The organism is Vagococcus jeotgali (assembly GCF_035918315.1).
Lineage (GTDB): Bacteria > Bacillota > Bacilli > Lactobacillales > Vagococcaceae > Vagococcus > Vagococcus jeotgali.
Genome location: NZ_CP142146.1, coordinates 1,557,129 through 1,614,799, shown reverse-complemented (window position 1 = coordinate 1,614,799; position 57,671 = coordinate 1,557,129). Strand labels below are relative to the sequence as shown.

55 protein-coding genes and 1 pseudogene (1 of these 56 only partly in view) are annotated in these 57,671 nt (G+C 33.0%); 49 read left to right on the top strand and 7 right to left on the bottom strand.

Annotation, left to right across the window (positions count from 1 at the left end; all coding sequences use genetic code 11):
* From VSF34_RS08010 to tagD, 21 genes are all read left to right on the top strand, one after another.
* A protein-coding gene (locus VSF34_RS08010; RefSeq protein WP_326716809.1) for a WecB/TagA/CpsF family glycosyltransferase crosses the window boundary here: on the top strand, nt 1-381 show its 3' portion. Its footprint begins 360 nt before the window's first position; 381 of the gene's 741 nt are visible here — the last part of the coding sequence; its start codon lies beyond the left edge, outside the window; the stop codon is at nt 379-381.
* Between the two features lie 12 nt (nt 382-393).
* Nucleotides 394-1,212, top strand: a complete 819-nt coding sequence (locus tag VSF34_RS08005) for an ABC transporter permease (RefSeq protein ID WP_326716808.1) — start codon at nt 394-396, stop codon at nt 1,210-1,212.
* 11 nt (nt 1,213-1,223) lie between these two features.
* The gene (locus tag VSF34_RS08000; RefSeq protein WP_326716807.1) at nt 1,224-2,399 is read left to right on the top strand and encodes a CDP-glycerol glycerophosphotransferase family protein; all 1,176 of its coding nucleotides are present in this window, start codon (nt 1,224-1,226) and stop codon (nt 2,397-2,399) included.
* A gap of 8 nt (nt 2,400-2,407) precedes the next feature.
* On the top strand, nt 2,408-5,938 hold the full coding sequence (locus tag VSF34_RS07995; protein WP_326716806.1) for a CDP-glycerol glycerophosphotransferase family protein: 3,531 nt from the start codon (nt 2,408-2,410) through the stop codon (nt 5,936-5,938).
* Nucleotides 5,939-6,285: 347 nt separating this feature from the next.
* On the top strand, nt 6,286-7,209 hold the full coding sequence (locus VSF34_RS07990; protein ID WP_326716805.1) for a YveK family protein: 924 nt from the start codon (nt 6,286-6,288) through the stop codon (nt 7,207-7,209).
* Between the two features lie 18 nt (nt 7,210-7,227).
* The gene (locus VSF34_RS07985) at nt 7,228-7,923 is read left to right on the top strand and encodes a CpsD/CapB family tyrosine-protein kinase (protein WP_326716804.1); all 696 of its coding nucleotides are present in this window, start codon (nt 7,228-7,230) and stop codon (nt 7,921-7,923) included.
* A 23-nt stretch (nt 7,924-7,946) separates the two neighbouring features.
* Entirely contained in the window at nt 7,947-8,714 is a 768-nt protein-coding gene (locus VSF34_RS07980; RefSeq protein WP_326716803.1) for a tyrosine-protein phosphatase, read from the top strand.
* A 25-nt stretch (nt 8,715-8,739) separates the two neighbouring features.
* Complete coding sequence (locus VSF34_RS07975) at nt 8,740-10,554, top strand: polysaccharide biosynthesis protein (protein ID WP_326716802.1); 1,815 nt, start codon at nt 8,740-8,742, stop codon at nt 10,552-10,554.
* Nucleotides 10,555-10,557: 3 nt separating this feature from the next.
* The gene (locus VSF34_RS07970; RefSeq protein WP_326716801.1) at nt 10,558-11,178 is read left to right on the top strand and encodes a sugar transferase; all 621 of its coding nucleotides are present in this window, start codon (nt 10,558-10,560) and stop codon (nt 11,176-11,178) included.
* Nucleotides 11,175-12,056 (top strand): NAD-dependent epimerase/dehydratase family protein, encoded by an 882-nt coding sequence (locus tag VSF34_RS07965; RefSeq protein ID WP_326716800.1) that lies wholly within the window; start codon nt 11,175-11,177, stop codon nt 12,054-12,056. Before VSF34_RS07970 ends, VSF34_RS07965 begins: the two co-directional genes overlap by 4 nt.
* Nucleotides 12,056-13,177, top strand: a complete 1,122-nt coding sequence (locus tag VSF34_RS07960) for a glycosyltransferase family 4 protein (protein WP_326716799.1) — start codon at nt 12,056-12,058, stop codon at nt 13,175-13,177. Before VSF34_RS07965 ends, VSF34_RS07960 begins: the two co-directional genes overlap by 1 nt.
* Nucleotides 13,167-13,499 carry an ATP-grasp domain-containing protein gene (locus tag VSF34_RS07955; protein ID WP_326716798.1) on the top strand — a complete coding sequence of 111 codons (333 nt, stop codon included), beginning with the start codon at nt 13,167-13,169 and terminating at the stop codon, nt 13,497-13,499. The genes VSF34_RS07960 and VSF34_RS07955 overlap by 11 nt, the downstream gene beginning before the upstream one ends.
* Nucleotides 13,478-14,068 carry an ATP-grasp fold amidoligase family protein gene (locus VSF34_RS07950; RefSeq protein WP_326718053.1) on the top strand — a complete coding sequence of 197 codons (591 nt, stop codon included), beginning with the start codon at nt 13,478-13,480 and terminating at the stop codon, nt 14,066-14,068. The genes VSF34_RS07955 and VSF34_RS07950 overlap by 22 nt, the downstream gene beginning before the upstream one ends.
* A complete protein-coding gene (locus tag VSF34_RS07945) occupies nt 14,065-15,210 on the top strand; it encodes a glycosyltransferase (protein WP_326716797.1) in 1,146 nt (381 codons plus the stop codon). The genes VSF34_RS07950 and VSF34_RS07945 overlap by 4 nt, the downstream gene beginning before the upstream one ends.
* Nucleotides 15,211-15,224: 14 nt before the next feature.
* The gene (locus VSF34_RS07940; protein ID WP_326716796.1) at nt 15,225-16,334 is read left to right on the top strand and encodes a glycosyltransferase family protein; all 1,110 of its coding nucleotides are present in this window, start codon (nt 15,225-15,227) and stop codon (nt 16,332-16,334) included.
* Nucleotides 16,335-17,028: 694 nt separating this feature from the next.
* A complete protein-coding gene (locus tag VSF34_RS07935) occupies nt 17,029-17,598 on the top strand; it encodes a hypothetical protein (protein WP_326716795.1) in 570 nt (189 codons plus the stop codon).
* Nucleotides 17,599-17,600: 2 nt separating this feature from the next.
* Nucleotides 17,601-18,857 (top strand): oligosaccharide flippase family protein, encoded by a 1,257-nt coding sequence (locus VSF34_RS07930; RefSeq protein WP_326716794.1) that lies wholly within the window; start codon nt 17,601-17,603, stop codon nt 18,855-18,857.
* Nucleotides 18,858-18,882: 25 nt separating this feature from the next.
* Nucleotides 18,883-19,893, top strand: a complete 1,011-nt coding sequence (locus tag VSF34_RS07925; protein ID WP_326716793.1) for an NAD-dependent epimerase — start codon at nt 18,883-18,885, stop codon at nt 19,891-19,893.
* Nucleotides 19,894-19,904: 11 nt separating this feature from the next.
* Entirely contained in the window at nt 19,905-21,071 is a 1,167-nt protein-coding gene (locus tag VSF34_RS07920; protein ID WP_326716792.1) for a nucleotide sugar dehydrogenase, read from the top strand.
* A 29-nt stretch (nt 21,072-21,100) separates the two neighbouring features.
* Nucleotides 21,101-22,243, top strand: coding sequence for a non-hydrolyzing UDP-N-acetylglucosamine 2-epimerase (gene wecB / locus VSF34_RS07915; protein ID WP_326716791.1), 1,143 nt, complete (start codon nt 21,101-21,103; stop codon nt 22,241-22,243).
* A 63-nt stretch (nt 22,244-22,306) separates the two neighbouring features.
* Nucleotides 22,307-22,720 (top strand): glycerol-3-phosphate cytidylyltransferase, encoded by a 414-nt coding sequence (gene tagD, locus VSF34_RS07910; RefSeq protein WP_326716790.1) that lies wholly within the window; start codon nt 22,307-22,309, stop codon nt 22,718-22,720.
* A 25-nt stretch (nt 22,721-22,745) separates the two neighbouring features.
* On the opposite strand, the gene VSF34_RS07905 is transcribed toward tagD, so the two are convergent.
* The 4 genes from VSF34_RS07905 to VSF34_RS07890 all read right to left on the bottom strand — a co-directional run bounded on the left by VSF34_RS07905 (nt 22,746) and on the right by VSF34_RS07890 (nt 24,602).
* Nucleotides 22,746-23,546 carry a GH25 family lysozyme gene (locus VSF34_RS07905; protein ID WP_326716789.1) on the bottom strand — a complete coding sequence of 267 codons (801 nt, stop codon included), beginning with the start codon at nt 23,544-23,546 and terminating at the stop codon, nt 22,746-22,748.
* Between the two features lie 23 nt (nt 23,547-23,569).
* On the bottom strand, nt 23,570-23,782 hold the full coding sequence (locus VSF34_RS07900) for a DUF2922 domain-containing protein (RefSeq protein WP_326716788.1): 213 nt from the start codon (nt 23,780-23,782) through the stop codon (nt 23,570-23,572).
* 23 nt (nt 23,783-23,805) lie between these two features.
* Nucleotides 23,806-24,015, bottom strand: coding sequence for a hypothetical protein (locus tag VSF34_RS07895; RefSeq protein ID WP_326716787.1), 210 nt, complete (start codon nt 24,013-24,015; stop codon nt 23,806-23,808).
* Between the two features lie 74 nt (nt 24,016-24,089).
* Nucleotides 24,090-24,602 carry a sigma-70 family RNA polymerase sigma factor gene (locus tag VSF34_RS07890; RefSeq protein WP_326716786.1) on the bottom strand — a complete coding sequence of 171 codons (513 nt, stop codon included), beginning with the start codon at nt 24,600-24,602 and terminating at the stop codon, nt 24,090-24,092.
* Between the two features lie 186 nt (nt 24,603-24,788).
* Between VSF34_RS07890 and VSF34_RS07885 the strand changes: the two genes are divergently transcribed.
* The 4 genes from VSF34_RS07885 to ntdP all read left to right on the top strand — a co-directional run bounded on the left by VSF34_RS07885 (nt 24,789) and on the right by ntdP (nt 28,217).
* Nucleotides 24,789-25,559, top strand: coding sequence for a hypothetical protein (locus VSF34_RS07885; protein WP_326716785.1), 771 nt, complete (start codon nt 24,789-24,791; stop codon nt 25,557-25,559).
* A 52-nt stretch (nt 25,560-25,611) separates the two neighbouring features.
* On the top strand, nt 25,612-26,409 hold the full coding sequence (recX, locus tag VSF34_RS07880; protein ID WP_326716784.1) for a recombination regulator RecX: 798 nt from the start codon (nt 25,612-25,614) through the stop codon (nt 26,407-26,409).
* Nucleotides 26,409-27,578, top strand: coding sequence for an A/G-specific adenine glycosylase (mutY, locus tag VSF34_RS07875; protein WP_326716783.1), 1,170 nt, complete (start codon nt 26,409-26,411; stop codon nt 27,576-27,578). Before recX ends, mutY begins: the two co-directional genes overlap by 1 nt.
* A gap of 105 nt (nt 27,579-27,683) precedes the next feature.
* Entirely contained in the window at nt 27,684-28,217 is a 534-nt protein-coding gene (gene ntdP / locus VSF34_RS07870) for a nucleoside tri-diphosphate phosphatase (RefSeq protein ID WP_326716782.1), read from the top strand.
* Between the two features lie 81 nt (nt 28,218-28,298).
* Here ntdP and VSF34_RS07865 read toward each other — a convergent pair whose 3' ends face one another.
* Nucleotides 28,299-28,736 carry a GNAT family N-acetyltransferase gene (locus VSF34_RS07865; protein WP_326716781.1) on the bottom strand — a complete coding sequence of 146 codons (438 nt, stop codon included), beginning with the start codon at nt 28,734-28,736 and terminating at the stop codon, nt 28,299-28,301.
* Nucleotides 28,737-28,855: 119 nt separating this feature from the next.
* Here VSF34_RS07865 and VSF34_RS07860 point away from each other — a divergent pair, with 119 nt between their 5' ends.
* From VSF34_RS07860 to VSF34_RS07805, 12 genes are all read left to right on the top strand, one after another.
* Complete coding sequence (locus tag VSF34_RS07860) at nt 28,856-29,977, top strand: AI-2E family transporter (protein WP_326716780.1); 1,122 nt, start codon at nt 28,856-28,858, stop codon at nt 29,975-29,977.
* A gap of 90 nt (nt 29,978-30,067) precedes the next feature.
* A complete protein-coding gene (locus VSF34_RS07855) occupies nt 30,068-31,441 on the top strand; it encodes a hemolysin family protein (RefSeq protein ID WP_326716779.1) in 1,374 nt (457 codons plus the stop codon).
* A 293-nt stretch (nt 31,442-31,734) separates the two neighbouring features.
* The gene (locus VSF34_RS07850) at nt 31,735-32,349 is read left to right on the top strand and encodes a hypothetical protein (protein WP_326716778.1); all 615 of its coding nucleotides are present in this window, start codon (nt 31,735-31,737) and stop codon (nt 32,347-32,349) included.
* A complete protein-coding gene (locus VSF34_RS07845; protein WP_326716777.1) occupies nt 32,342-33,754 on the top strand; it encodes a glycosyltransferase family 2 protein in 1,413 nt (470 codons plus the stop codon). The genes VSF34_RS07850 and VSF34_RS07845 overlap by 8 nt, the downstream gene beginning before the upstream one ends.
* 35 nt (nt 33,755-33,789) lie before the next feature.
* Nucleotides 33,790-35,748, top strand: a complete 1,959-nt coding sequence (locus VSF34_RS07840) for a CDP-glycerol glycerophosphotransferase family protein (RefSeq protein WP_326716776.1) — start codon at nt 33,790-33,792, stop codon at nt 35,746-35,748.
* A 161-nt stretch (nt 35,749-35,909) separates the two neighbouring features.
* Nucleotides 35,910-37,385 carry a right-handed parallel beta-helix repeat-containing protein gene (locus VSF34_RS07835; RefSeq protein WP_326716775.1) on the top strand — a complete coding sequence of 492 codons (1,476 nt, stop codon included), beginning with the start codon at nt 35,910-35,912 and terminating at the stop codon, nt 37,383-37,385.
* Nucleotides 37,386-37,573: 188 nt separating this feature from the next.
* Complete coding sequence (locus tag VSF34_RS07830; protein WP_326716774.1) at nt 37,574-39,151, top strand: peptide chain release factor 3; 1,578 nt, start codon at nt 37,574-37,576, stop codon at nt 39,149-39,151.
* Nucleotides 39,152-39,175: 24 nt separating this feature from the next.
* On the top strand, nt 39,176-40,282 hold the full coding sequence (wecB, locus tag VSF34_RS07825; RefSeq protein ID WP_326716773.1) for a non-hydrolyzing UDP-N-acetylglucosamine 2-epimerase: 1,107 nt from the start codon (nt 39,176-39,178) through the stop codon (nt 40,280-40,282).
* Between the two features lie 142 nt (nt 40,283-40,424).
* Nucleotides 40,425-40,820: a hypothetical protein gene (locus VSF34_RS07820; RefSeq protein WP_326716772.1), complete on the top strand. Its 396-nt coding sequence runs from the start codon at nt 40,425-40,427 to the stop codon at nt 40,818-40,820.
* Nucleotides 40,821-40,847: 27 nt separating this feature from the next.
* Entirely contained in the window at nt 40,848-42,518 is a 1,671-nt protein-coding gene (locus VSF34_RS07815; protein WP_326716771.1) for a serine hydrolase, read from the top strand.
* A gap of 110 nt (nt 42,519-42,628) precedes the next feature.
* Nucleotides 42,629-42,955, top strand: coding sequence for an RNA polymerase sigma factor (locus VSF34_RS07810; protein WP_326716770.1), 327 nt, complete (start codon nt 42,629-42,631; stop codon nt 42,953-42,955).
* The gene (locus VSF34_RS07805; protein WP_326716769.1) at nt 42,949-43,209 is read left to right on the top strand and encodes a hypothetical protein; all 261 of its coding nucleotides are present in this window, start codon (nt 42,949-42,951) and stop codon (nt 43,207-43,209) included. Before VSF34_RS07810 ends, VSF34_RS07805 begins: the two co-directional genes overlap by 7 nt.
* A gap of 57 nt (nt 43,210-43,266) precedes the next feature.
* Here the strand turns inward: VSF34_RS07805 and VSF34_RS07800 are convergent, their stop codons facing one another.
* On the bottom strand, nt 43,267-43,599 hold the full coding sequence (locus VSF34_RS07800; protein ID WP_326716768.1) for a DUF1827 family protein: 333 nt from the start codon (nt 43,597-43,599) through the stop codon (nt 43,267-43,269).
* Nucleotides 43,600-43,813: 214 nt separating this feature from the next.
* Between VSF34_RS07800 and VSF34_RS07795 the strand changes: the two genes are divergently transcribed.
* From VSF34_RS07795 to VSF34_RS07785, 3 genes and pseudogenes are all read left to right on the top strand, one after another.
* Complete coding sequence (locus VSF34_RS07795) at nt 43,814-44,902, top strand: ISL3 family transposase (protein WP_326716767.1); 1,089 nt, start codon at nt 43,814-43,816, stop codon at nt 44,900-44,902.
* 101 nt (nt 44,903-45,003) lie between these two features.
* A complete protein-coding gene (locus VSF34_RS07790) occupies nt 45,004-46,062 on the top strand; it encodes an IS30 family transposase (RefSeq protein ID WP_326716671.1) in 1,059 nt (352 codons plus the stop codon).
* A gap of 76 nt (nt 46,063-46,138) precedes the next feature.
* A pseudogene (locus VSF34_RS07785) lies at nt 46,139-46,372 on the top strand (transposase); the annotation flags it as partial.
* Between the two features lie 125 nt (nt 46,373-46,497).
* Here the strand turns inward: VSF34_RS07785 and VSF34_RS07780 are convergent.
* Complete coding sequence (locus VSF34_RS07780; RefSeq protein ID WP_326718052.1) at nt 46,498-48,672, bottom strand: ATP-dependent Clp protease ATP-binding subunit; 2,175 nt, start codon at nt 48,670-48,672, stop codon at nt 46,498-46,500.
* A gap of 173 nt (nt 48,673-48,845) precedes the next feature.
* Between VSF34_RS07780 and ykzS the strand changes: the two genes are divergently transcribed.
* From ykzS to VSF34_RS07735, 9 genes are all read left to right on the top strand, one after another.
* A complete protein-coding gene (gene ykzS / locus VSF34_RS07775) occupies nt 48,846-49,031 on the top strand; it encodes a protein YkzS (RefSeq protein ID WP_326716766.1) in 186 nt (61 codons plus the stop codon).
* A gap of 164 nt (nt 49,032-49,195) precedes the next feature.
* Entirely contained in the window at nt 49,196-49,462 is a 267-nt protein-coding gene (locus VSF34_RS07770; protein WP_326716765.1) for a phosphocarrier protein HPr, read from the top strand.
* A complete protein-coding gene (ptsP, locus tag VSF34_RS07765; protein WP_326716764.1) occupies nt 49,462-51,183 on the top strand; it encodes a phosphoenolpyruvate--protein phosphotransferase in 1,722 nt (573 codons plus the stop codon). Before VSF34_RS07770 ends, ptsP begins: the two co-directional genes overlap by 1 nt.
* 142 nt (nt 51,184-51,325) lie before the next feature.
* Entirely contained in the window at nt 51,326-52,645 is a 1,320-nt protein-coding gene (locus VSF34_RS07760) for an ISL3 family transposase (RefSeq protein ID WP_326716763.1), read from the top strand.
* A gap of 382 nt (nt 52,646-53,027) precedes the next feature.
* The gene (locus tag VSF34_RS07755; RefSeq protein WP_326716762.1) at nt 53,028-54,053 is read left to right on the top strand and encodes a glycosyltransferase family 4 protein; all 1,026 of its coding nucleotides are present in this window, start codon (nt 53,028-53,030) and stop codon (nt 54,051-54,053) included.
* Between the two features lie 16 nt (nt 54,054-54,069).
* Nucleotides 54,070-55,275, top strand: coding sequence for a glycosyltransferase family 4 protein (locus VSF34_RS07750; protein WP_326716761.1), 1,206 nt, complete (start codon nt 54,070-54,072; stop codon nt 55,273-55,275).
* Between the two features lie 16 nt (nt 55,276-55,291).
* Nucleotides 55,292-56,359 carry a lysylphosphatidylglycerol synthase transmembrane domain-containing protein gene (locus VSF34_RS07745; RefSeq protein ID WP_326716760.1) on the top strand — a complete coding sequence of 356 codons (1,068 nt, stop codon included), beginning with the start codon at nt 55,292-55,294 and terminating at the stop codon, nt 56,357-56,359.
* 99 nt (nt 56,360-56,458) lie between these two features.
* Entirely contained in the window at nt 56,459-57,322 is an 864-nt protein-coding gene (locus VSF34_RS07740; RefSeq protein WP_326716759.1) for an NAD(P)-dependent oxidoreductase, read from the top strand.
* Nucleotides 57,323-57,402: 80 nt separating this feature from the next.
* A complete protein-coding gene (locus VSF34_RS07735) occupies nt 57,403-57,636 on the top strand; it encodes a YkuJ family protein (RefSeq protein WP_326716758.1) in 234 nt (77 codons plus the stop codon).
* Nucleotides 57,637-57,671: the final 35 nt, after the last annotated feature.

Sequence of the window (57,671 nt, the reverse complement as noted above, 5' to 3'; positions counted from 1 at the left end):
GATAATATTAAGTTATTATATCCAGGCTTAAGTATTGCAGGTGTGATTGACGGGTATACAACGTTAACTGATAAAGAAATTATCAACACCATTAATCAAAGTCAGGCAGATTGCCTATTTGTAGCTCTTGGGTCTCCAAGACAAGAAGAATGGCTTCAAACTTATATGCCTGAATTAACCCCCACGATTTTTCAAACAGTAGGTGGTAGCTTTGATGTGTTTAGTGGTGAAGTAAAACGAGCACCAGAATTTTTTATAAAAACAAACTTGGAATGGGTATATCGCTCTATGAGTAACCCAAAACGCTTTAATCGTCTATTTCAAGCCCCTTTGTTTATTGCAAAAGGCTTAATGTGGCATCAAAAGCAAAGCAAAGAGTAAGGAGATTTTAACGTGAATGACGTAAAAACCGTAATTACGGAACAATTTAAAAATTTTGGTATTATTAGTCGAATTTCTAAATATGAAGAAAAAGCGACGTACCAAAGTCATTATCTAGGACTTGTTTGGCAGTTTTTAAACCCAGCAATTCAAATCGGAATCTATTATTTAGTATTTGGACTAGGAGTTAGAAATGGTCAAAAGGTTCACGGCGTGCCGTTTATTATTTGGATGTTAGTCGGTATTATTGCTTGGTTCTTCATTAACAACTCGATTTTAGGTGGCTCAAATAGCATTTACAAACAAGCCGGTATGGTATCTAAAATGAAGTTTCCTGTGAGTATTTTACCCACAGTCAACATGGCGAGTAATTTTGTTAGCTATAGATGGATGATGTTATTATTATTTGTGACAATGTTTGGTTTTGGTATTTATCCGAATATTTACTGGTTACAGTTTTTTTATTATTTCTTCTGTATGATTGTATTTTTATTTGCCTTTGGTATTTTAAATTCAACAATCACAGTTTTAGTGCGTGACTATCATATTATGTTGCAATCTGTTTTAAGGTTATTATTTTATTTATCTGGTCCAATTTGGGACTTTAAAGACATGTTTAAAGGAACAAGTCATGCTTGGTTTATAAAATTATTAGAATTAAATCCAATCTACTATATCATTAACGGATTTAGAGATTCATTGTTGTATCATGTTTGGTTCTGGGAAAAAGGCACTCAAACAATCTTTTTCTGGTTAGTAGTTGGTGTGTTATTGATTGTGGGAAGTCACATTCATATGAAATTTAGAGCGAGATTTGTAGATTTTATGTAAAAGGAGAAACCATGAAACGATTAGTAGAAAAAATCATTGCCACCTTATTTAAATGGATAGGCAAGTCAAAGACTCAAGATGTGATTTATTTTGAAAGTTTCCATGGCAAGCAGTTCAGTGATAATCCAAAAGCTATTTACGATTGTCTAAAAAATGAATACCCGAATTTAGAACTAGTGTGGGGAGTAACGAAGGGATATGAGGCACCTTTTCTAAAAGAAGAGGTTCCTTTTGTTCGTCGTTTTTCCTTACGCTGGTTTTTCACTATGCCTAAAGCATGTGTTTGGGTAACTAATACAAGAACGCCGCTATGGTTGACTAAAAGTAAAAAGACCACCTATATTCAAACTTGGCACGGCACGCCGTTAAAAAGGTTGGGTGCTGATATTGGGGATGTAAATATTCCAGGGTACACAAAAGAAAGTTACACAACAGAATTTGCAAATGAAAGTCAGAGATGGGATTATTTATTATCATCAAGCCCTTATACAACTAAGCACTTTAGAGAAGCATTTATGTATACTGGAGAAGTATTAGATAGTGGTTACCCTCGTAATGATTTACTTATTGATGTGAAGTATGACAAGCTGCTAAAAAATAGACTAAAAGAGCAACTAGAGATTCCTGTAGACAAACGAGTTGTATTATATGCTCCAACGTGGCGAGAGAGTGATTCAAAAGGGGCTAATCAATATGGTTTCAGTATCGATTTTCCATTTAGTGACTTTACTAGTATTTACGGAGAAGACTCGATTCTCTTAGTTAGAATGCATTACTTAGTCGCTGAGAATTTAGATTTTAGCAAGTGGCCAAAATCAGTTGTGCTAGACGTTTCAACTGGTTATGACATGAGTCAGTTATTAGCTGTCAGTGATATTTTAATCACTGATTACTCTTCATGTTTATTTGATTTTAGTCTGACAAATAAGCCAATGATTTTCTATATCCCTGACAAGGACTATTATGAAACTCAGTTACGTGGTTTTTATTTTCCAATTGAGTCTACATTACCTGGGCCGATTGTTGAAACCAAACACGCCTTACTAAGTGCTTTATCATATATAGACGAGCAGGAAAATCGTTATCAGGATAAGTATCTAGAATTTAGAGAAGAGTTCAATACTTATGAAACAGGACAAGCATCAAGACAAGTTGCAGAGATTATTAATCAGAAAGTGGTGAGTTGATGGGAGTTATGGCTAAGGTTAATCGTCTAGTTAATCCGTTTTTAACAACCAAGGTATCTATTGGAAAACGTGTAGCAACATACACACAGTATTATAAGACAGAAGACATTCAATCAAAAACAATTCTTTATGAAAGCCGGGATGGTAAGTCCTTAACAGACTCACCTTTTGCTATTTTTGAGTATTTATTAGAAAAAGATCAAGACAAAGAGTATACACATATTTGGAGTGTTCAACCAACAGATGAATTAAGATATTTTATGAATCGCTACCAAGGTGTCACCAATGTTCACTTTGTTACAAGAAACTCAGATGAGTATTTAAAGTGGCTTACAAAAGCAGAATATTTAATTAACAATGCTACCTTTCAACCTTTTGTTACCATCAAAAAAGAACAAACTTATATTAATACATGGCACGGTACGCCGCTGAAAACGATAGGGTTTGATATACCAGGTCATCCAAACGTTGCTAAAAATGTTGTTCGTAACTTTTTTATGGCAGATGTGTTGATTAGTCCTAACCAACACACAACAAATATGTTTCTAGATAGTTTTAAGTTGCGCCACAATTATCAAGGGGAGATTCTAGAAGGGGGATACCCTAGGATAGATCAGACATTTTCAAAAAATCACGATGATACTATCCGGACACTACATGATAGAGGTGTTCAGCTTGATTTAAGTAAAGATGTGATGCTTTATTGTCCGACTTGGAAAGGTGGTAGCGAGGCTTATATTAATAATGAACTACAACAGATTATCCATGAGTCAGCCATTCTTAGAAAAAAGTACGGTGATTCTTATAACGTACTAGTGAAAGTTCACCCTTTTTTATATGACAAAGCTAGCCAGGAAAAAAAATTAATCCCTTATCTAGTACCTGATGGAATGGATACTAATAAAGTATTAGGTTTAGTAGATTTATTAATCACAGATTACTCCAGTATCTTTTTTGATTTTTTAGTAACTGGAAAGCCGATTGTTTTTTACTGCTGGGATGATGATTTATATAGTAATGAGCGCGGAAAATATTTTGAATACGATGAACTACCAGGGCCGGTAGCTTTCAATCTTAGTGAGCTATGTGACATATTAGATAATCTAGATCAAAAATTAGAAGAAACCCAGTGGAATTATGATAGATTTACTAGACTTTACGTGCCTTATGACGATGGCCATGTCACAAAGCGTTACGTGGACTATTTGTTTTTTTCTCAACCTCTATCAGATAAAGTGACACAAATTATCCAGCCAAAAGATAAAATCAGATTGCTGATTTATCCTGGAGGGTTAAGAAAAAATGGTATAACTTCTAGCTTTTTAAACCTAGTCTCTATGATTGATTATGATAAATATGCGGTCACGTGTTTACTTGATGTGGGAACTATTGGAGAAAGGTCAGAAAATATAAGAGCCTTGCCAAAAGAAGTTTCTTTTCTATTTAGGTTTGGTTTGCCACTTTATACATTAAAAGAATCCTACCAAGATCTTTACTATCACATGAATGGTGTTAAAAAAGGGAAAGAAGAAAACTTCCCAATGGCTGTTTACGAGCGTGAAGTAACTAGACTTTTAGGTAATCAAACTTATGATACAAGTATTGATTTTAGTGGTTATAGTCTTTATTGGACTAAGTTAATATTAGCTACTCAGGCTAACAAAAAAGTTTGTTATTTGCACAGTGACATGCTAAAGGATATGAACCGTGTAGTGAATGGTAGAAAGATTCATAAGATGAATGTTAAAGGTATTATGAGTGTATATGATCGCTATGATGAATTAGTATCTGTTTCTAAAGTTATTCGAGATATCAATCAGGATAACCTGACACAATTTGCTGATGCTAGTAAGTTTACCTATGCTGAAAATGTGATAAATGTGGAAAGTTTGATGAACAAGCCAGAGGTTATAGTAAAAGAAAATAACGAAACCAATACATTATTTAGACAAGCTAAAATCAAAGACCTAGAAGCCTCTCACGACTTGTATAACACACGACCTGACAGCTCATATGCTTATTTGAGTCAAGTTGATTTTAAGACACCTGATGTCTTTGTTTTAGGAACATATATGTTTGATGGTGTGACTTATGCTAAAATTACTCAAAACTACCAATATTTGGGTTGGATTAAACTAACAGATATCGATATCTTAGATGATATGATTATTAAAGAAGAAGTCATTGATAAGTTTGGAAAGTTTGATTTAACTAGACCAGGCCACATTTATACTCAACCAGTTGGCCTTAGCGAGTCACAAGAAAAATCAGGTAACAAAACATTTAACAAGGTGTATATGACAGCAAGTAAAAGAGCTATAACACTTACAGATACCTCACTTCAAATCAATGTGGGAAATACATTAATTGGTTGGATTCCTGAGCGTGAATTTAAAGCAACTCATGTATTAAATGCTAAAGGTAGCTTACCTAAAAAAATGATGACTAACACATTGCGTTTTATTTTAAAAAATAGCTTTAGGAAACAACAAGCTGATATTAAAAAAGTGAGTGATGTGACAGCTAGTCTAGAAGAATATGTTAAAGTCACACAAGACATGATAGCTAGAAGTCAGATGTCTGAGGATTCAAGCTCTATGCCTTTACCAAAAGGTGAGCTGATTTATTTAGAAAAAGTCTACACTAAAGGCAATGAAAACTGGGTATTTCTAAGCTTAAGTGATGGTAGCCAGTGGTATATCTTAAAAGAAAATCTCCACGTGACAAAGGAGTTTAAAAGAGAGGTCATTAAAAGAGTGGAGACGAGTTATGACATTATCATACCAAGTCATGAGATTACGGCTTATGCTAACATCCAGCAAGTGATTGACCAAAAGGGGATTTTAGTGAGTGCTATGCCAGAAGCTAGAGTATTAGAAATAGCTGAGTTAACTGATGGAGACAGTTATGTACATCTAGATGTTGAGGATACAAAAATTTGGGTTAGTCAGTCAGATGTTCGTCTTAATACAGATACCGCCGTTTTAAATACAGAGGGTATCTCAGTTTCCTACCCAAACCCCAATGTCCCTAATTTTGTGACAGTTGGTCGCCTCTCAAAAGAAAAAAATCAAGCTTTACTTATTGAGTCTTTCAAACAATTAAGCTTAGATTATCCTAATGCTCACCTTTATATTATCGGTGAAGGACCAGAGCGTGAGAATTTAGAATTGTTAATTAAAAACTTAGATTTAGCTAATCAAGTTACTTTAACAGGTCAAATTAATCACCCTTATGATTTCGTAGCTCAATGTGACACGTTTGTTTTAACATCAGACTATGAAGGCCAATCTTTAGTCTTGTTAGAAGCAATGACACTAGGAAATAAAGTGATTTCAACAGATATTCCGGCTTGTAGACAAGTTTTAGATGATGGTAGACTTGGTATGTTGACTAAAACAAATGATGTAGACGGCGTATACCAAGCGATGCTTTTAAGCCTAGATGACAAGGTTTCTTTTGAAACGTTTGATGTGACCATATACACAAATCAAGCGATAGAAAGTTTTGATGCTGTGACAGGTCTTGTTGTAAAGTAGACAGTTTATATTAAAAGGGTATAACATATAGGATTATTTTTAAAATCCAATATGTTATGCCTTTCTTGTTTTATTATTGGTTAATTTTATATAATTTATTAGCTAATGGATTACATTTTAAGCCGTTTTGTGATATTATTAATGGCGGATATTGTCAATTAAATAGAATTAACTTATAATTTATTTTAAAAAAACTTGGTTATTATAAAAAAAGGTATAGAGTAAAAAATGTAATTTAGAAAAGTCAATAGAGGACTTAAGAGAAGCATCATTTTTGTAGAAGTAATAATTAGCTATATGCTATAATAAAGCATTGTAAATAAGTAGATGAATAGTTGGAGGATGTTATGGAAGAGACAATTAGTTTAGAAGAGATTTTTAATCTATTAAAGAAGAGATGGTTACTTATTATAGGTTGTATGATTGTTGGGTTAGGAGCAGCATTTGGCGTAACAACTTTTTTTATGACGCCTAAATATAGTGCTAGTACGCAATTAATCACCCAAACTCCAGTAGTAGATAATCGTGTGAGTCAAGAAGCGATTAATACTAACTTGCTGATGATTAATACCTATAAAGATTTAATTAAAAGCCAAGTGATTGTTGATAAAGTAAGAGAAGATATGGCTCAAGACTATGGTTTTCAAGGGTCAGCTAGTGATATTTCTCAAATGATTTCAGTGAATCAAACACAAAACTCCCAAATGTTCTCTATTACTGTGACATCAACAAGTCCAGAAGAAGCAGCAGCAGTTGCAAATACTGTAGCAAAAGTTTTCCAAAAAGAGGGAACAAAATTAACTGACACTAAAAAGGTAACGATTGCCTCTAAAGCAGAAATTAATCGTAATCCAGTATCGCCTAATAAAAAAATCAACACCGCCATTGGTGCTGTTCTTGGTTTAGTTGTAGGTGTGCTATTAGCTCTTTTACTTGAATTCTTTGACCGTACAGTTAAAAATGAAGATTTTATTATAGAAACACTAGAGCTCCCAGTACTTGGAACGGTATCTATTGTGAATACTGATGATGTGAATAAGTCATTAAAAAATCAAGGACTTGTATTAGATGAGGATATGATATTTAGCTTAGAAAATAGTGGAACAAATATGACAGAAGACACGGGTGATGGCTTAGATCTGGATGCTAAAATGCTTAGAGAAGCAGAAGACATGAGTAGATTTTATAATGTGTCTTTTGAAGAAGACGAGTCTAGTAGCTCATCTCACTCTGATGATAACCATACACATCAAGACGATATAGATAATTAAAATAAGGAGCCAAGACATATGAAGAAAAAAAATCTTTCCAATCCATCAGCTGTGCCATTATTTATGATCACACAACCTAATGCATCTATTTCTGAAGAATTTAGAACGCTTAGAACAAATATCCAGTTTTCAAAAAAAGGGCAAGACATGAAAAGTATTGTTGTGACCTCATCTATTCCAGGAGAAGGAAAATCAACAGTAGCAGCAAATTTAGCGGTAGCTTTTGCTCAGTCTGGAAATAATGTATTATTAGTAGATGCAGATATGAGAAGACCGACTGCTCATTTAACTTTTGAATTACCTAATAATATGGGATTAACTAACTTATTAAGTGTGAAACAATTATCTATCGGAGATGTAGTACAGCATACTAATGCCCCGAACCTATCTATTTTAACCAGTGGTCCTAAATCACCTCATCCATCAGAGCTACTAGCTGGCTCTAGAATGACTAAGGTGATGAACATTTTAGAACAATTATATGACATTATCATCTATGATATGCCACCTGTAGCTAAAATTACGGATGCGCAGTTAGTTGCAAGTCATGCTGATGGGGTTATTTTAGTCATACGTGAAGGAGTAGCAGATAAGCGTGTATTACTACATTCTAAAAGTTTGTTAAATAATGTGAAAGCTGATATTATTGGGGCCGTCTTTGTTGGGAAAACACAAGGTGTTAATAGTTATTATTCCTATTACGGAGTTGACTAACATCAAATAAGGGAGGATAAGACATGTTAGTTGATATACATTGTCATATACTACCAGGCATAGATGACGGGGCACAAACAATTGATGATTCACTTGATATGGCACGTGTTGCTGTTTCAGAAGGGATTTCTCATATACTCTGTACCCCTCACTATAACAATGGTGAGTATATGAATAAAAAAGATAACATTATTATAAGTGTAGCAGACTTACAAAAAGAACTAGATAATGAAGGAATTCCTTTGACTCTTTTTGAGGGACAAGAAATTAGAATATCAGGAGATTTGATTTCAAGATTAGCCTTAGATGAGTTGTTATTTGCTGATATGAGCAATCGTTATATTTTAATCGAGTTTCCTTTTTCTACGATTCCTTTGTATAGTAAACAAGTGTTATTTGATTTAGTATCAAGAGGGTGTACACCTGTGATTGTCCATCCAGAGCGTAATGCGAAGTTTATGGAAGATCCAAACCGCTTACTGCCTTTTTTGGAGATGGGATGTTTGACACAGGTAACGTGTGGAAGTTATCTAGGTAAATTTGGTAAGCACGTCAAAAAAGCAGCAGAGATTATGATTAGTCACAATATGGCTCACTGTTTAGCTAGTGACGCTCATAATACAGAACGACGTGGTTTTTATGTAAAAGAAGCATATGCCCTACTTGAAAAACAGTACGGGAGAGAAAAAAGAGAAGAATTTGAGCAAACAGCTAAAGATATTGTTAACGGGGATCCGGTTGAAACGTTACCAGTTGAGCCATACAAAAAGAAATTTAAGCTGTTTTCTTAGTTTAAAGTTTTGGGGGAGACGCATTATGAGTCGAAAAGTTAAGATAGCAATGATCCTAGTCATAGACACAGGTTTAATTGTAGTAGCCAATTTATTAAGTTATTTTTTTATGAATTCTTTTTCTATGACATCAAGTAGGACTGTTGTGATATCTTGTCTATCCCAAATTGTCCTATATCTATTGTTTGGAAGTTATTTTAAGGTATTTAACCGTATCACACGCTATACTAGTTTAAATTCAGTCATTGCGATATCTTTAGCTGTGACGTATTCAAGTGCCGTAGAGATTGTTTCTCTAGGGCTTTTTCACGTGGAAAAAACTGCCATAGGGCACGCCTTATTGTCATATTTTATGACATTATTGTTAATCGTGACGTCACGATTATTTTGGAGAGTGCTTATTAGTTATCAAAATAAGAGTCATGTAGATCGTAGCAATTGTCCTAATGCACTCATCATTGGAGCTGGTGAAGGTGGTCAATTATTTTATGATAGTATCCAAAGAAAACTAAGTAGTGTGAAATTAACGTTTAAGGGATTTGTTGATGATGATCCAAACAAAGCAAATACTATTATCTCAGGTCTAAAAGTAGTAGGAACAATTGATGAATTACCAAAGTTGATTGAGGCTTATGATATCGATGTTTTAACAGTTGCTATTCCCTCTATGACGCCTCACGAGTATGAGCATTTGTTAGATGTGATTAAAGATAGTGAGGTTGTGGTTTACTCTATCCCGTCTCTTGAGGAGTTGGCAGTGGGAAGTGTGGCTGTGACGAAACTTCGCGAGGTGGATGTGATTGATCTTCTAGGACGTGATGAGGTCAAATTAGATATGAGTGCTATTAGTGAACAAATCGAAAACAAAACGATTTTAGTCACAGGAGCAGGTGGATCGATTGGCTCAGAACTTTGTCGCCAACTGATAGAATTTTCTCCTAAGCGCTTGATTTTATTAGGACATGGTGAAAATTCTATTTATCTGATTTTAAAAGAGTTAAATCAACATTTTTCAAGTAATCAGACAGAGTTTATTCCTGTTATTGCTGATATTAGAGATGCTAAACGTATGGATGAGGTGATGTGTGAATATGAACCAAGTATTGTCTACCACGCAGCAGCTCATAAACATGTTCCTTTAATGGAATATAATCCAAGAGAAGCACTAAAAAACAATATTTACGGAACAAAAAACGTAGCAGAAGCAGCTCTTGCTAATAATGTAGAAAGCTTTGTCGTGGTCTCAACGGATAAGGCAGTGAACCCGCCTAATGTTATGGGGGCTAGCAAGCGAGTAGCAGAGATGATTGTTACTGGACTTAACGGTAAAGGCCGTACTAAGTTTTCAGCAGTTAGGTTTGGTAATGTACTAGGAAGTCGTGGTAGTGTAGTACCACTTTTTAAAGAACAAATAGCAGCAGGTGGACCTGTTACTGTGACAGACTTTGAAATGACGAGATACTTTATGACTATCCCTGAAGCAAGCAGATTGGTCATCCAATCAGGTGCGTTAGCTCAAGGCGGGGAAATTTTTATCTTAGATATGGGTGAACCTGTCAAAATAGTCGATCTTGCTAAAAAAGTCATTTTGCTAAGTGGTTATACAGAAGAAGAAATCGGTATCGTCGAAAGCGGGATTAGACCAGGTGAAAAACTGTATGAAGAGCTACTAGTAGATAAAGAAAAATCAGAAGACAGAGTGTATGATAAAATTTTTGTCGGAAATGTCAACGGGTTCACATTTGATGAAGTCATGACACGAGTGGAGAGTCTATCAAAAAATGATGAGGAATTAGCGAAGGAATTAATTGAGTTTGCTAATTTATCAAGTGAGGGGTAAGTAATGTACAAACATGGCATTAAAAGAATACTAGATTTTATATTGTCTTTAGTGGGTATTATAGTCTTATCCCCATTACTGATTATTATAGTGATTGCTATTAAATTAGATTCAAAAGGACCTGTTCTTTTCACTCAAAGAAGAGTAGGTAAAGACAAAGTATTGTTTACGATTTATAAATTTAGAACAATGAAAACTGATACGCCAAAAGAGATGCCTACTCATTTGTTAGATAACCCTGACTTTTTTATTACTAAAGTAGGTAAATTTTTAAGAAAGACTAGTTTAGATGAATTGCCCCAATTATTTAATATTTTAATTGGTAATATGGCGATTATCGGACCAAGACCAGCTTTATGGAATCAAGAAGATTTAATTGAAGAGCGTGATAAGTATGGTGCTAATAATATTCGACCAGGTTTAACTGGGTGGGCACAAATCAATGGACGTGACGAACTTGATATTGATGTAAAAGCTGAACTTGACGGCTATTATGTAGAGCATGAGAGTTTTTCAATGGATGTGAAGTGCTTTGTCGGAACTATTATTTCTGTGACCAAGTCAGATGGTGTTGTTGAAGGTGGGACTGGTCAAATTGATCCAACTAAGGAGGAGAAGTTATGACACGTATTTTAATAACTGGGAAATCGAGTTATATTGGAACCTCTTTTGAAAGATATATGAAAGACTATCCAGAGTACGAGATTGATATGATTTCTGTTAGAGGTGACGAATGGAAGGATGAGGATTTTTCTGATTATGATGTGGTATTTCATGTCGCAGGACTTGCTCATGCTGATGTTGGAACAATAAGTAAAGAAGAACAACAAAAGTATTATGATATAAATTGTGATTTATCTGTAGAAGTGGCAGAAAAATATAAGCAAGACCGTGGGGGAAAAGAATCACAGTTTATCTATATGAGCTCTATTATTATTTACGGTGATCAGGTGAGTATGACTAAAAAAAGAGTCATTACACCTCTTACAAAACCCAAACCCTCTAATTTTTACGGAGATAGTAAACTTCAAGCAGAATTAAAATTGGCCCCTCTAGAAAGTAATATATTTCAATTAGCTATTATCAGACCCCCGATGATCTATGGACCAAACAGTAAGGGGAATTACCCTCAACTAAGAAAACTAGCTTTAAAGTTACCTGTTTTCCCTGACATACCTAATGAGAGATCGATGTTATTTGTTGATAATTTATCAATGTTTATTAAACAAATTATAGATAAACATGAGTCAGGAATCTTTTTTCCACAAAATATGGAATATGTCAGAACCAGTCATATGGTAAAAGAAATAGCAAGATTCCATGGTAAAGATATCAAATTATTTTCTTGGATGAACTGGAGTGTTTATCTTTTAGGAAAGATTCCAGGTAAAATTGGTGATTTGAGTAATAAAGCTTTTGGGAATCTGGTTTATGAGAAAAGTGATAAATTTGTTGGAGTAATAGAAATGAAGCCTTCTATTGAAAGAACGGAGAAGTGTTAGTGGAAAATAAACGTGTGTTGTTTTTAGTGAATCATGATTTGGTTATTTATAATTTTAGAAAAGAAATAGTACAAGAATTATTAGACCAGGGGTATGAAGTGTATGTGTCTTCTCCGTACGGTGAAAAAATTGAAATATTAATTAGCTGGGGATGTAAGTATATTCCAACTGATGTAAATCGTCATGGTAAAAATCCCATAGATGAACTAAAATTATTAAAAAAATATAAACAAATTATAAAGGATATCAATCCTTTGTGTGTATTAACATATACGATTAAACCTAATATTTTTGGTGCGATAGCTTGTCGAAAATATAATGTACCATGTTTAGCAAATATAACTGGCCTAGGAACGGCAGTGGAGAAAAAATCAATATTACAATTTATAACTATTTCTCTTTATAAATATGCTTTTAAAGAAATAAATACAATTTTCTTTCAAAACGAAGAAAATCTAGAGTTTTTCTTAGAAAAAAAGATATCTTCTAAAAACAAATATGTTTTATTACCTGGATCGGGAGTTAATTTGGAAGAGTTCGTATATGTAGATTACCCAAATCAGGATGATAAAATTAAATTTATTTTTATTTCAAGAATAATGAAAGAGAAAGGGATAGATCTATATTTAGAAATGGCAACAATAATGATGAAAAAATATGATAATTTAGAATTTCATATTTGTGGTTTTTGTGAAGAAGATTATGAAGATACTCTTAAAGAATATGAGGAAAAAAACATTATCATATATCATGGAATGATCAAGGATATAAAACCATTGTTGGGACAAATGAGCTGTACTGTACATCCAACCTACTATCCAGAAGGCTTATCAAATGTTTTATTAGAAAGTTCAGCTATTGGCAGACCTATTATTACAACCAATAGAAGTGGTTGTCGTGAAGTAGTTGATAGAGAAGAAAATGGATATCTTATAGAAGAAAATAATCAAGGTGATTTGGTAGAAGCAGTAGATAAATTTATCAATACCTCAAGGTTAACAAAAGAAATTATGGGGAAAAAAGGTAGAGAGTATGTAGTTTCTAATTTTGATAGGAAATATGTAGTGGAAAGTTATTTAAAAAAAATAGCTATTATTGCGGGAGAAGAAAATGGATTATAAAAAAATTTTAAAATCTCAGGATGTAAGATTCAAAATATTAAACTCATTAAGTAGTGTACCAGATTCTATGATGATAAAGATACAATATTTTATGAAACTAAATAAATTTTTAAATTTAAAAAAACCAAAAAACTTCACTGAGAAAATTCAATGGATGAAACTAAATTATAGAAATCCAGAGATGAAAATATGTGTAGATAAGTACGAAGTTAGGAACTTTATAAAGAAAAAAAATCTTGAAGAAATTTTGGTTGATTTATATCAAGTTTGTGATCAAACCGATAAGATTGATATAGGTAAATTACCTCAAAAATTTATTTAAAGACAACAAATAGTAGTGGAACGAATCTTATCGTTAGAGATAAATCAACATTTGATATAAAGCAACATTCAGAAACTATCGATAATTGGTTGAAACAAGACTTATATGTTTATAGTAGAGAGTGGGCGTATAAAGATATACCATCTAAGATTATTATAGAAGAGTTACTGGAAGATGATACAGGAAAACAAGATATTGTAGATTATAAATTTTTATGTTATCAAGGTCAACCACGTTATATAGTTTATGATCAAGATAGGTTTTCTGGACACAAACGAAACATTTACGATATAGATTGGAATTTGATTCCGTGTACGACGGATGTTCCAAAAATAGAAGAAAGTATTGAAAAACCTTTGTTGTTAGATGAAATGCTAAGAATTGCTACTAAGTTATCAGAGGACTTTCCTTTTGTTAGAGTGGACTTATATTGTGTAAATAAGAAAATTTATTTTGGTGAATTAACATTTTATCCGTGGAGTGGTTATGTAAAGTTTGATCCTGAGGAATGTGATGTTTTATTGGGTGAGAAAATAAATATAAATGAAATAAGGAGAGATAATAAATGAAAATATTATTTTGTCATGATGGTCCATTACGTGAAGAAGCAGGTGCTTATTATGGAGTATCCCATACCGATGAAGTTTTTGAGAGGTATATTAACACTCCATCGGATACTTTAGAAGTATTAATTAGAACAACCCCATTTCGAGATACAGATAAAATTTCTAATTTCTCAAAATTATCTTTAAATAATTTAAAAGTTACTCCTACTCCTGATGTTTTTAAAGATATAAATAAAAGTAATGAGCGTTCTAAAATAATAGAAAATTCTGTTAGAAGTTCAGATTTAATAATTGTTAGGTTACCTAGCTTTATTGGTCTTTCAGCAATCAAAATGGCAAAAAAATATAATAAGAAGTATATGGTAGAATTTGTAGCAGATCCTTGGCACTCATTTTGGAACCATTCATATAAAGGAAAAGTTATGGCTCCATTGGTCACATTACTCAATAAAAAGGCTGTAAAAGAAGCACCTTATGTGCTTTATGTGACAAATGAGTATCTTCAAAAAAATTATCCAACAACTGGTTTTTCAATCGGTTGTTCAGATGTTTTATTGAATGATACAGAGCCAAATTTTGATAGATATAAAAAAAGAAATAAGAAAAAAAAAATAATAGGAACATTAGCCGCTATCAATGTAAAATTTAAAGGGCAAGACTGTGTTATAAAAGCTTTAGGTTATTTAAAAAAACAAGGTAATACAGAGTTTATATATCAGTTGGTAGGTGGTGGTTCCAATGAATACTTGAAACAAATAGCTAAAGAAAATAATGTTGAAGATCAAGTTGTCTTCTTAGGAGCATTGCCTCATAATAAAGTATTTGAATGGTTAAGTACGCTAGATATATATATCCAGCCTAGTAAACAAGAAGGATTACCACGAGCAGTTGTAGAAGCTATGAGTACTGGTGCTTTTTGTTTAGGTAGTAAAACAGGGGGAATACCTGAACTACTAGAGGAAAAATATATTTTTAGTAATAAAAAATCGAACTATAAAGAAATAGCAACATTATTGGGAAGTTTCAATACTGATGAGGCATTTAAATCAGGTAAGATTAATTATGAGAAATCTCTTTTATTTCAAAAAAACAAACTCGAATCAAAAAGGCAAAATTTTTATATTGATTTTATAGAAAATTTATAGATAGGGAGAGGTTTATGAAGATAATTTATTTTATAAGGAATAGCTTACATATGTATCCACCTTGTTTATCACAAATATTATATTTAGATGATTTAGGGCAAGACCTACTTGTTTGTTTTGGTAGTTGTGATCCTACTGTAAAAAAAATATTAGATGAACGAAATATTGAATACATTGATTTTAATATACAAAGGAATAAAAATAAATATTTGGGTAAAATTCAAAGTTATTCTTTATATAGAAAAAAAGTTAAAGAAGTTTTAGACTCTAAATATAATGAAAAAGATGTGCTATGGTTTGGAACAGCAGATAGTATTTTTTTTCTAAAAAAAATTGTAGAATCAAAGCGATATGTTATGAGTATTTTGGAGCTATATGATGATAATGATTTTTATCGTAAAGAAATAGGGAAATATATTAATAGAGCAGAACTCGTAATTGCTTGTGAATATATGAGATCTAGAATTATGAAAAGCTGGTGGAATTTAGATGAAGTACCAACAACTATTCCTAACAAACCCTATACACACCCTAGAGAAAAACATATCATAGGGAGTACCTCTCTAACTAAAGATTTAATTGACCAAATTCGAGGAAAAAAAATTATCTTGTACCAAGGAATTATTTCTGCAGATAGGGATTTGTACATACTAGCTAAGACTTTAAAACAGATGGACAGTGATTATTATCTTGTTCTAATGGGACAAGAATTTTTTGATAGTGTTAAAATTATCAGAGAACTATATCCCAAGACAATTTACTTAGGGTTCGTTCCAGCTCCATTACATTTAGAAATTACAAGTTATGCAAATATTGGGATTGCAAATTATGATGATTCATCATTGAATAACTTATTTTGTGCTCCTAATAAAATATATGAATATAGTGGATTTGATATTCCTATGTTATGCAGTAATGTTATCGGATTGGAAAATACAGTTGGTGATGCGAAAGCTGGTATTTGTTGTGATTTCGAAGATACGAAGTCAATCTCAGCAGGATTACATAAAATTATAGAAAACCAAAAGGATTATTCCGCAAATGCTAAAGTTTTTTTTGAGCAAACAAATAATTTAATGGTTATGGAAGATGTTGTGACTAAACTTAAAAAAATGAGAGAGTGAAAAAATGATTATAGAACTGATACTTATAGTTGTTTCTTCAATATGGTTTTTAAACTCAGTTAGAAATATTTTAAATAATAAATCTAACTCATTAGGAGACTATATTATTATAATTATATATATATTTAATTGTCTCCCACTACTATTAAATGTTGTATACTCCAAACCAAATTATTTGATTTATCCATGGTATGGTTATTTTGAAATAGCCACTAATAATTCTTTAGTAAACAATGTTTATAACTTATACATATTGTTTGTTTTGAGTTTAATAAAACTATATGTATTTTATAGAAAACAAACAACACATAAGCAATTGATATATAGAACTTTTGATAGTAGGTTTTTAAATAGTAATATTTTACTTTATATTTCTTTAATTCCAATATTGCTAGTTATTTCATTTGGCAATTATGGAGAATACCTAACATTTCAATCATATTCAATGAGAGGAATTGATGGGGGAAAAGCGGTTTTACTAGTATTTTTTGAATTACTAGGACTGATATCTTTTTATTGTTGGTTTTTTAGAGATACTAAAAAACAACATTCTTATTTACTATTACTTCTGTACTCCTTATTGATTATTTGGATAGATGGTAAGAGATATTTAATAGTGACAATAATACTTCTTTTTATATATTTTTATCAAAATAGTGTTTACTCAATTAAGAAAAAAATTCCTTTGAGAACCATGTTAATAATTGCATCAATAGTATTTATTTTTACATATAGTTTTATTACTGTTAAATATAAAGTTAGTGACTACACGACTATATCCGAAAGTGGCTTAATGTATTTGAACTATAGGATAGACTTTGGAAGAGATGATGTGACTAAGTTTGTATTATATAAAGAACTAATTGAACATAATATGATTATCGATTATAGACTACAAACATTTTTATCAACATTCTTTTTTTGGGTACCAAGATTTATTTGGCATAATAAGCCTTATCCTCATTATCGATATCTCACTGCTGAGTTATTTGGTTCAACACCTGAAACTCTACATTCAGGAATGACTCCTTCCCTATTTGAAATGAGTATTGCTAATCTTGGTGTAACTTTAGGAATCTTGTTTACCGGTGGACTTTTAATATTTTTGATTTATCGTGGAGATAAATCAGGTTCGGTTCCACTAAAAATTTTATATTTATTATTATTAATTGCATTGTTAACACAGAGTCTAGATGCTATTATACCAGTTTTACTTTTAATACCTGCAATTCACTTTTTAAAAATATTTAGAATAAGGATATAGTTATGAATAAATTGTTTAAAAAAATATATACATCAAAGGTTGTAACAAATGGATTTTGGTTGGTTGTTTTACAAAGTTTTAATACAATTGTTCCTTTAGTTACCTTACCTTATATTACAAGAGTATTGAGTATTAATTCATATGGTGAGTTTTCTTTGGCATTAAACTGGATAGGATATTTTCAAGTTATTGTAGAATTTGGTTTTGGATTAACAGGAGCTAGAAAAGTAGCAAGAAGAGATAGTGATGAGGAGTTAAGCTTTATACATAGTAATATCCTTTATTCGAGATTATTGTTGATGTTATTAAGTTTTGTACTCCTAATATTTATAAGTTTTTTATTTTCAGTACCCCGTGAACAATTTTTAAGTATGCTAATTCTATTTTTAATGGTTTTAGCAACAGTTTTTCAACAAAACTGGTTATTTCAAGGAATGTCGGATATGAAACCAATAGCAATTATAAACATGGTTAGTAGGATTATTTCAGTTATTCTAATTTTTTCATTAGTTAATGATACTAAGGATTTATATTTATATTGTTTCTTATACATATCAAATTTTTTAATAGCTAGTATTATAGGTTATATAATTGTTTATAAAAAATATAATGTACGATTGATCTTTGTGAGATGGAACCATATTATTACTGAAATTAAAGAGGGGTGGTACTTATTTATTTCTTCAGCGATGTCAAAAATTTTTAGTGGAATTGGTATAACGATATTAGGTATAACGGCAACTAAAAGTGAAGTGGGAGTTTATTCAGCGATTAATAAAATACCCTTAATTCTAACTCTTTTTTTTGCAGCTGTGAGTCAAGCCATTTATCCATACATGTGCGAGCAGTTTTCAATTTCAAAAGTTAATGGTTTTAACATGTTAAAAAAAATTTCTATCCCTGTTATTATCTTATTTTTGATTCCAAGTACCTTCCTGATTATATTCAATAAGCAATTAATTTTGATTTTATTCGGAGAACAGTATGTGGCTTATTCAATGCTATTAGTTCCTTTTGTTATATGGGTAATGGGAGGAATAGTGAATAATTTTTTAGGAATTCAATCTTTGGTTGCTGCAGGGTATCAGAAAGAATATAGTAAAGAATTTCAAAAAAGTATCATTTTTATGTTAGTATCTATGCTTCTATTAGGCTATTTTTATGGGGCTTTTGGTATAGCATACTCCTCTATGTTTTCAGAATTACTATTAACAATTCTACTTTATAGAAAAATACAAAAGATAAAAAAATTCCTTTAATTTAAAGATGGGGAGATGATTTATTATGGAAAGTAAAAAAGTTATTATTACAGGTACAGCAGGATTTATAGGATATCACTTAACTAACAGATTATGTCAAGAAGGTTTTGAAGTAGTTGGTATAGATAATTTAAATGATTATTATGATGTAGAATTAAAACATGATAGATTATCACAGTTAGAAAAACATAGCAACTTTAATTTTTTTAAAAAGGATTTATCTGATAAAGAAGCTATATTTAAAATTTTTAAAGAGGAGTCTCCTAAAGTTGTTATTAATTTAGCTGCACAAGCAGGAGTAAGGTACTCGATTGAAAATCCAGATGCTTACGTGGAATCAAATTTAATTGGTTTCATGAATATATTAGAAGCTTGTCGTCATTTTCCGGTGGAACACTTACTATATGCATCATCTAGTTCAGTCTATGGTGGTAATGATAAGGTACCATTTTCAACTAATGATAATGTTGATCATCCAGTTAGCTTGTATGCAGCAACAAAAAAATCGAATGAATTATTAGCTCATTCATACAGTCATCTTTATAAAATTCCAACAACTGGATTGCGTTTCTTTACAGTTTATGGACCATATGGTAGACCTGATATGGCATATTATTCATTTACAAAGAATATTATAGAAGGCAATGAAATTGAAATTTATAACAATGGTCAAATGAGAAGAGATTTTACCTATATTGATGATATTGTTGAGTCAATTGTGAGATTAATAGATATTGTTCCTGAGAAGAATGATGAATGGAATCAAGCAGAAATTAGTAGTAGTTTTGCTCCATATAAAATTTATAATATTGGGAATAATCAACCAGAAACTTTGATAGATTTTATTGGATTTATTGAAAAGCACACAGGAATTGAAGGAAATAAAAAATTTGTAGGAATGCAGAATGGCGATGTTGTTCAAACATATGCTGATATTTCTGACCTTGTGGATAAAATAAAATATACGCCAAGTACTTCATTAGATGATGGATTGTTTAAATTTGTAGAATGGTATAAAGAATATTATAAAAAATAGGAGTCTTTCATATGAACATTTCAGTTTTCGGTTTAGGTTACGTTGGTCTTGCTAATGCGGTATTATTAGCTCAGCATGAGAATGTTGTAGCTTATGATATTGTGGAGGAAAAGATAGATTTATTAAATAAGAAAGAATCGCCTATTGTGGATAAAGATATTTCAGAGTTTTTAGAGCATAAAGACCTAAAAATTGATTTCACCACAGATTTTGAAAAAGCAGTTAAACATGGTGAGTTTTGTATTATTGCGACACCAACAGATTACGATACGACTAACAATTACTTTGATACGTCTACGGTAGAAAATGTGATTGAAAAGGGATTAGCTATTAATCCAGAAGCCGTTTTTATTATCAAATCAACTGTTCCAGTAGGCTATACAAAGAGTATCAAAGAAAAATACGGGACAGATAATATTATCTTTTCACCCGAGTTTTTACGTGAAGGAAAAGCTTTATATGATAATTTACATCCGTCACGTATTATTGTAGGGGAGCAATCGGAGCGAGCAGCATTATTTGCTGGAGCTTTGTTGTGTAATTCTGAAGAAGTAGAAGTACCTACTCTTTTCACTCATTCAACAGAGGCAGAAGCAATTAAGTTATTTGCAAATACTTATTTAGCACTCCGTGTATCTTATTTTAATGAGCTTGATACTTATGCTGAAATTAGGGGATTAGATACTAAGCAGATTATCGAAGGTGTCGGACTTGATCCTCGTATTGGTAGTCATTACAATAATCCTTCATTTGGTTATGGTGGATATTGTTTGCCAAAAGACACAAAACAGTTACTTGCAAATTATGATCAAGTACCAAATAATATTATTGGGGCGATAGTTGACTCAAATAGAACACGAAAAGATTTTATAGCAGATCAAATTTTAGCTAAGGATCCCAAAGTCGTTGGTATTTATCGTCTGACTATGAAGGCAAATTCTGATAATTTTAGGTATTCATCTATTCAAGGTGTGATGAAGCGTCTTAAAGCCAAAGGGGTTGAAGTAGTTGTTTATGAGCCAACCCTTGATGAGGATGATTTTTATAATTCTAAGGTAGTAAAAAACTTAGATGAATTTAAAAATTTATCAGATGTGATTGTGACAAATCGTCTAGAATCAGAATTATCAGATGTGATTGAAAAAATTTATACAAGAGATATTTTTAATAAAGACTAAAGAATACTGGTAATAGGAGGTCTGTGGTAATGAAAAAAATTAAAGTAATGTCTGTATTCGGTACTAGACCGGAAGCTATTAAAATGGCTCCAGTTGTTTTAGAATTAAATCGTCAATCAGAGTTATTCGAATCTATTGTTGTGGTAACTGCGCAACATAGAGAAATGCTTGATCAAGTATTAGAAATTTTTGATATAGTACCTGATTTTGATTTAAATATAATGAAAAAAAATCAAACATTAGCAGATATTACAAGTATTGCTTTACAAAAATTAGACACTGTTATAAAAGAAGTTCAACCAGATATTGTCTTAGTACATGGTGATACAACAACAGCTTATGTTGCAGCCTTGGCTGCATTTTATAATCAGGTTAAGATTGGTCATGTAGAAGCAGGACTTAGAACTTGGAATATGTATTCACCATTTCCAGAAGAAGCAAACAGACAGATGATTGATGTTATTACTGATTTGTATTTCTCACCAACACAAACCAGTGCTGAAAATTTATTACGTGAAGGTAAGGACTCTACAAATATTTACATCACAGGTAATACAGTAATTGATGCACTTTCAGAAACTGTTAAGTCCGATTATACTCATGAGATATTAAATAGTATTCCAAATCAAGATAGATTTATCTTAATGACTATGCATAGAAGAGAGAATTTAGGTCAGCCAATGGAAGATGTCTTTAGTGCGGCTAAAGAAGTGATCGATAAAGATGAGAGTCTCCATTTAGTTTATCCTGTCCACTTAAATCCCAAAGTTCAAGAGTCAGCCAATAAAATTTTTGGCTCTCATGAGAGAGTGCATTTAGTTGAGCCATTAGATGTTTTCGATTTCCATAATATTGCTTCAAGAAGTTTGTTTATTATGAGTGATTCTGGTGGTGTTCAAGAAGAAGCACCCTCACTGAATGTTCCTGTACTGGTTCTTAGAGACACAACAGAACGACCAGAAGGCGTTGAAGCAGGTACTTTGAAATTAGTAGGAACAAAATATGAAGAGGTTAAAACAAATATGGAAGATTTATTAATAAATCAAGAAGTATACGACATGATGTCAACAGCTAAAAATCCTTATGGTGATGGTTTAGCTAGTAAGCGAATCATTAAAGAAATTGCTAATTATTTTGGCGAAACGGGTGAGGATGTTACACCGTTTAATTAACCCCCATTGCTCCTACCCACCACTTATGGTATGGTAATTTTAAACAAATCTAGAGGTGAAAAGATGAGAAAAGTCATTACATACGGAACATTTGATTTATTGCATTATGGTCATATTAATCTACTAAGAAGAGCAAAAGAACAAGGTGATTACCTGATTGTTGCCTTATCTACAGATGAATTTAACTGGGATGAAAAGCAAAAGAAATGCTATTTCTCATATGAAAAGCGTAAGATGTTACTTGAAGCCATTCGTTACGTAGATTTAGTTATCCCAGAAAATAAGTGGGATCAAAAAATGACTGACATTGATGAGTTTAAAGTCGATGTGTTTGTTATGGGGGACGATTGGAAAGGTAAATTTGACTTTGTCGAGGAAACTGGAGCTGAGGTCGTTTACCTAGAGCGTACACCTGAAATTTCAACATCTCAAATTAAACGAGATTTAGATTCTAACAAAAAGGAAGAAAAAGCCTAATCGCTTTTTCTTCCTTTTTTGCTTCTTAATTTACTTGTGCAACAGAATCTTTATGAAGTGTAACAAATACCGGAGTATGATTATACAGTATACGAGCATGCGTTGTTGTTTTGGTGTGACATATTTGCTCAATATCAAATATAGTGTTTTTGGAAAATGTCATGCCGGTGTTGACTTTCCATGTCTCATCAAGTTTTAGGATCAAATCTTTCAATGCTTTAAATCGTTTTCCTTTTGTGTGATAGTTTTCTTTATGTTTGTTATCTTCTTTTATAGATCTTGCATAAGCATACCAGGCAGTAGAGTCACCGTAAAAATAACTATGATCAAGTGGTGTGTCTGTGTACTGCCACATGGCGATATCTAGCCACTGAGGGGTATGTGGTTCTTGTTTAGAGTACTTAGCAACCCATAAGTCATAATCACCTCTAACAACCTCTGACCAGTCGTCACCATTGGCGTCACTTTCATTCATATAAATGAGAGGTCTAACACCTGTTTCTTCGTAGATGATATCTAAAAATTCTTTAGCTTTTTTAGCACCTTGTTTGCCGTATCCCTCATAATCTAGAACAAGTAAGGCCTCACCGATATAGCCTTTAATATGATCTAGGAAAAAGTGAGCTTGTTCTTTGACGTCACTTTGATCTAAAAAGTGATAAACACCGTACGGCTTATTTAGTTCTTTGGCTTCTTGTACAAAGACATCACAAGCACTATCAATAAAGTATGTTCCTTCTGTTGCTTTAAAGATAAAAGCGTCACATATGAGTGATTCTAGTCTAATACCTTTTTGGTGATTGGATAAATCAATAACTGATAACATAAGTCAGTCCTCCTTTTTAGTATTTAGACTAATGGTGTGATAATTGTTTCTGTATAAAAGGCTGTATGAGGTTCCACGTAAAGTTTTTCGCCATTTTTTTCGAAAATATCTAACGTACAGATCATCTCCATGGCTTCCTTAACAACTGGTCCTTCTAAGTCTTGGTTAACAACTTTTGGAATCATATTGACACGTTTGTCCTGTTCATTTAAAAATGTTAATGTTAGTTTTTTCATAGTAAATTCCTCCTAGTTTTTATTTAGATTGAGTAGTGGTGAGTGTTGATAATCGCTAGTTTTTCCATCGGTTCCTCACTTGGTGCTAGTGTTTGAAAAATATCTGATAGGGCTAGAATATCTTTGTCTTCTGTATCTGGTCGTAAGTTTGTCAGGCTTTGTTTTCTTGGATTAGCTGTCCCGATTGCTTGATAAGTGAATTCTGTTTTTTTGCTGTCTGAAATTTTTTCCATAATAGTCACGTCCTTTTTTATTTTTGAAAGATGCGCATCTTACACTCCTATAAACGAAAGAAATCGTCAAAGTGTCACAGGTTTTTTTCGATTTTTCGATATTTTTTTTGAATTCTCTCCATGACTCTATAAATCGTTTGGCGTGAGAGGTCATATTTTTTTGATAGTTGTGTCACAGAAAGTTGTTTAAATAGTCTATCTTCTAGCACTTTGGTTTCAAAAGGTGTCAGCTCTTGGCATAGGAGTGTGTAGGTATCACTCGTTTCTACAAATTTATGTAGGCAGGTGTCTTCTTTAGTATCTTCATAGACGTCTAATATCAAATCATCAAGTGGATGGTTATCAAGTCGTTTTGTTTCTTTTCTGATTAAATCTAAAGTTCTCCAATAGATTTTTTGGTAAGCATAGGGAGCAAAAGGTGGTTGGTTAAGGTGTTTTTTGGCATCATATTCTCGGTGTAGTAACAAAAGTTCAATCCGTGCTGCTTGAATATAGTCATCAAAGTCTGGATGGTGGTGATAAATGTGACATTTTTTTAGAGCACCTAAGATAAGTGGGTGATAGGTTGTGAAAATGTCTTCTTCCATAGTAAATTGTCCTCTCCGTAGTTGGTTTGACTAGTCATAAAGAGTATAAAAGAAAATTTCTTTATCGTAAAAGTCGAAAAAATAAAGATTAATACCAAAATCATTCGTTTTGTGCAGAAAACGTTTACAATTTTGTTTGAAAATTGTTAAAATAAACGTATGATAAAAAAGAATGGAGTGTTATAAATGGATTTAGAAAAAGAAAAAATGGATTGGTACAGAGAGTTAGTTCATGGTGGGACGATTAAATTGGAAGAATTATATGAAAAATGTCTTTTTTGCTCTATTGAAAAATCCAATCCGTATATTACAACTAGCACAATCTTGATTCATGATGTATCAGATATGTCTAAAAAGCACAATACCTTAATTATTTCAGCCAATCATTTACCTGTGGTGACGACTATGACAACAAAAGAATTAATCAATGATTATGAGAGAAACCATGATTTTATTTTTGAAAAAGTCAGAATAACGATGATTAATTATGATGGTACCCAAACCTATAAAACACCCTATGTAGCAAAGGATTGTGTCCTAATTTCCCCTACTGGTAGTATCAAACAAGAAGCCAATTTTTTTAATGTCACTCACCTAGATGCCTTGAAAAAAATGCCTGGTAAAAAGACTATTCTATCGTTTTCAAATCACTTAGATGTGGAGGATTCCTTTGATAAAAAGATTTATGATAGACAAGTTGAGATGAGTATTCGCTACTACTTTTCTTACTTTTATCCTAGTCTTATAGCTAATATCCCTTATGTTAGTCAAACTTTGAAAAGTCAGTGGGCTGGTGAGTATATCAGTCAGCATTTAAAATTGATCTATGGTGTTTACAAAAATGTGGATATTGAATTACTTAACAAATGCCAATATAAGGCTATCAATTTTATTTATGCCAAGGTGAAAGATCCTAGTCTTACTATTTCAGAGTATTTTAATGAACAGGAGTATTGATAACATCTTATGTATTTTATGGTATAGTAGCTTTTGACTAGGAGGTGTTATCTTGGAAATTATAAAGAGTACTAAGAAATTAAAGCGTGGTGGGTATCAGATAAAGACTGAAAGTGGTATGGTGATTCGAGTGTCTGAGGATTCTCTAGTGAAGCATCGTTTACTAAAAGGTCAAGAGTTAAGTAAGTCTTTACTTGAGCAGATTGAAAGAGAGGCTGACTTTGATATTGGTTACCAAAAGGCTTTAGCTTACTTAAGTTATCAACTTCGTAGTGAAAAAGAGATTAAAGACCATCTAAAAAAGCATGAGGTTAGTGAGGAACAGATATATCTTGTGATTGATAAATTAAGAGAATTACAATTACTAAATGATGCTGAATTTGCTAAAAGCTATGTCAGAACAGCAATGCGTACTACTGATAAAGGACCTAGTGGGGTAAAGGAGTTTTTATTTAAAAAAGGAATCAAACAAGAGGAGATACAAGAAGCTCTTTCTTTATTTGATGAAGACTCCCAGTACCCACTAGCATTAAATCTAGCTGAAAAAAACATGCGAAAGAATCGTCAAAAATCACAACAAGAAACAAAAAACAAACTAAATCAGTTCTTATACGGCAAAGGATTTTCATCAGAGGTTATTTCTCGTGTTATTGATGAGGTGATTACCGAGGTAGATGAGGATGAAGAATATGAGAAGCTAAAGGCTCAAGGAGATAAGTTATGGCGTCGTCATGAACGTTTAGAGCCTTATAAGCGCAAGCAAAAAATCAAACAAAGTCTATATCAAAAAGGCTTTTCAATGGATGATATTAACCGCTATATTGATGAAAAAGAGATGGAGTTAGACTAGTGAAACAAGAAACATGGAGCAATCAGAAAACTGAAAAATTTAGGGAGGATCTACTGGCTTGGTATCATAGCGAAAAGCGTGATTTACCTTGGCGAAAAAATACCGATCCATATCGTGTGTGGGTGTCTGAAATTATGCTACAACAAACTCAAGTTGTAACAGTTATTCCTTATTTCAATCATTTTTTAAGTGAATTTCCAACAATCAAAGGTTTAGCAAATGCCCCAGAAGATAAACTATTAAAAGCGTGGGAAGGTCTTGGTTATTATTCTCGTGTGAAAAATATGCAAGCAGCCGCCCAAGACATCATGGAGCGGTTTGACGGTCACATGCCTAATAACCCGCAAGATATTTTATCTTTAAAAGGGATTGGTCCTTATACAGGAGGTGCCATTTCAAGTATTGCATTTAATTTAGCTGAGCCTGCGGTGGATGGTAATGTGATGCGTGTTTATAGTCGGTTGTTTGGTATTGATGATGATATTATGCTACCAAAAACAAGACGGGTATTTGAAGAGAAAGTCAGAAAAACGATTTCCCGTGATGAACCAGGAGATTTTAATCAAGCTTTAATGGACTTAGGTGCTAGAATCTGCACACCTAAAAAACCTAGTTGTAAGACTTGTCCAGTTAAAGAATATTGTTTAGCATTAAAAACTAATCAAGTGGATCAACTCCCAGTGAAAAAGAAAAAAGAAAAACCAGTTCCTCTTTATTATGTGGCTATCGTGTTGCAAAATGAGTTAGGTGCTTACTTACTTACAAAACGCCCGTCAGATGGCTTATTAGCTAATATGTGGACGTTTCCTCTAGTAGAGGTAGATGAGCTGACTTATAAGCAACTAAAGCACCAAGAGAAGTTTGCTGATCATCAGGAGCTTAGTTTATTTGACCAAGTGGCAGATGAGTCAGAGGTTTATTTGTTTTCAGCTATGCTAACAGATTACCCTAATATTAAGATGAAGGAGTATCATCACGGGGAAGTGACACATGTCTTTAGTCATAGAAAGTGGCATATTTTGGCTTTAGAAGGTAGAGTAGATGGATTGTCATCGTATCAATTAAAGCCAAGAGAAGAATGGGTCTATCCAGAAAAATTTAAAGATTATCCATTTCCAAAACCTCAACAGAAATTGCTTAGCTTATTAAAGAAAGTTGAGAATAATTAGTGATATCCTCATGAAGTTTATGCTATAATAAATTTGATATCGGTGTAATGAACACCCTAGTGTAAAATTTGGCAGTACTGTCAAGGAAAGTAGGGTTATATAAGAATGCATGTACCTAAAGAGGGCGAATTTATCACAATAAAAAGTTACAAGCATGACGGTAGTTTACATCGAACTTGGCGTGACACGATGGTACTAAAAACCAGTGAATGTTCTATTATTGGTCTAAATGATCACACTTTAGTAACAGAATCTGACGGTAGACGATGGGTGACACGTGAGCCAGCAATTGTATATTTTCATACAAAATTTTGGTTCAATATAGTAACAATGATACGTGAGAAAGGTGTATCCTATTATTGCAATCTTGCTTCTCCCTACGTATTAGATGATGAGGCGCTGAAATATATTGATTATGATTTGGATATCAAAGTCTTTCCTGATGGTGAAAAAAGGCTACTAGATGTAGATGAGTACGAAAAACACCGTCAAGAGATGAATTATCCAAATGAAATTGATATTGTGCTAAAAGAAAACGTCAAAATATTGGTAGACTGGATTAATGAAGGAAAAGGGCCTTTTTCAGATGAATATGTTGACATCTGGTATAAGCGTTATCAACAACTATCAAGAAAATAAAACTATCAGTTTGTACTTTCAAGATAAGATGAGCTGGAGTAAAAAAGGAAGTTGACAGTTTAGTCAGCTTCCTTTTTTACTTCAAACTAGTTTTTTATCCATATCTTTGTGTTCAATACCTGCATCTAGGTACATATCAGAGCAAATACTAAAGCCTAAAGACTCATAAAATGGAATTGCTTGAACTTGTGCACCTAATAATAAAGTTGTAGCCCCCATTGCTCTAGCCACCTCTTCAGCATAACGCATCAGCTGTTTACCAACACCTTGGCCGCGATACTCTTTTAGTACAGCCATTCGTTGGATTTTCATAACTAAATCTTCTAGTGGTTTTAGTCTTACGGTTCCCATCGCTTTAGCATCGTCATTGTAGATGACAATATGGATACATTCATCTTCATACTCTAGCTCCATCTCTTTTGGTACTTCTTGTTCCTTAACAAAGACATCCATGCGAATAGCTAAGGCATCTTCATAAGTAGTGCTTGTTAAGTCAGTGCTTTTTAAAAATTTAGTCATATTGAACCGCTCCTTCTACGTTGTTTTTACAAAATGATTAAACAAAAATGAGTTTTTTTCTTAGAAATATATTATAATATATTTACTTTGTTTATACGAAGAAAAGGAGGAGAAAAATAATGTTAGACAAAATGAAACAATCTAAACTTATGTTTTGGTCGGTGGAATTGTTGGTGATTGCGACATTAATTTTTGTAGGGACAAAAATTAATTTCTTATTTAAACCAATTGGGACCCTATTTACCACCCTATTTGCCCCGATATTAATATCTGGTTTTTTATTCTATTGTATTAATCCTATTGTCAAATTTTTAGTGAAAAAGGGTATGAAGCGAAACTTAGCAGTAGCTCTTATTACGTTACTTTTTATTGTCCTAGTTGTGATCTTTATTATTTCAGTTATTCCAAACTTGATTAATCAGGTGACAAACTTAACGAAAAAGGCTCCTGGATTTTATGCTATGGTGGAACAAAAGGTAAATGAATTAGCCCATCATCCAATGCTAGATAATATTGATATTCAATCTTATTTGGATAAATGGAACGTCTCAATGTCAAATATTGCTAAAAACACATTGTCAGGCGTGGATAGTGGCTTAGGAACTTTGATTTCTTCTGTAGCAGGAATTGTCATGCTAATTGTAACTGTACCATTTATGCTATTTTATATGCTTAAAGATGGTGAAAAATTTTTACCAACCATTTCACGTTTCTTCCCAGAATCACATAAAGATGAAATTAGTGAATTGTTAGTTAAAATGAGCCAAACGATTTCTAAATACATCAGTGGTCAAATGATTGAGTGTTTATTCGTTGGTGTAGCAACAAGCATTGGTTATATGTTGATTGGTGTTGAGTATGCTTTCCTTTTTGGCTTTATTGCAGGAATGACTAACTTGATTCCCTACATTGGACCCTACATTGGTTTAGCACCAGCTTTATTTGTCACCCTATTTACTGATCCATTTAAAGCTATTTTAGCTTGTGTGGTTGTGCTTATCGTACAACAAATTGATGGTAATATCATCTACCCTAATGTGATTGGTAAGAGTCTTGACATTCACCCACTAACAATTATTGTTATTTTACTTGTAGCAGGTAATTTAGCTGGTCTACTAGGTATGATTTTAGCAGTACCACTATATGCGGTGTGTAAAACGATTGTGGTTTATGTTTATGATATTTTTCAAGTCAATAAAAAAGCCAAAGCTCAAAAGAGAGCAAAAGAAAATGCCTCTTAGTGCTAAACATTGATATTGACTAGGTTTTATGATACGATTTTGCAAGGAATTAAATTTTCAAAATGAAATTATGTTAGGAGAGAACAGCTTATGAACGCTGACCCTGAGAGTCAGTCATTATTTGTTAATATTGTTATTTTAATTGTTTTGACCTTGTTAAATGCCTTTTTCGCAGCAGCGGAGGTTTCAGTGATTTCAGTGAATCGAAATCGTTTGGAGACAAAGTCTGAGGAGGGGGATAAAAAAGCGACTAAATTATTACGTTTAGTCAATGATTCAAGTAACTTTTTATCTACTATCCAAGTAGGAATCACTCTAGTGACCATTATATCTGGTGCCTCACTTGCCAACTCTTTTGCAAGAAAATTAGCACCTGTTTTTGGAGATGTTATATGGGCAAAACAAACGTCACAAGTAATTGTTTTAATTTTATTAACGTATGTATCAATCGTTTTTGGAGAGCTTTATCCAAAACGTATTGCACTAAATAAACCTGAGGAAGTTGCTAGGTTTGTTATGGGGCCAATTAATGTATTAGAGACAGTTATGAGACCCTTTGTGTGGTTATTATCAAGTTCAACTGATTTACTAAGTCGTATCACACCAATGACACTTGATGATGAGACGGAAAAAATGACTCGTGAAGAGATGACTTATTTACTTAGCAACGAAGGGATATTAGATAATGAAGAACTAGAGATGGTTCAGGGGATTTTTGATTTAGACTCGACCATGGCACGAGAAGTGATGGTTCCCCGTACAGAAGCCTTCATGGTAGATATTCATGACCCTGCTGTTGAAAATATTGATAAGGTTTTACAAAATAGTTTTTCAAGGATACCTGTCTATGATGATGACAAGGATAAAATCATTGGTATTCTTCATCTGAAAAACTTGTTGAAAGAAGCGAGACAAGTTGGATTTGATGACATTGATTTATTAGATGTGATTCATGAACCATTGTTTGTTCCAGAGACTATTTTTATAGATGATTTATTACTTGAACTTAAAAAGTCACAAAGTCATATGGCTATTTTATTAGATGAGTATGGTGGTGTGTCTGGAATCGTAACATTTGAAGATTTACTAGAAGAGATTGTCGGTGAGATTGATGATGAGTCAGATGAGCTGACGATTGAAGAGTTATATGAGCAAATTAGTGATAATGAGTATATCATTCAGGCTCGTATGCCAATTGATGATTTTAATGATAAGTTTGGAACATCTATTGCCATGACAGATGTGGATACGATGGCAGGCTGTGTGATTACAGAGCTTGGTGTGATACCCGATGGTGATGAAACTCTAAGTATTGAGCAAGATCACATTACACTAACCACTCATAAAGTTGAAGGCACACGTTTACTTGAAATCCTAGTGATTGTTAATGAAATCGACGAGGATGATGACGAGGAGTATTACAAGTCAAAAGATAGTGTGAAAGATAAAAATGATGAAAGCTAGCCTAACAGGTTAGCTTTTTTTGATAAGAGTTTGGAAATAAAAATTCTTTTTATCAGATTTTAATAAATATTTATAAATATATTAAGCCGTGTTATAGTGAATAATATTTTGTTTTTTTTGACTTTATTATTTTACTATTTTTATGATGTTTTATAAAAAGCTACTATATTTTCATGAAAAACCACTTTTTGTTTTAAAAAAACATGATATACTTAAGAGTACATGGTTATTTTTGCTATATGATGGTGTGAGTAACTAATCAAGTCAGTATGAGATAAATAAAAGGAGAGTTTATGTTTTTTCTATTAGAAGTTGTTGGGGTTATTAGTGGTATTTTAATCATATTTATCATACTAAGTCCTATAGGTAAAGGTATTACAGCAAGTAGACAAGATAGGTTGATGAGAAAAATTGATAAGTATATCGATCATTTTGTTACGAAAGGTCAGTATAAATATTTTAGACGAAAAGTAAGAAGGAAGCTCAAGCGAAGTTCTAATAAAAATTTGGAATTGATTGTCTCTAGATTAAAGCGTTCAGAACATGACATTCACTTAGCATTAACTGGTGATGAGATATCTGATACTCAATATTTATCTGATATAGGTATTGAAGCAAAAGTAGAAGATAAGTTAAATAAAAAGCAAGATTATGAAGTGTATGAAGCATTAACTATTATTAATCTACTTCAAGTACAATCTTGCCAACATATTATCTTGAATAATTTTCAACATTACACAGGTCAAGCACAGTTTTTTATTTTATATTCAATGGTTCAAAATAATGATATGGATAATTATATGTATTTAGTCGGTAATCGCCCAGTGAAGTTTGATAAAGCATTATTTAAAAAGCTAAATGCTTATATTGATATCCATTTAATGAGAATTGGGGATATCTATGAATAATATTTCACTCTATCTAGGGATTACAGCATTAATTATCAACTATATATTCTTTATTATTTATATCACTCAGCTAAGGTTATCTAGCCGGGATGTGACAGAGGTTAATAAAAACAAAAAATTACTGGAAGATAATATTCTCGATTTTAATCAATTAATTAGTTCACGCAATAATTTAGAATTGACAGTAGTCATTCCAGCTTATAATGAGCAAGAGACGATTTGTAAATCAGTGAGTAGTTTTCTAAGTCAGCGTTATGATAATTTAAAAATCTATGTGGTTAATGATGGCTCAAAAGATAATACCAAAAGGGAATGTCTGGATTATTTTCACATGGAAAAAATTCCTTTATTTAAACAGCAAAGTGACATTTTCACTCAACCTGTAAAAGAGATTTATCAAAGTCAGGATTATCCTAATATTTATTTAATTGATAAGGAAAATGGTGGGAAAAGTGATGCGTTAAATGTTGGGGTGAACTATGCCACATCTGATTACGTGGCTTTTGTGGATGCTGATTCTTTTGTAGAAGAAGATGCCTTAGTGACACTTATGTCGCCCTTTTATTTTTCAGATGATATTGTCTCTATCGGTGGGCAAATTAGACCGATGACAAGAATTGAAAACTTTTCTAAGCGCTCAGTGAAAATTAGAACGACAAAAATTTTACCTTCATTTCAATATTTAGAGTATTTAAGAAGTGTTTTAGTCTTTCGTTCAAGTTTGAGTAAAATTGAGAGTACTGTGATTATTTCTGGTGCTTTTGGTGTATATGACATTACTATTTTAAGAGAAATTGATGGCCTTGATACAGACTCAATTGGTGAGGATTTTGACTTAACACTATCCATTCGTAAGCATTTAAATGATAGAAAAATCGATAAACGTCAAATATTTTTATATGACTCTGTTTGCTGGACGCAACCACCTTCACGTATTCGTGATGTAGTAAAACAGCGCTCTCGTTGGCAAATTGGTTTTTTACAAACTGTTTGGAAACATAAAGGGATGGTGTTTAACCGTCGCTATAAAAATGTGGGGATGGTTGGATTACCACTATTTATTTTTACCGAATTTGTTAGTTTTTTAATGGAGACAGTAGGTCTTGTTCTTGGTGGTTACTTTTTAGCAACAGGTATTATTAGCTGGCGAGAAGCTATCTATATTTTTCTATTATCTTACTTTGTTAATCTATTTTTTACGATGGCAGTTATTTTACAAAATGCTAGAATTCAAAATATTTCTTATAAAGATAAATTATTTTTAATGTGTCTAGGATTAGTGGAAGCTTTTAGTTATCATTGGGTTTCGCTATATTCTAAATTTAAAGGAACAGTGAAGTTTTTATTTACAGGGAAAAAAGCAAAACATGATTGGGGAGATATTAAACGTGATGAAGTTGTTTAATTTATTTTCTTATTGTGAGTCTCAGGAGGGTTATCATGAAAATTAATAAAGATTCCGTTGCCTTTTTAATTGAGGAATCTAACTTACATTCTATTTATTTAAAATTTAGACAATCAAAAAAAGAATACAAAGCAGTAGATGGTATCATTTCAATCCCTTTTGATGATATCTACATGTTAACTGACGGGCGTGCCAGTATTTTAATGCTACAAAATGAAGCTGGCGAGGAAGTATTATTTTCTGATGAGCTGACGTCATTTAGTTCAGAGAAGATGTTGACAGAGCAGTACCAAGATACGCTTATTTCTATCTACCCTTCAAAAGAGAAGACGCTACGTTTACTTGTTGGTGAGCTACCAATTAGTCACCGGTTTATTGAGAAGGTAGAATTTATTTTTGCTAGACAACTTAGAGATGGCTCAGTGGAAGTAGCGATTGATTTAGATACCCTCGTGTCACATGCCACAGAAGGGGATTTATTTTTCACTTTTAGAGGTTCTATTGAAAAAACCTATGTGAGCACAACAAAGTTTGAAAAATTAAGTGTAGAAGACCATATTTTTAGAACGAGACTGTTCTTTAAAATAAGACCTGCTGATATGGCAAAAGTGAGAGAGTTTGATGGCTATTCTAATTATTTCAATAATATTATTGATTTGTCATTGATGTTCCAATTAGAAAGCAATTACTTATTTGCTAGACGACATAGAGTTTGTCTTGAGCATGATTATGAAGAATATTTTGTTCAGGAGCATCCAGATATATTAACTGGTGTGAAATTTTATCAAACTATGAATGAAAAATCATCGATTATCTTAGAAGACATTCCTCTTGAATCGAAAGAGTGTTTTAATTTAGAGTCAAACATGGGATCTAGCGACAGACTTGTGGCGCTATTTTGTGAGTATCCTGAAAAAGCACAAGACACAGCCTTCTCACAATTTAAGTATATGAGTGATGAATTAAGTGATCAGTTTGAGTGTTGGTATATTATTGAAGCTGATTCTCCAGATTTAGTGAATTTAGAGCCATACAAGGACCAAGTGATTTTTTATAAAGAGCCACTTCATTTTGAAAAATTTATGCAAGCAGATATGATTTTTCATTCGCACAGTTCGATATATGCTAATCCAACGAAGATGAAAAAATTCCAAGATAAAATGGAAAAAACATTTAGAGTCTTTTTACAACATGGTATTTTAGGTGTGAGAGATTTATCTTATATGTATGCTAAAGGTGACAAGGCCTTTACTAATTTATTCATTTGTAGTTCTGAAAGAGAAAAAAATATTATTATGAATGATTATTTCTATTCAGAAGACGAAATCGGTTTAACAGGTCTTTCTCGGTTTGACGAGTTATTTAATAAATATCAGGAATTAAATCAGGCACATGCTAATAGACAAAAAAGCCTTCTAATCTTCCCGTCTTGGCGAAAAGGTGAAAATAGATTAAGTGATGAGAAGTTTATGGACACTAGTTTTTATAAAGAGTTTCAAAGTCTATTAAATGATGACACGTTTATTGATTTATTAAAAGCTAATCATGTCAAGGCTAAATTTTTATTACATCCTAACTTTAGTCACTACAGACACTTGTTTACATCTGATTATATTGACACAGATTATGACAATTATATTTTGCAAGATGAATTAGTTAAAAACGATTACTTACTCACAGATTTTTCAAGTGCGGCACTTGATTTTGCTTTGCTTAAAAAACCAGTTATCTACTATCAGTTTGATAAGAATTTAGCTGAAGCTAAAAAAGATAATAATTTAAAAGCTTTTTTACCAGGTGATATTATTAAGTCAAGAAGACGGTTATATCGTAAATTGAAATCAGTCTTCAAGAAAAAGCAGATTAAGAAAAAACATGAGAAAAAATTAGATAACCTATCTCTTTATCGTGATAATCAAGCTAGAGAACGTATTGTTGTTAAAGCTATGGAAGGTTATGAAAAGAATAATATATGTAGAGGTTCTCTAACATAGCAGGAACTTAGACTACATAAAAAACTGACTTTCGGGTCAGTTTTTTATTTTTTGGATAGTTAGACTTTAGCTATTTAGATAAATTGACAACGAAAATAAAACATGTCATATTAATTTTGTTACTGTATAGATAAAAAGGATTAAATAAAGGAGAATTAATCATGGAATTAAATAAATATATCAAATTAAGCATGCTGATAATCAGCGTTGTAACAGCTATGTTGATAACTACAACAAGGGTTGGAGCAAGTGATCTTAGTGATTTAAAAAAACAATATTCTATTGAAACAAGTGATGAAAAGATTATTAATGTTAAAGATGAAGGTGTCACAGGAGATGGAAAAACTGATGATACAAAAGCTCTTCAAGCTGTGTTAGATCAAATAGATGGGGATAAAAAAAGTGTTATCTACCTTCCTGAGGGAGAGTACATGATTAAGACCAATGATTCCCCCTCCTCTAAAGAGATGGTCCAACGCTTTGTCAATACTGATGTTGGTCTACACGTGAAGTCTAATACAACGATTTTAATGGATGAGAAAGCTTATTTAAAAGCAATTCCTAATGAATTTTATAGCTATACGGTACTGAATTTAAAGGATGCTAGTCATGTTAATATTTATGGTGGTAACATTGTAGGGGACCGAGACGAGCATATTGATAAGTATTCAAAATTGCGCCGAGGTGATCCTGAGTATAACGGTGAAACTGGCTGGGGTATTTTAATGGTTTCATCTCAAAATATTGTGATTGATAGTATTCGCATTTCTAATATGTGGGGAGATGGGATTGATTTATTTTCAACAAAAGAAGCGACTCAGCCTAACCAGCAAATTGTCATAAAAAATTCAACACTTTCAAATAACCGCAGGCAAGGTATTTCAGTTGAAAATGTAAACGGCTTAATTGTTACCAACACATTAATTGAAAATACTAAAGGAACAGATCCCTCAGCAGGAATTAATATTGAGCCAGCAGATTTTAAAAACCATAGCTTAAGGTCAGCTAAAAACATTACCTTAACACAAAATCATTTTTTAAATAATGATGATGCCGGGGTGTTGATGTATGGCATGGGTGAGAAAATTTTTTATGATAAAGATGAGAGTGGTCACCAGCAGCGAGCGATAATTGATAACGTCAAAGTGTTAGATAACATATTTGAAGGCAATAATACAAATCATCAAAATGTCCAAGACGGAGCCTGGTTTGGAGCTTTTAATGGTCAGCTGATGATTGTTGGGGCAACTAATGTTTTAGTTAAAGATAATAAATTAATCAACCCAAGGCCATTAGGAAGCATGGATAATGGTAATACAAAGGCTAGATTTGAAGCTAATTCATATCCTGAGGCGGGGATACTGATTGGCTATAGTGAGAATATCACCATTGAGCATAACAATATGCCAAAACAAAATATCTCAATTTTAAATCAGTGGTCGCAACCAGGGACCTTTGCATACCCAAATTCTGTTGGGATTGTAGTGGAAAATAATACTTTAAATGACGTGATTAAAGCAGGTGAAGGAAAAAATATGCCTGAGGTTAAAGAAGAAAACAACGGAGCAAATGTCACGCAAAAAACACTGACATTTTGGGAGAGAATCAAAGAAACTATGTCAGATTTATTTAGGTAATGTGTTAAGTCATTTAAAAATGAGTTTTTAAGGAGTGGGGAAATCTACTCCTTTTTACTTTATACACTTTTTGATTGTAGTTAGTATCTTTTCATGGAGCTTTCACTACAGAAAGGCTATAAAAACAAGGTATAATTGTGTTATACTAAATCAGACTTTATAAATTTGAAAGAAGTAAGGGGAATTATATGGGATTCAATCAACAGGCAGAAGTAGATAAAAGAAGAACATTTGCAATTATTTCGCATCCGGATGCTGGTAAAACAACGATTACAGAGCAATTGTTATTATTTGGTGGTGCCATTCGTAATGCAGGAACTGTTAAAGGTAAAAAATCAGGAAATTTTGCTAAATCAGATTGGATGGATATTGAAAAGCAACGTGGTATTTCTGTTACAAGTTCAGTGATGCAGTTTGATTTTGATGATAAACGTGTCAACATATTAGATACACCGGGACATGAGGATTTTTCTGAGGATACGTACCGAACACTTATGGCTGTGGATAGTGCAGTGATGGTGATTGATAGTGCTAAGGGGATTGAAGCACAAACGAAGAAATTATTCCAAGTTTGTCGCATGCGTGGTATTCCGATTTTCACCTTTATCAACAAACTAGATAGAGATGGTCGTGAACCACTTGAATTATTAGAAGAACTAGAAGAAGTTTTAGAGATTGATTCATATCCAATGAATTGGCCGATTGGTATGGGTAAAGGGTTTGAAGGGATTTATGACATTTATAATAACCGAGTAGAAGTTTACCGTCCAGATCGTTTTGACGGAGAGCGTTATTTAGAGTTAGATGATGAGCACCAGTTAGTGGCAGATCACCCACTCAGTCAAGAATCAATATTCTCTCAAGTTCAAGATGAAGTAGAACTACTACTTGAAGCTGGTAATGAATTTAGTGAGGAAAAAGTAGCTAATGGTCAGCTAACACCAGTTTTCTTTGGTTCAGCCTTAACAAATTTTGGGGTGGAAACCTTTTTAGAAACATTTTTACAATTTGCACCAAAACCAGGAGATCATGAAACAAAAGCTGGCGAGAAAATCAGTCCTTATTCTGAAGACTTTTCAGGATTTATCTTTAAAATTCAAGCTAACATGAACCCTGCTCACCGAGATAGAATTGCCTTTGTCCGTATTTGTTCTGGTAGTTTTGAAAAAGGGATGGATGTTAAACTAGCTCGTGATGAGAAAAAAATCAAATTAAATAATTCTACCCAGTTCATGGCAGACTCTCGTGAAACAGTTGTTGAAGCCGTAGCAGGAGATATTATTGGGTTATATGATACAGGAAATTATCAAATTGGAGATACGATTTTTACTGGAAAAGATAAAATTGAATTTGAAGATTTACCTCAATTTACGCCAGAATTATTTATGAAAGTCACAGCTAAAAACGTGATGAAACAAAAATCATTTTATAAAGGGATTAACCAACTTGTTCAAGAAGGGGCTATCCAGTTATATAAAACCTATTTAACAGAAGATTTTATTATTGGAGCTGTTGGTCAACTACAGTTTGAAGTATTTAAACATCGTATGTTAGGTGAGTACAACACAGAGATTATTATGGAGCCAATGGGAACAAAAATAGCACGCTGGATTGATCCATCACAACTTGATGAGAAGATGAGTTCAAGTCGTAATATTTTAGCTCGTGACCGTTTTGACCAGCCGTTATTCTTATTTGAGAATCAATTTGCGATGCGTTGGTTTAGTGATAAGTATCCAGATGTGGAGTTAAAAACGTTATTGTAAACATAGTCATTAGGAGGAAGAAATATGAAAAAAGTGATGGTTATTTTTGGTACAAGACCTGAAGCAATAAAAATGGGTCCTCTTGTACAAGAACTTGACAAGCAATCTGATATTGAAACAGTTGTGTGTGTAACTGGTCAGCATCGTGAAATGTTAGACCAAGTGTTACCTATCTTTCATATTTCTCCAAAATATGATTTAGAAATTATGAAACATAAGCAAGACTTATTTGATGTAACGATTAATATTCTTGATAGATTAAAACCGATATTATTAGAGGAGCAGCCTGATATAGTTTTAGTGCATGGTGATACGACAACAACGTATGCTGCTGGGTTAGCTAGTTTTTATTTAGGTATTCCAGTAGGTCATATTGAAGCTGGCCTTCGTACTCATAATATTCACTCACCTTTTCCAGAAGAGTTTAACCGCTGTTCTGTGAGCTTGTTTTCTGAAATTAATTTTGCACCGACAAATCAAGCTCGAGATAATTTATTAGCAGAGGGCAAGAATCCAGATTCAGTTTATGTGACAGGCAACACAGCTATTGATGCGTTATCAACAACTGTTAAAAAAGATTACTCACATCCCTTAATTAAATGGGTAGGTGATAGTCGTCTGATTGTTTTAACAGCACACAGACGTGAAAATTATGGTGAGCCCATGCGTCATATGTTTCAAGCTATTAAGAGAATTATTGATGAACATGAGGATATTAAGGTGGTCTATCCTATTCACATGAACCCTAGTATTAGAGAGCTAGCAGATGATATTTTTGTGAATACTGATCGTATATTAATGATTCCACCAATGGAAGTGATTGATTTTCATAATTTGTTAGCTAATAGTGATATTATTTTAACAGATAGCGGTGGTATTCAAGAAGAAGCCCCTTCTCTTGGAAAACCAGTTCTTGTTATGCGTGATACAACAGAGCGTCCAGAAGGTGTAGCAGCGGGGACTTTAAAATTAGTTGGAACAAGCGAAGAGGTAATTTATAAACATTTTAAAGCCTTGCTTGAAGATGAAGTGTTATATAAACAAATGTCTGAAGCTAGTAATCCTTATGGTGATGGGACAGCCTCGAAACAAATTGTGGCTATCTTAAAAGAATATTTATCAAAGTCATGATGTGCTGATGTTTTGATTTAAATGAGGTTGACCTTTGAGTCAGCCTCATTTTATTTTCCTCAAATAATTATTTTGGTAATCATTTTTTTCTAAGGAATTCACGGTAAAATATAGGTGAGTACATAAAAAGTGAGGGGTAATTATGAAAAAGAAGTTGAGTTTGTTCTTATGTGGGAGCATATTGTCAGTTGGTATACTAACTCAAGTTGTGGTGCAGGCCAAAGATGTTTCTACATCTCAAACTAGTGAGACATCAAGTAGTTTGTTTTTAGAGACAAGTGACTCATCAACCTTAGAGACAAGTGAGCCAGTTGTTGAAAAAATGACGTTTGATATTAAAGAGCTGGATTTAAAAGAAGTGACATTTATCAAACCTAAAGTTGATATCTACCTTGATCTGGAAGATTTGACGTTAGCTAAGCAAGAAGGATTACCTAAAAAGCTGTATACAAAAAAATTATATCAAACAAGTCATCATCTTAATTACTATCAATTATTAAACCAAGAAGAAGTAGTAGTGGGATATGTAGAAGAATGAGAGGTTACTTTAGATGATATTTCTAAAGTGAGACAAGCAAATCTTAACAAATATGTCTCAACCATTAATGAAAAAACAGTCGTATACAAAGATGAGCATTTAACACAAATTTCAAATGTCACACTACCTCAGTATCAAACGTATTTTGCAAAAGAGAGCTACGTGGATGATACTACTAGAAAAGAAGCAGTATCTTTATTTAATGGTGAAGATAAGCTAGTTGGTTATGTGAATAAAGAAGATCTTAAAATAGCTGATGGGCCACAAGGTGTTTATATTCACAATGGTAACTATTTAACTATTAATCGTAAAACAGGTCAAACTTATAGTGATTTTGAGGGGAAAGCGAAACATTCATTTGCCTCTTTATACCAAAAAACTTACCGTGCTAAGGGTCAGTACAATCACATTAATGGCTCAGTGTTTTATTCGCTATACAATGATAAAAATGAGTGGATGGGCTATGTTCCTGAAAGTGACGTGTCTTTAGTAAATAGCCCTTGGGGTGAGGCGGTTAAGACAAATAAATATGTTAGTATCGCTAAAGGAAATTATGACCTGTGGCGCTCGTTTAATTGGGTATCAAACGGTAAAGCTAGTCGTTATAATCATAAAACATTTATAGTAAAAGAAGAGTATCATCATTTTAATACATCAACATATGCTGCACTTACAGATTCAACTGGCACATTTTATGGCTACATTAATGATGATGCCTTAAAAACGGTAAGTGACCCTCAAGGTGAGTATTATCATTATGGTAAGTACGTTACCATCTCATCAAGTAGTACCAATTTATGGCGTGATTTTAATTGGAACGTCAAACAGCCAGCAAGTAAAATCGTTAATCAAACCTTTCAAGCTAGAGGGATTTATTATCATGTGAATGGTGAGGCTTATTTCTCAGTTTATGACAATAAAGGTGTTTGGCAAGGGTATTTAAATGCCAATGCCACATCTCTTACAGCTGAAAAAATGAAGAAGGTCCAAAAATTGTTAGATAATAAATATCGTACGCCAAATATGGGGATTTATGTGATGAGTTTAGTGGATGGCTCTACAGCTTCAGTTAACGGCTCACAATCTTTTGTGGCTGCTAGTACTGGAAAATTACCTGCCATGTATTATTCTCAAAAAATGATTAATGACAAACGAATTGACCCTAATAAAAAGTACAAGTACACAGATGCGATTAACCAAATGCCTTATTACTCTTATCAGCGAGACGGGGCAGGTATTTTGCAAGGTAAACCATATGGTACGAGTTATTCAATTGATACGATGATGAACTGGACGGCAAAATATTCAGATAATCAAGGTGCTAACTTTTTAGGCTATTATGCTGGACGTCAGTATGATGCTGAAATGCGCCGTGATATTAGTAAAATTATCGGTCGTACCTGGGTATCACCATTTAATATCACAGCAAAAGAAAATGCCTTACTTATGGAAGCTATTTACAAACAAAATGGTAAGTTGATTAACTATATGTCAAACACACAATTTGATAATCAGCGTATTCCTAAATATCTACCTGTAAAAGTAGCTCATAAAATTGGTGATGTGAACTCATATGTCCATGACGTGGCAATTGTTTATGCTAAAGAGCCATATGTGTTATCTGTCATGACTAAAAATGGTATTTCTTATGAGACTATTTCTAAGTTGTCTAAAGAAGTATATGATATTTTAAAATAAATAATAATAATAAGAGATTGGCTAAGAGTCAGTCTCTTTTTTTGCTTTGTTAAGGAATTATTGATTTTAACTTGTACTGTAAGTAAGAACAACAAGAGGAGGAGAAGAATATGACAGATGAGGAGTATCTCATTGCATTGCTAAATCAAGATGAAGAAGCTCTAGATTCTTTAATGACAGAATATTCAACCTTAATGTGGGCAGTGGCTTCAAAATATTTAACACAAAATATAGGGGGACATATTCAGCACATCGAGGAGTTAATTAATGATGTCTTTATTAAGCTTTGGAAAAATCCAAAAGGGTTTGAGCTGAGTCGTTTAACAAGTGGGTTGGAAGAAAAAACAGAGCGAGTGAGTCCTCCTTGGCAAGAATTAATCCAAGAAGGGACCAACTGGATTAAGACACCTTTAAAGATGGGCTCCTGCATTTGTTAGTTAAGTACCCCAATGATTTGTATCATAATGGGTTAAACTTAACCTTGGTTTCAAAAACTGATAACGCAAAAGAAGAGCCTTTAAATATCAAATTGAAATTAACAAGTGGACAAGAGCTGGATATTTTATCTCATGATAATGTTATAAATATTTACTCAGATGAGCGTGAGGAAGTAAGTGTTCAGTATGATTATATTCCTTTAGAGGAGATTAGTGAGATCTTAGTGAATGGGACAGTCATTTCAGTGGCATAAGACACATAAAAACATTCCGATGCAGTTGAGTGACTAATTGCATGGGAATGTTTTTATTTAGTCTTTAGTTGTTTCAATGTCCTTATCCTCTGTTTCTTTTTTGGGAAGGGGGACAGGCAATGTCATTTCGACAACACCAGGTGTTCTTAGAACTTGAAGTTCAGGGTCATTTGGCTGACGTTGTATTAGCTCCTGCAATACTTCGGCCACTTCAAATTCCTTAATGTCACGGGATTTATTAATTAGAATAATATCAATATGAGTGTCAGCTGTGCTATGAACAACTAAGGTTTTTCCATATGAGTACACACTTACAAATCTAGCATCAGTGTTTTCAAGTTGTTTTGATACAAGCGTCGCGTAACTATTTGTAACATTGACTAGTTTCATTTTTTTTCACCCCTTTTTAAACGCTTTCTATATAGTCTTATTATAACATAAATAAGGGAAGAATCACTGTTTTAGGGCTCTATAATTTATAGGACTGATGAATCATTTTTTGATTCATCAGCCCTATTTTAGTTTATTTAAGTAGAAAAACATGTCGTCTATCTAGTAAAATTAAAGTACCAACCAAAATCTTAAATAGAAAGGACGACATGTCATGACTAATCATATCAAAAAAATGTTGCGAATTAAAGATGAAGATTTAAATTTAACTTGTGTTGAAGAAGGAAAATACAAAGGTGTGAACACATTAATTATCACTGGTACCTACTCACCTAAGCTTACGGCCTGTAAGTATTGTCAGTCTCATGCGAACGATGCAGATGAAAAGAAAACCATTGTAAAAAATGGGAAAAAAGAAGTGACAATTCGTTTGGAATCATATCAAAACATTCCAACTATTTTAAAGCTAAAAAAACAACGATATTTTTGTAAAAACTGCCACCAACATTGGACAACTCAATGTTCTATCGTTGAAGAAAATTGTTTTATTAGTCGATTCATAACATTTAGAATACTAGAATTATTAACTCAGAAAATATCAATGACCGTTATCGCTAAGATATGTCATGTATCGCTCACAACCGTTATAAGGGTCCTTAAATCTGTTGAAAAACATTTACCTGAAACGCTTAAACCACGCTCTTTTCCAAAAGTTCTAATGGTTGATGAATTCAGATCTCATGCCACCTATGAAGATAAAATGAGTTTTATTTGTGCCAATGGTGAAACCGGTGAACTGGTTGATGTTCTTCCTAGTCGTAGACTTGATAAACTAATGAATTACTTCAATCGTTCTCCCAAGGAGAAACGAGAACAGGTAAAATTTCTAGTGACAGATATGAATGCGGCTTATTTTCAGTTAACTAAAAAAATCTTTCCTTGTGCAGCTTTAGTCATTGATAGGTTTCATATCGTTAAACACTTAAATCAAGCTTTTAATGACTTTAGAGTCAGGGAAATGAAAGAATTAATAAAGAATCACCAGCGTTCTGAAGCCAATAAGCTAAAAGTAAATTGGAAATACCTATTAAAGAATCAAATGACTGTTTCTAGTTCAGAATATAAAAATTGGAGAAGCTTTCCTTCACCTAAGTTTCCCCCTCTAACAGAATCAATGATGATTGATCGTCTTTTATCATTTTCTACAGACTTAAAAGAAGCCTATGGCGTGTTTCAATTATTAACCTATCACTTTAGAAATAAAGATCCAGACTCATTTTTTGATTTATTAAAGAACGCTTAGTTGTAAAATCAAGTTAGCCACTCTAAAATAATAAAAAAACACCATGGTAAAAATTCGTGTATCATTGAAGTAACTACCCAACAACGAAAGGAATTTTTATCATGGTGAAAATTAAGAATAACACAAAGACATCTAGTTATAAACATCTTTCCTTAAAGGAAAGGCAGCTTATTGAAGTTTGGCATAATATGGGAGACTCTAATAGAGAAATTGGTAGACGATTAGGCCGACACCATCAAACAATAAGTAATGAGCTTAAACGAGGAACGACCACGCAAATCAAAGAAAATAAGAAACCTAAACAACTCTATTTTGCTGATACGGGGCAAGCTAAATACATAGAAAACAGGAAACGCTGTGGTTCGAAATCTAAGCTAGTTAGTGCTGTTGATTTTATTAATTATGCTTGTAAACAAATGATAGACTTTAATTGGTCACCAGATGCAATTGTTGGCTTTATCAAGTCTTTAGGGACTTGGGATAAACCTATTGTTTCTACTAAGACACTTTATAACTATATTGATAAAGGTTTTTTACCAGTCAGAAATCATCATCTCAAGATGAAAGTTAGACTATCACCTAAAAAGAAAAGAAGTCGTCAGCATAAAAAAGCTCTTGGAAAATCAATTGATGAACGACCTAGCAAAATTGATTCTAGACAAGAGTTTGGTCATTGGGAAATAGACAGTGTCATTGGTTCAAAATCTAAAGATGATAATGCTCTACTTACACTTGTTGAAAGAAAAACTCGCTACATGATTACTGTTGTTCTAGATGATCATACTGAAGAGTCTGTTAGTTACGCTATTAAACAGTTAAAATATGAGTTTGGAAGAGCCCGATTTAGTAGCATATTTCAATCGATTACTGCTGATAATGGCAGTGAATTTAGCTCACTTGATGATACTCTGCAACAAATGACTGATATCTACTTTGCTCACCCTTATTCATCTTGGGAACGAGGAACAAACGAAAGACATAATGGTTTATTACGGCAATTTGTTCCGAAAGGAACGCCTATCTGTCACTACTCAAAGCAGTTCATACAACTGGCTACTGAAAAAGTTAATCTTTTGCCGCGTAAAATTTTAGACTATAGACAACCAGCAACATTATTTTTAGAAGAAATTCAAAATCTAAAGATCAAAACATGTTGGTAAGTAAGGGGTTCAATAAAATAACACTGATATTTAGATATTTTTACCAGAGTGGCTAACTTAATGTTGCAATTTAGATTTATTAAAGAACTTACCGACTACCTTAAATCCACTATTTAAACAGAAAATTGAAAATCTAATTAATTATGAAGAAGGGATTCGTAATGCTTTAACGTATAAGTATTCTAACGGAAAAATAGAAGCTAAAAATACTCATATTAAGACATTAAAAAGAGTATCTTATGGCTTCAAATCTTTTAGTAATATGAGGATAAGAATTTTTATGATAAATGGCCTTGTCACAATTGAATAACTAAAAAAGGTGATGAATTTGAGAAAATTCTCAAATTCATCATCTTCAATATTTGTCTCATCAGTCCGATTTGACAAAGAGCCTGTTTTAGTCTTGATTCTTCCCTTAGATATTAAATTAAATGACTATCGTTGTTTCGTGACAATGATCTCATCGTCCTCAAGTGTGGCAAGAAGTTCTTTTGTTGTTGGGTTTTCTAAATAATAATCAGCAATCCCGTCTTCAATATGTTCCTGAATCACACGCCTTAAAGGTCTTGCTCCCATTTTTGGATCATAACCTAAATCAACGAGTTTTTCTTTGACCTCATCAGTTGTGTCAATCGTAATATCTTGATCAACCAACATATCATTAACATCATGTAGCATGAGAGTGACAATTTCTAATAAGTTTTCTTTACTTAGAGGTTCAAACTCAACAATCCCATCAAACCGGTTTAGGAACTCTGGTTTGAAGTATTGGTTTAGTTGACCTAAAACAGATAACGTTGTTCCTTCTTTAATAGCACCAAAACCAACATTGGCTTCTACATCACTTGTTCCAGCGTTACTTGTCATAATAATCAACGTATCTTTAAAGCTCACGGTACGACCCTTAGCATCTGTTAGACGTCCGTCATCTAGTATTTGTAAAAACATATGTAAGACATCAGGATGAGCTTTTTCAACTTCATCTAGTAAAATTAAGCTATAAGGATGACGTCTCACTCTCTCAGTTAATTGTCCTGCCTCATCATAACCGACATAGCCAGGAGGTGAACCGATTAATTTTGAGGTGCTGTGTTTTTCCATATACTCACTCATATCAAATCGAATCATAGAATCTTCATCACCAAATAATTCTTTAGCAAGTTGTTTAGCAAGTTCTGTTTTTCCAACACCAGTAGGTCCAACAAATAGGAAAGATCCGATTGGTCGATTTTTCTTGTTTAATCCTACTCGGTTACGTCTAATGGCTTTGGATACTTTATCAACTGCTTCATCTTGACCAATAACAACAGCTTTTAAATCTTCAGCTAAATGCTTCATTTGTGTTTGCTCTTTTTCTTTTAATTCGCCAACAGGTATATTTGTCATAATTTCTACTGTTTTTTCAATATCTGATAGTTTAACAGTGGGAATGTCCTCATCAGCGACTTCTTTTTCTTTTAAATCTTCTAATTTTTTTAGTTGGTCTCTAAAATAAGCAGCCTTTTCATAGTCTTCTTCTTTTGATGCCTTCTGTTTTTGTGTTTCGGCCTCTTCTAGGCGTTTTTCAATAACTTTAGGATCAATTGTACGAATAGTTAAGTTCTTTTTAGAGCCAGTCTCATCTAATAAATCAATAGCTTTATCTGGTAGATGACGATCTTGAATGAAGCGACTAGATAGACGAACAGCACCATCAATAGCTTCGTCTGTATATTTAACATGATGATAGTCTTCGTAACGCTTTTGGATACCTTTTAAAATAGTGATGGTTTCTTCTTCAGTTGGTTCATCTACTCTAACTGGTTGCATACGACGCTCAAGAGCAGCATCTTTTTCAATAATACGGTACTCATTTAAAGTTGTTGCACCAACCATTTGCAATTCACCACGAGCAAGTGCTGGCTTTAAAATATTACCTGCGTCCATATTACCTTCACCAGTCGCTCCAGCTCCTACAATTTCATGTACTTCATCAATAAATAAGATGATATGTTGATTTTGTCTAACTTCATTAACGAGTTGAGTCATGCGCTCTTCAAATTGACCACGAATGCCAGTTCCTTGAACAAGAGAGGCCATATCTAGTCTGATGACTTCTTTATTTTCTAATTTTTGTGGCACATCACCTTCAACTATTTTTAAAGCTAATCCTTCAACAACAGCAGTTTTACCTACACCTGGTTCTCCAATTAGTACAGGGTTATTTTTAGTTCGTCTATTTAATATTTCAATGACGCGCGTGATTTCCTTATCACGACCAATAACAGGATCAATCTTACCTTCTCTTGCTTCTTCGGTTAAGTTTTCACCAAACTGAGCTAAAATAGAGTGAGACCCCTGGTTTGGTGGTATGGGAGGTTTCGTGTGACCTGATTGAGTCGGTGGTGTTTGCCCTTGTTGTTGTTGCTGGGCAGCTATCTGACGAAAAATATCTTGTAGTTGTCCAAATCCGTAAGGGTCTTGCATCATTTTTTCTCTATTTAATTGATCTTCTTGAGATTTTAATTCCCTATAACATGATTGACATAGATCAATTTGTTGACGTTGTCCTTCAACGTTTGTATATAAATGAATGGTTGCTTCATGTTCTTGACAATTCTTACAAAGCATCATAATATTCCTCCTTAATAACTAAGTGATTTAGTTTGACCTAACCTGACCTTTATACCATTATATGATGATTGACTTATTTAAGCAAAAAAAAAGTCTTCTTTTTAGGAGGAAATTTTACTGAATATAAGTTATATTATGATAAGGAGTAGACTATAAAACGGAGGTAAGTGATGACATCAAAAGAATATTATCAGGCGATTATAGATCTTGTAGATGGTAGTCTAGAAGAACTGATTATTGAAAAAGAAGACTTTTTTACATTTCGTGAAGCTTGGTTAAATCATCCTAATAAAAAAGATATTTTAGGAGAAGCTAGGCATGGTGGTCGTGTTATTTATACAAAGGTAAATTTATAAGAAACAGGATTTATTTAAGTTTTATGAGTGAAGGATGAAAAATGTTGTCAGTTATATGAAAACATGGTATTCTTTATGATTGAAAGGGTTATATTTAAAGAGGCAGAAATCTCGGTTAGATGAACCTTATTTAAATTTCTTAACAGACAAAGGGGAAGATAGATATGGAAACAAAATCATTTCACGTAGTAGCAGACACAGGAATTCACGCAAGACCAGCAACATTATTAGTTCAAACAGCAAGTAAATTTAGCTCTGATATTAACTTAGAGTATAAAGGAAAATCAGTTAACTTAAAATCAATCATGGGCGTTATGTCTTTAGGTGTTGGTCAAGGTGCTGATGTTACTATTACTGCTGAGGGTGCTGATGAAGTTGAAGCAATCGCTGCAATCGAAGAAACTATGAAAAAAGAAGGTTTATCAGAATAATGACTAAACAATTAAAAGGTATTGCTGTTAGTGACGGTATTGCAGTTGCAAAAGTATATCTTTTAGTTGAACCAGATTTGTCATTTGAAAAACGTTCAATCGAGGATACTGAAGCTGAAATCACACGTCTTTCAGATGCACTTGGTCAATCAACTAAAGAATTACAAGCAATTAGAGACAAAGCAGTTCACACATTAGGTGAAGAAGAAGCACAAGTTTTTGATGCGCATTTAATGGTACTTTCTGATCCAGAATTAGTTGGTGCTATTGAAAGTAATATTACTGATAACAAAGTCAATGCAGAGTCTGCATTGAAAGATGTCACGGATATGTTTATTGGCATGTTTGAAAGCATGGAAGACAATCCTTACATGCAAGAGCGAGCAGCTGATATTCGTGACGTAACAAAACGTATCATGAGTCATTTATTAGGGATTAAATTACCTGATTTATCAATGATTGATGAAGAAGTGATCATTGTTGCTGAAGATTTAACTCCAAGTGATACAGCACAATTAGACCGTAATTTTGTTCGTGCTTTTGTAACAAATATCGGTGGACGTACATCTCACTCGGCTATTATGGCTAGATCTCTTGAGATTCCAGCTGTTGTTGGAACAAAAGAAATCACAGACTTAGTATTTGAAGGTGATGTATTAGCGATTGACGGTAGTGAGGGTGATGTGATTATCAACCCAACTGATGAACAAGTTGCAGATTTTACTCAAAAAGCTGAAGCATACTCTGCATTAAAAGCTGAATGGGAAAAACTTAAAAACTCTCCAACTGTGACTGCTGATGGCAAACATTTTGAATTAGCTGGTAACATTGGAACACCTAAAGATTTAGATGGTGTTCTTGGTAACGGGGGAGAAGCAGTTGGTTTATACCGTACTGAATTTTTATATATGGATTCACCAGACTTTCCAACTGAAAATGAGCAGTTTGAAGCATACAAAGCTGTTTTAGAAGGTATGGGAGATAAGCCTGTTGTCGTTCGTACAATGGATATTGGTGGAGATAAAGAATTACCTTACTTGAAATTCCCAGAAGAGATGAATCCTTTCTTAGGGTACCGTGCGATTCGTATCTGTTTAGCAGAAGATGCTATGTTCCGTACACAACTACGTGCTCTACTTAGAGCAAGTGTTTATGGAAACTTACGAATCATGTTTCCTATGATCGCAACATTAACAGAATTTAGAGAAGCTAAAGCTTTATTATTAGAAGAAAAAGCTAATCTAATTGCTGAAGGTGTTGAAGTTAGTGATGACATTCAAGTAGGTATTATGATTGAGATTCCAGCAGCAGCTGTGATTGCAGATCGTTTTGCTAAAGAAGTTGACTTCTTTAGTATTGGAACAAATGACTTAATCCAATACACAATGGCAGCAGACCGTATGAATGAGCGCGTGTCTTACTTATACCAACCATATAACCCAGCAATTCTACGTTTAATTAAAAACGTGATTGATGCAGCTCATGCTGAAGGTAAATGGGCAGGTATGTGTGGTGAGATGGCAGGAGATCAAACAGCTGTGCCATTATTAGTTGGTTTAGGACTAGATGAGTTCTCAATGAGTGCGACAAGTATTTTAAGAACACGTAGCTTAATGAAAAAATTAGACTCTAAAAAAATGGCTGAGTTAGCAAACAAAGCGGTTACTGAATGTGATACAGCTGAAGAAGTTGTAGCTTTAGTAGAAGAGTATACTAAATAAAGTGGTATAAAAAAGGTTGTATAATTTTTGATGTGGATGAAGAAATTCATTCGCATCTATTTTTTTACAAAATAATAGAAACATACGAACTTTCCCGTTAAAATTAAAGTGACCAAACCAAATTTTAGAAAGGAAGATTCGTATGTCTCATAACCATTGTATTCGACTATCGCTAGATTTAAAAGATAAAAATATTTATTTCGATTCTATTTTTTGTGAGGAACAGCTTATTAAAGGGATAAGATCCAAGATTTATAAAGGTATTCTTACTTACACTCCTTCGGCTTGTCCTTGTTGTGGCATTAAAAATGAACAATTTTCTATTGTGAAAAATGGGTTTATTTCTTCTCGAATAAAGTGGTTAAGTGTGGCTCACTACCCAACCTATCTTTTATTAAAGAAACAGAGATTCCTTTGTCGTCGTTGTGACTCCTCTTTTCTAGCTGAATCTTCAGAAATTGAGAAACATTGTTTTATCGCTAAAAGAGTGAAGCAATCAATTCTTATTGAGTTAAGTGATGCTATCTCGTTTAAAGATTTAGCTAAAAGACATTTTGTTTCATCAACAACGATTAATAGAATTTTAGTATCTGGTGGTAAAGACTTATCTAATCAATTTTTATATTTACCTCAAAACCTTTGTTTTGATGAATTTACTTCGGTTAAAAACAATAGTGGCAAGTACAGTTTTATTTACTCTGATTCCTCTACACACCAAATTATCGATATTCTCATTGATAATAAAAAGCTAACACTAGAGAAACACTTTCTTAAGTACTCTCTAAAGGTTCGTCGCCAAGTAAAAACAATTGTCGTTGATATGAATGCAGCCTATTTTAAATTAGCCAAAAGGCTATTTCCTAATGCTGAGGTGATTATTGATCGCTTTCACTTAGTTCAACTTATCAGTCGTTCTTTAAACATAACTAGAATTAAGACGATGAATCGTTATCGCACATCGAATGTAACTGACATGAAAAATTATCGAAAACTAAAAAAATATTGGAAACTCTTTTTAAAAGATTCTAATGAATTGAATTATACAGATTATCGTTATCAGCGTTTATTTAAGAGTATTTTACCTGAAACAGATGTCATGGATTATTTACTTAGCTTAAACAAAGAGTTATCAGAAACTTATAAACTTTATCAAGAACTATTATACTGTAGTAAAAACAATGATTTTGACACTTTTTCTGATCTATTATTATTAGCTAACGAAGATATCTCTATTCCAATGAAAACCTCGATTCGAACACTAAAGAAGCATTTACCAAGAATTGAAAACACCTTTAAATACGCTTATTCAAATGGTTGTTTAGAAGGTTCCATAAACAAAATTAAATTAATCAAACGAATAGCTTACGGCTATAGAAATTTTCAGAACTATAAATACAGAATTTTACTTAGTTTTAAAGACAAACAAAAAAGCAGCAAAAACCATTCGGTTTCTGCTGCCTAAATTCACTTAATTTTACTCATCCACATCATTTGACAAAGAGCCATAAAAAAGAGGGATGACTTCTTAGTCACCCTCTTTTTTCATATTCAAAGTTAAAGAGTCCACTTTTACAATAATATGACTTAATTGAAAGCTATCATGCTTTGTCATTCGTTTTCATTTGCTTAATTGAGCAGGATTTTTGTATCACTATTTCTTGTTTATCATTTAGTTTTAGACTCTAGATAATATTAAAAGTCCCTTTTGTGGGTTAAAAAATCATAAGTTGTTATTTTTTTTTAGTAGAACATGTTAGAATGGACAGTGATGTTATAAAATCAGACTGAAGTATGATGTATCTAAAATAACAATACAGTATAGTGAAACAAGGAGAGGGTAATCAGTGTTAAAAATAAATATGTTCTCATCTGCAGACAAGGTGAAGGGGCAAGGTGTCGGAAGTGCTTATGCCGAGTTATTAAACATGCTTGATAAATATTTTTCAGATGAGTTTATTATTAACATTAATCGTTATACGCCGTCAGATGTTTCACATTATCATACTGTTGATCCTCAATTTTTTCTATCGACTTTTTTAAAGAAAAGAAGAGGAACCACTGTTGGTTATGTCCATTTTCTTCCTGAGACATTAGAGGGAAGCTTGTCATTATTTTCTCCCTTTCAAAAGATTTTTGATTGGTATTTAATAAAGTTCTACGGACGGATGGATGAATTAGTAGTAGTAAACCCAACGTTTATTCCAAAGTTAGTTGAGGCTGGTTTGACAGAGGAGAAAATTACTTATATTCCAAATTTTGTCTCTACTGAGCAGTTTCATGAAGTAAGTCGTAAAGACAAGCTAAGCTACCGTGATGAGTACGGGATTGAGCCAGACGCTCTTGTTATTTTAGGAACGGGACAAATTCAGCAACGTAAGGGAATTGATGATTTTATTCAACTAGCTAAAGACAATCCAGATGTTCAATTTATTTGGGCTGGTGGGTTCTCTTTTGGTAAAATAACAGATGGTTATGACAGATATAAAGAGTATTATGATAATCCGCCAAAAAACTTATTATTTACAGGGATTGTTGAGCGAGATGACATTATGAAGTTATATAACTTAGCAGATGTTTTTTTACTGCCATCTTACAATGAATTATTTCCCATGAGTATACTAGAAGCTTTTAATTGCGGTACACCTGTGATGCTTAGGGATTTAGAGTTGTATCATAGTATTATTAAAGACACGTATATATCGACAGATGATATTAAAGGAATGCAAGCAGCCATTGATAAAATTAAAAATCAACCTGATTTATTAAACGAATACGTGGAAAAATCTAGAGAAGCAGCTCGTTATTATAGTGAAGAAAATGTAGCTAAAATTTGGGATGATTACTACCATAAAGTAGCGAGAAAAGCATAAAAAGGAGTGTAAAACAGTGAAAATTGGATTTTTTACCGATACATATTTTCCACAAGTTAGTGGGGTGTCGACATCTATTCGAATATTAAAAGAAGAGCTAGAAGCGCTCGGTCATGAGGTATATATTTTTACCACAACAGATCCTAACGTAAAAGATGTGGAGCCTGGTATTTTTCGTATGCCTAGTATACCTTTTGTCTCTTTTAAAGAACGCCGAATTATTGTTCGTGGTATGTTATATGCTTATTATATAGCAAAAGAAATAGGTATTGACCTTGTTCATACTCATACAGAATTTGGTTTAGGTATACTGGGAAAACAAACAGCAAAATCTCTAGGGATACCTTGTATTCACACGTATCACACGATGTATGAAGACTACCTTCATTACATCGCCAAAGGAAAAATTATTCGCCCAAGCCACGTGAGACAATTGTCGAAACTCTATACTAGTCATTTATCAGGGATAGTTTGTCCTAGTGAGCGTGTGGAGAAGAAATTATTAGAGTACGGTATTGATCGCCCGATGGCTATTATTCCAACAGGGGTTAAGGTGGGACAGTTCACATCAGTACCAGCTGAGGAGACTAAAGAAATTCGGGATACGTACGGGATTAAAGAAGACGATGTTTTATTTTTATCTGTGAGTCGTATTTCATATGAAAAAAATATTCAAGCCGTTTTGAAAGGTATGCCTACAGTTAAAGAAAATATACCCAATGTGAAGTTACTGATTGTAGGAGATGGTCCTTATAAGGGGAAACTTGAAGCATTGGTTGAGGAATTATCCTTGTCTGATACGGTAATTTTTACTGGAGAGATTGAAAATGAGAAAATTTCACCTTTTTATCAGGCTGCTGATTATTTAGTCAGTGCCTCAGATAGTGAAACACAAGGTTTAACTTATACAGAATCTATGGCAGCTAGAACAAAAGTAATTGCAAAGGGAAATGACTATCTAAATCATTTATTAAATGATATTAGTTTAGGTATGACTTATTTAGATGATGAGGATTTTGCAGGAGCAGCTGTTGATTACGTCACACGTGATGTTCCAAATAATCCAGTGATTTTAGATAAGAAATTATACGATATTTCTAGTCAAGCTTTTGGAAAGCGTATGGAAGAATTTTATGAAGAGACCATAAAATATTATGAAGATGGCAACCAAGATTTAACAGATATTGAAAGTGCCTATTCATTGAAATTATTTAAAAAGTAGGGAGTTGGGAGAGTACATGAATAAGAAGAATCGATGGTACCTGTTATTAGCCTTTGTTTTAGGGCTGTTAGTAATAGGTAATGAGATGCGAACAGTGAGTTGGCAAGATATTACTAGGGAATTTTTTATTATTAATTGGGCGTGGATATTACTTGCCGTGTGTGGCATGCTCATTCACTGGGGGATTGAGGCAAGTATTATCCAGTTGTTTTTAAGGCGAACCAATCCGGGTTTTAGTTTTAAAAGCAGTTACCGTATACCATTAATTGAGCATTTATTTAATGCCATCACTCCGTTTTCAACAGGAGGGCAGCCAGCTCAAATCATAGTGTTAAGTAAATCAGGAGTTGATATGGGTGTAGCAACATCTGTTAGTTTGATGAAATTTGTTGTGTATCAAGTTTGGATTGTGATTAACTTTTTATTCTGTTTGGTATTTGGTTATTCATACCTGGCTAAAGATTTACCTCAATTAGGGATTTTAATCGTACTGAGTTTTTTAATTCATCTGGTCGTTGTGATTGTCCTTCTTATGATCATGTATTGGTATACTTTTACTCAGAAAATATTAGACTTTATTTTTAAAGGGATTAGACATGTGAAAAGTGGCGAGGCTACAGAGAGGCTATATGATAAAACCACAGCAAAGATGAAAAATTTTTATGATGAGAGTCGGTATATGAAAAATCAGCCAGGCTTGATGTTTAAAGCTAGCGTGTTGACAGTTTTACAGTTGATTGCTTATTATATTGTACCGTATTTTATTTTAAGAGGTTTAGGGATTACAGACATGAGTGTGATTCATGTGATTGTTCTACACGCCTTTATTATTTTATTCATCTCATTATTTCCCATTCCAGGTGGGATTGGTGGAGCTGAGTATAGTTTTAAATTACTTTTCGGGACGTTTATTGCCACTCAAAGTAAACTCGTTTTGGCGATATTTTTATGGCGTGTGGTGACTTACTACCTTGGAATTGTATTAGGTTTGATTGCTTTAACAATTAAACCAAAACCCTATATAAATCCCAAAGCACAATCTGTTGATATAAAATCTAAAAGTAAAGTAGAAGCTATCCTTTAAAGTTTAGCTTCTACTTTCCTTTTACTTTTAGGACATATCCTTTATTATTTATTCACTTTCTTTTATAATATAAGTATTAAAGAAAAGGTGGACAAGGATATGACAAAAATTGGTTTTATCGGAACAGGAGTTATGGGTGCCTCTATTGTAAAGCACTTATTAAATAAAGGTTATAGTGTTAATGTTTATAACAGAACGAAGGCTAAAACAGATGAGTTGATCAACTTAGGAGCCGTTTGGCAAGAAAGTCCAGCAGATATTACAGAGGTAAGTGATGTTATTTTTACGATGGTTGGTTACCCAAAAGACGTTGAGGAAACTTATTACGGTGAGAATGGTATATTTAGCGCTGACGTCACAGGTAAAATATTAGTAGATATGACAACAAGTACCCCAACTCTTGCTAAAGAAATTTATGATACAGCAAAAGAAAAAGGAGCCATGAGTTTGGATGCACCTGTTTCTGGTGGGGATTTAGGGGCTAAAAATGGGACTTTAACCGTTATGGTAGGAGGCGATTTAGCGACTTATAATCAAGTGCAATCTATTATAGAGTGCTTCAGTAGTAAGATTAATTTACAAGGGGAGGCAGGTAGTGGACAACATACTAAAATGGCTAATCAAATTATGATAGCTGGTACGATGACAGGAATGTGTGAATTATTAGTTTATGCTAAATCAGCTAATTTAGATTTAGAAAAAGTCCTTGATACAGTGGGTGGGGGAAGTGCCGCTAACTGGTCATTAACAAATTATGCTCCGCGTATTTTAAAAGAAGATTATTCTCCAGGTTTTTTTGTGAAACATTTTCTAAAGGATTTGACGATAGCTTTAGATGAAGCAAATAAAATGGGTATTGATTTACCTGCTACAACAGAAGCTAAACGATTATATGAACTCTTAGTAGATAAAGGTGACGGGGACGATGGTACCCAAGCTTTAATAAAATTATGGTGGGGTTAAGAAAAAATCAAAAATTTTCATGCATAATGGTGGACTTTCTGTTACAATATAACAGAAGAAATGTGAAGGAGGCTAGTTCTATGAAAAATTCACAATTAGCAGCAATTATCAAACGTTTAACAGCTATGGTAGAAGCTAGTGATAGCGAAGTACAGGTCCGTCGTTTTGAAAAAGAAGGACAAGAAAAGTGTATCGTAACATTCGATGGTAGCAATGAGATGTTTGAATTAACAGAAACAGGCTCTCAAGAAGTTTACCAATTTGATGATATTGATTTAGTTACGTTAGAAATCTTTGAGTTATTACAAGATTAATCAAGGAAGTGGGCTTTAATGGCCTGCTTTTTTTA

Excerpts from the sequence above, each read along its gene's own strand:
- VSF34_RS08000 (WP_326716807.1), top strand. The coding sequence starts at position 1,224 with ATGAAACGATTAGTAGAAAAAATCATTGCCACCTTATTTAAATGGATA.
- VSF34_RS07995 (WP_326716806.1), top strand. The coding sequence starts at position 2,408 with ATGGCTAAGGTTAATCGTCTAGTTAATCCGTTTTTAACAACCAAGGTA.
- VSF34_RS07990 (WP_326716805.1), top strand. The coding sequence starts at position 6,286 with ATGGAAGAGACAATTAGTTTAGAAGAGATTTTTAATCTATTAAAGAAG.
- VSF34_RS07985 (WP_326716804.1), top strand. The coding sequence starts at position 7,228 with ATGAAGAAAAAAAATCTTTCCAATCCATCAGCTGTGCCATTATTTATG.
- VSF34_RS07980 (WP_326716803.1), top strand. The coding sequence starts at position 7,947 with ATGTTAGTTGATATACATTGTCATATACTACCAGGCATAGATGACGGG.
- VSF34_RS07975 (WP_326716802.1), top strand. The coding sequence starts at position 8,740 with ATGAGTCGAAAAGTTAAGATAGCAATGATCCTAGTCATAGACACAGGT.
- VSF34_RS07970 (WP_326716801.1), top strand. The coding sequence starts at position 10,558 with ATGTACAAACATGGCATTAAAAGAATACTAGATTTTATATTGTCTTTA.
- VSF34_RS07965 (WP_326716800.1), top strand. The coding sequence starts at position 11,175 with ATGACACGTATTTTAATAACTGGGAAATCGAGTTATATTGGAACCTCT.
- VSF34_RS07955 (WP_326716798.1), top strand. The coding sequence starts at position 13,167 with ATGGATTATAAAAAAATTTTAAAATCTCAGGATGTAAGATTCAAAATA.
- VSF34_RS07945 (WP_326716797.1), top strand. The coding sequence starts at position 14,065 with ATGAAAATATTATTTTGTCATGATGGTCCATTACGTGAAGAAGCAGGT.
- VSF34_RS07940 (WP_326716796.1), top strand. The coding sequence starts at position 15,225 with ATGAAGATAATTTATTTTATAAGGAATAGCTTACATATGTATCCACCT.
- VSF34_RS07935 (WP_326716795.1), top strand. The coding sequence starts at position 17,029 with ATGTTAATAATTGCATCAATAGTATTTATTTTTACATATAGTTTTATT.
- VSF34_RS07930 (WP_326716794.1), top strand. The coding sequence starts at position 17,601 with ATGAATAAATTGTTTAAAAAAATATATACATCAAAGGTTGTAACAAAT.
- VSF34_RS07925 (WP_326716793.1), top strand. The coding sequence starts at position 18,883 with ATGGAAAGTAAAAAAGTTATTATTACAGGTACAGCAGGATTTATAGGA.
- VSF34_RS07920 (WP_326716792.1), top strand. The coding sequence starts at position 19,905 with ATGAACATTTCAGTTTTCGGTTTAGGTTACGTTGGTCTTGCTAATGCG.
- wecB (WP_326716791.1), top strand. The coding sequence starts at position 21,101 with ATGAAAAAAATTAAAGTAATGTCTGTATTCGGTACTAGACCGGAAGCT.
- tagD (WP_326716790.1), top strand. The coding sequence starts at position 22,307 with ATGAGAAAAGTCATTACATACGGAACATTTGATTTATTGCATTATGGT.
- VSF34_RS07905 (WP_326716789.1), bottom strand. The coding sequence starts at position 23,546 with ATGTTATCAGTTATTGATTTATCCAATCACCAAAAAGGTATTAGACTA.
- VSF34_RS07900 (WP_326716788.1), bottom strand. The coding sequence starts at position 23,782 with ATGAAAAAACTAACATTAACATTTTTAAATGAACAGGACAAACGTGTC.
- VSF34_RS07895 (WP_326716787.1), bottom strand. The coding sequence starts at position 24,015 with ATGGAAAAAATTTCAGACAGCAAAAAAACAGAATTCACTTATCAAGCA.
- VSF34_RS07890 (WP_326716786.1), bottom strand. The coding sequence starts at position 24,602 with ATGGAAGAAGACATTTTCACAACCTATCACCCACTTATCTTAGGTGCT.
- VSF34_RS07885 (WP_326716785.1), top strand. The coding sequence starts at position 24,789 with ATGGATTTAGAAAAAGAAAAAATGGATTGGTACAGAGAGTTAGTTCAT.
- ntdP (WP_326716782.1), top strand. The coding sequence starts at position 27,684 with ATGCATGTACCTAAAGAGGGCGAATTTATCACAATAAAAAGTTACAAG.
- VSF34_RS07865 (WP_326716781.1), bottom strand. The coding sequence starts at position 28,736 with ATGACTAAATTTTTAAAAAGCACTGACTTAACAAGCACTACTTATGAA.
- VSF34_RS07860 (WP_326716780.1), top strand. The coding sequence starts at position 28,856 with ATGTTAGACAAAATGAAACAATCTAAACTTATGTTTTGGTCGGTGGAA.
- VSF34_RS07855 (WP_326716779.1), top strand. The coding sequence starts at position 30,068 with ATGAACGCTGACCCTGAGAGTCAGTCATTATTTGTTAATATTGTTATT.
- VSF34_RS07850 (WP_326716778.1), top strand. The coding sequence starts at position 31,735 with ATGTTTTTTCTATTAGAAGTTGTTGGGGTTATTAGTGGTATTTTAATC.
- VSF34_RS07845 (WP_326716777.1), top strand. The coding sequence starts at position 32,342 with ATGAATAATATTTCACTCTATCTAGGGATTACAGCATTAATTATCAAC.
- VSF34_RS07840 (WP_326716776.1), top strand. The coding sequence starts at position 33,790 with ATGAAAATTAATAAAGATTCCGTTGCCTTTTTAATTGAGGAATCTAAC.
- VSF34_RS07835 (WP_326716775.1), top strand. The coding sequence starts at position 35,910 with ATGGAATTAAATAAATATATCAAATTAAGCATGCTGATAATCAGCGTT.
- VSF34_RS07830 (WP_326716774.1), top strand. The coding sequence starts at position 37,574 with ATGGGATTCAATCAACAGGCAGAAGTAGATAAAAGAAGAACATTTGCA.
- wecB (WP_326716773.1), top strand. The coding sequence starts at position 39,176 with ATGAAAAAAGTGATGGTTATTTTTGGTACAAGACCTGAAGCAATAAAA.
- VSF34_RS07820 (WP_326716772.1), top strand. The coding sequence starts at position 40,425 with ATGAAAAAGAAGTTGAGTTTGTTCTTATGTGGGAGCATATTGTCAGTT.
- VSF34_RS07810 (WP_326716770.1), top strand. The coding sequence starts at position 42,629 with ATGACAGATGAGGAGTATCTCATTGCATTGCTAAATCAAGATGAAGAA.
- VSF34_RS07800 (WP_326716768.1), bottom strand. The coding sequence starts at position 43,599 with ATGAAACTAGTCAATGTTACAAATAGTTACGCGACGCTTGTATCAAAA.
- VSF34_RS07795 (WP_326716767.1), top strand. The coding sequence starts at position 43,814 with ATGACTAATCATATCAAAAAAATGTTGCGAATTAAAGATGAAGATTTA.
- VSF34_RS07790 (WP_326716671.1), top strand. The coding sequence starts at position 45,004 with ATGGTGAAAATTAAGAATAACACAAAGACATCTAGTTATAAACATCTT.
- VSF34_RS07780 (WP_326718052.1), bottom strand. The coding sequence starts at position 48,672 with ATGCTTTGTAAGAATTGTCAAGAACATGAAGCAACCATTCATTTATAT.
- ykzS (WP_326716766.1), top strand. The coding sequence starts at position 48,846 with ATGACATCAAAAGAATATTATCAGGCGATTATAGATCTTGTAGATGGT.
- VSF34_RS07770 (WP_326716765.1), top strand. The coding sequence starts at position 49,196 with ATGGAAACAAAATCATTTCACGTAGTAGCAGACACAGGAATTCACGCA.
- ptsP (WP_326716764.1), top strand. The coding sequence starts at position 49,462 with ATGACTAAACAATTAAAAGGTATTGCTGTTAGTGACGGTATTGCAGTT.
- VSF34_RS07760 (WP_326716763.1), top strand. The coding sequence starts at position 51,326 with ATGTCTCATAACCATTGTATTCGACTATCGCTAGATTTAAAAGATAAA.
- VSF34_RS07745 (WP_326716760.1), top strand. The coding sequence starts at position 55,292 with ATGAATAAGAAGAATCGATGGTACCTGTTATTAGCCTTTGTTTTAGGG.
- VSF34_RS07740 (WP_326716759.1), top strand. The coding sequence starts at position 56,459 with ATGACAAAAATTGGTTTTATCGGAACAGGAGTTATGGGTGCCTCTATT.
- VSF34_RS07735 (WP_326716758.1), top strand. The coding sequence starts at position 57,403 with ATGAAAAATTCACAATTAGCAGCAATTATCAAACGTTTAACAGCTATG.